The 57,671-nt window shown below is 60.9% G+C and carries 41 protein-coding genes (1 of these 41 running past the window's edge); 19 read left to right on the top strand and 22 right to left on the bottom strand.

The window, feature by feature from the left end; all coding sequences use genetic code 11:
* The 3 genes in view from EIY71_RS23420 to EIY71_RS23410 are tightly spaced (at most 32 nt apart) and all read right to left on the bottom strand, a layout consistent with a single transcriptional unit that may run on beyond the window.
* Positions 1–915: the 5' portion of an aldehyde dehydrogenase gene (locus EIY71_RS23420; protein ID WP_085603065.1), read on the bottom strand. The gene continues 567 nt to the left of window position 1, outside the view; the window shows 915 of its 1,482 coding nt (coding positions 1–915); its start codon is at positions 913–915; its stop codon lies off the left edge, out of view.
* Positions 912–1,745, bottom strand: coding sequence for an alpha/beta fold hydrolase (locus tag EIY71_RS23415; RefSeq protein WP_085746234.1), 834 nt, complete (start codon positions 1,743–1,745; stop codon positions 912–914). The genes EIY71_RS23420 and EIY71_RS23415 overlap by 4 nt, the downstream gene beginning before the upstream one ends.
* A gap of 32 nt (positions 1,746–1,777) precedes the next feature.
* Positions 1,778–2,368, bottom strand: a complete 591-nt coding sequence (locus EIY71_RS23410) for an amino acid synthesis family protein (protein WP_007957412.1) — start codon at positions 2,366–2,368, stop codon at positions 1,778–1,780.
* Between the two features lie 222 nt (positions 2,369–2,590).
* Here EIY71_RS23410 and EIY71_RS23405 point away from each other — a divergent pair, with 222 nt between their 5' ends.
* The 3 genes from EIY71_RS23405 (at position 2,591) to EIY71_RS23395 (ending at position 7,255) form a co-directional block, all read left to right on the top strand.
* Complete coding sequence (locus EIY71_RS23405; protein ID WP_134023298.1) at positions 2,591–3,559, top strand: hypothetical protein; 969 nt, start codon at positions 2,591–2,593, stop codon at positions 3,557–3,559.
* A gap of 254 nt (positions 3,560–3,813) precedes the next feature.
* Positions 3,814–4,842: a YCF48-related protein gene (locus tag EIY71_RS23400; protein WP_085746236.1), complete on the top strand. Its 1,029-nt coding sequence runs from the start codon at positions 3,814–3,816 to the stop codon at positions 4,840–4,842.
* 28 nt (positions 4,843–4,870) lie between these two features.
* Positions 4,871–7,255 (top strand): RND family transporter, encoded by a 2,385-nt coding sequence (locus tag EIY71_RS23395; RefSeq protein ID WP_134023296.1) that lies wholly within the window; start codon positions 4,871–4,873, stop codon positions 7,253–7,255.
* A 265-nt stretch (positions 7,256–7,520) separates the two neighbouring features.
* Here EIY71_RS23395 and EIY71_RS23390 read toward each other — a convergent pair whose 3' ends face one another.
* On the bottom strand, positions 7,521–8,240 hold the full coding sequence (locus EIY71_RS23390) for a FadR/GntR family transcriptional regulator (protein ID WP_011334609.1): 720 nt from the start codon (positions 8,238–8,240) through the stop codon (positions 7,521–7,523).
* Positions 8,241–8,448: 208 nt separating this feature from the next.
* Positions 8,449–10,185, bottom strand: a complete 1,737-nt coding sequence (locus EIY71_RS23380; RefSeq protein WP_129974217.1) for an IlvD/Edd family dehydratase — start codon at positions 10,183–10,185, stop codon at positions 8,449–8,451.
* 193 nt (positions 10,186–10,378) lie between these two features.
* Here EIY71_RS23380 and EIY71_RS23375 point away from each other — a divergent pair, with 193 nt between their 5' ends.
* The 8 genes from EIY71_RS23375 to EIY71_RS23340 all read left to right on the top strand — a co-directional run bounded on the left by EIY71_RS23375 (position 10,379) and on the right by EIY71_RS23340 (position 17,063).
* On the top strand, positions 10,379–11,701 hold the full coding sequence (locus EIY71_RS23375) for an MFS transporter (protein ID WP_074688585.1): 1,323 nt from the start codon (positions 10,379–10,381) through the stop codon (positions 11,699–11,701).
* A gap of 35 nt (positions 11,702–11,736) precedes the next feature.
* Complete coding sequence (araD1, locus tag EIY71_RS23370) at positions 11,737–12,729, top strand: AraD1 family protein (protein WP_085746238.1); 993 nt, start codon at positions 11,737–11,739, stop codon at positions 12,727–12,729.
* Between the two features lie 9 nt (positions 12,730–12,738).
* Positions 12,739–14,319 carry an aldehyde dehydrogenase (NADP(+)) gene (locus tag EIY71_RS23365; RefSeq protein ID WP_085746239.1) on the top strand — a complete coding sequence of 527 codons (1,581 nt, stop codon included), beginning with the start codon at positions 12,739–12,741 and terminating at the stop codon, positions 14,317–14,319.
* 205 nt (positions 14,320–14,524) lie between these two features.
* Positions 14,525–14,833, top strand: a complete 309-nt coding sequence (locus tag EIY71_RS23360) for a DUF5629 family protein (protein WP_085746274.1) — start codon at positions 14,525–14,527, stop codon at positions 14,831–14,833.
* Positions 14,830–16,005, top strand: a complete 1,176-nt coding sequence (locus EIY71_RS23355; RefSeq protein ID WP_134023294.1) for a lactonase family protein — start codon at positions 14,830–14,832, stop codon at positions 16,003–16,005. Before EIY71_RS23360 ends, EIY71_RS23355 begins: the two co-directional genes overlap by 4 nt.
* A 156-nt stretch (positions 16,006–16,161) precedes the next feature.
* Positions 16,162–16,341: a hypothetical protein gene (locus tag EIY71_RS23350; protein WP_011334602.1), complete on the top strand. Its 180-nt coding sequence runs from the start codon at positions 16,162–16,164 to the stop codon at positions 16,339–16,341.
* Positions 16,342–16,596: 255 nt separating this feature from the next.
* Positions 16,597–16,809, top strand: a complete 213-nt coding sequence (locus EIY71_RS23345) for a hypothetical protein (RefSeq protein WP_085746241.1) — start codon at positions 16,597–16,599, stop codon at positions 16,807–16,809.
* Positions 16,806–17,063: a hypothetical protein gene (locus EIY71_RS23340; RefSeq protein ID WP_085746242.1), complete on the top strand. Its 258-nt coding sequence runs from the start codon at positions 16,806–16,808 to the stop codon at positions 17,061–17,063. The genes EIY71_RS23345 and EIY71_RS23340 overlap by 4 nt, the downstream gene beginning before the upstream one ends.
* A 5-nt stretch (positions 17,064–17,068) precedes the next feature.
* Here EIY71_RS23340 and EIY71_RS23335 read toward each other — a convergent pair whose 3' ends face one another.
* From EIY71_RS23335 to EIY71_RS23325, 3 genes are read right to left on the bottom strand one after another with little or no spacing between them, the layout of a single operon-like run.
* Positions 17,069–17,653, bottom strand: a complete 585-nt coding sequence (locus EIY71_RS23335; RefSeq protein ID WP_085746243.1) for a glutathione S-transferase — start codon at positions 17,651–17,653, stop codon at positions 17,069–17,071.
* Positions 17,650–21,291, bottom strand: coding sequence for an AAA family ATPase (locus EIY71_RS23330; protein ID WP_134023292.1), 3,642 nt, complete (start codon positions 21,289–21,291; stop codon positions 17,650–17,652). Before EIY71_RS23330 ends, EIY71_RS23335 begins: the two co-directional genes overlap by 4 nt.
* Positions 21,288–22,532: an exonuclease SbcCD subunit D C-terminal domain-containing protein gene (locus tag EIY71_RS23325; protein ID WP_007959327.1), complete on the bottom strand. Its 1,245-nt coding sequence runs from the start codon at positions 22,530–22,532 to the stop codon at positions 21,288–21,290. The genes EIY71_RS23330 and EIY71_RS23325 overlap by 4 nt, the downstream gene beginning before the upstream one ends.
* Positions 22,533–22,947: 415 nt before the next feature.
* Between EIY71_RS23325 and EIY71_RS23320 the strand changes: the two genes are divergently transcribed.
* Positions 22,948–34,638 carry a filamentous hemagglutinin N-terminal domain-containing protein gene (locus tag EIY71_RS23320; protein ID WP_134023290.1) on the top strand — a complete coding sequence of 3,897 codons (11,691 nt, stop codon included), beginning with the start codon at positions 22,948–22,950 and terminating at the stop codon, positions 34,636–34,638.
* A 382-nt stretch (positions 34,639–35,020) separates the two neighbouring features.
* On the opposite strand, the gene EIY71_RS23315 is transcribed toward EIY71_RS23320, so the two are convergent.
* From EIY71_RS23315 to EIY71_RS23285, 7 genes are all read right to left on the bottom strand, one after another.
* Entirely contained in the window at positions 35,021–36,661 is a 1,641-nt protein-coding gene (locus EIY71_RS23315) for a BatD family protein (RefSeq protein ID WP_134023288.1), read from the bottom strand.
* On the bottom strand, positions 36,658–38,394 hold the full coding sequence (locus EIY71_RS23310) for a VWA domain-containing protein (protein WP_134023286.1): 1,737 nt from the start codon (positions 38,392–38,394) through the stop codon (positions 36,658–36,660). The genes EIY71_RS23315 and EIY71_RS23310 overlap by 4 nt, the downstream gene beginning before the upstream one ends.
* Complete coding sequence (locus EIY71_RS23305) at positions 38,391–39,470, bottom strand: VWA domain-containing protein (protein WP_134023284.1); 1,080 nt, start codon at positions 39,468–39,470, stop codon at positions 38,391–38,393. The genes EIY71_RS23310 and EIY71_RS23305 overlap by 4 nt, the downstream gene beginning before the upstream one ends.
* Positions 39,463–39,960, bottom strand: coding sequence for a DUF4381 domain-containing protein (locus EIY71_RS23300; protein WP_129974087.1), 498 nt, complete (start codon positions 39,958–39,960; stop codon positions 39,463–39,465). The genes EIY71_RS23305 and EIY71_RS23300 overlap by 8 nt, the downstream gene beginning before the upstream one ends.
* Positions 39,957–40,901, bottom strand: a complete 945-nt coding sequence (locus EIY71_RS23295; protein ID WP_007959332.1) for a DUF58 domain-containing protein — start codon at positions 40,899–40,901, stop codon at positions 39,957–39,959. The genes EIY71_RS23300 and EIY71_RS23295 overlap by 4 nt, the downstream gene beginning before the upstream one ends.
* A 5-nt stretch (positions 40,902–40,906) precedes the next feature.
* Complete coding sequence (locus EIY71_RS23290; RefSeq protein WP_011334589.1) at positions 40,907–41,866, bottom strand: MoxR family ATPase; 960 nt, start codon at positions 41,864–41,866, stop codon at positions 40,907–40,909.
* 211 nt (positions 41,867–42,077) lie between these two features.
* Positions 42,078–42,431: a hypothetical protein gene (locus EIY71_RS23285; protein WP_003225678.1), complete on the bottom strand. Its 354-nt coding sequence runs from the start codon at positions 42,429–42,431 to the stop codon at positions 42,078–42,080.
* 516 nt (positions 42,432–42,947) lie between these two features.
* On the opposite strand from EIY71_RS23285, the gene EIY71_RS23280 reads away from it, so the two are divergent.
* Entirely contained in the window at positions 42,948–47,834 is a 4,887-nt protein-coding gene (locus EIY71_RS23280; protein ID WP_134023282.1) for an NAD-glutamate dehydrogenase, read from the top strand.
* 269 nt (positions 47,835–48,103) lie between these two features.
* Here the strand turns inward: EIY71_RS23280 and EIY71_RS23275 are convergent, their stop codons facing one another.
* The 4 genes from EIY71_RS23275 to EIY71_RS23260 form a co-directional block, all read right to left on the bottom strand.
* Entirely contained in the window at positions 48,104–48,817 is a 714-nt protein-coding gene (locus EIY71_RS23275) for an ATPase (protein ID WP_134023280.1), read from the bottom strand.
* A 228-nt stretch (positions 48,818–49,045) separates the two neighbouring features.
* Complete coding sequence (locus EIY71_RS23270; protein WP_134023315.1) at positions 49,046–49,465, bottom strand: cupin domain-containing protein; 420 nt, start codon at positions 49,463–49,465, stop codon at positions 49,046–49,048.
* A gap of 228 nt (positions 49,466–49,693) precedes the next feature.
* The gene (locus EIY71_RS23265) at positions 49,694–49,987 is read right to left on the bottom strand and encodes a putative quinol monooxygenase (protein WP_007959339.1); all 294 of its coding nucleotides are present in this window, start codon (positions 49,985–49,987) and stop codon (positions 49,694–49,696) included.
* 120 nt (positions 49,988–50,107) lie between these two features.
* Complete coding sequence (locus tag EIY71_RS23260) at positions 50,108–51,544, bottom strand: PLP-dependent aminotransferase family protein (protein ID WP_134023278.1); 1,437 nt, start codon at positions 51,542–51,544, stop codon at positions 50,108–50,110.
* A gap of 310 nt (positions 51,545–51,854) precedes the next feature.
* On the opposite strand from EIY71_RS23260, the gene EIY71_RS23255 reads away from it, so the two are divergent.
* Positions 51,855–52,295 (top strand): carboxymuconolactone decarboxylase family protein, encoded by a 441-nt coding sequence (locus EIY71_RS23255; protein ID WP_007959341.1) that lies wholly within the window; start codon positions 51,855–51,857, stop codon positions 52,293–52,295.
* 124 nt (positions 52,296–52,419) lie between these two features.
* On the opposite strand, the gene EIY71_RS23250 is transcribed toward EIY71_RS23255, so the two are convergent.
* Positions 52,420–52,734 carry a hypothetical protein gene (locus tag EIY71_RS23250; RefSeq protein ID WP_129974092.1) on the bottom strand — a complete coding sequence of 105 codons (315 nt, stop codon included), beginning with the start codon at positions 52,732–52,734 and terminating at the stop codon, positions 52,420–52,422.
* 195 nt (positions 52,735–52,929) lie between these two features.
* On the opposite strand from EIY71_RS23250, the gene EIY71_RS23245 reads away from it, so the two are divergent.
* From EIY71_RS23245 to EIY71_RS23235, 3 genes are read left to right on the top strand one after another with little or no spacing between them, the layout of a single operon-like run.
* The gene (locus tag EIY71_RS23245) at positions 52,930–53,604 is read left to right on the top strand and encodes an STN domain-containing protein (protein WP_134023313.1); all 675 of its coding nucleotides are present in this window, start codon (positions 52,930–52,932) and stop codon (positions 53,602–53,604) included.
* Positions 53,601–54,152: an RNA polymerase sigma factor gene (locus EIY71_RS23240; protein WP_134023276.1), complete on the top strand. Its 552-nt coding sequence runs from the start codon at positions 53,601–53,603 to the stop codon at positions 54,150–54,152. Before EIY71_RS23245 ends, EIY71_RS23240 begins: the two co-directional genes overlap by 4 nt.
* 33 nt (positions 54,153–54,185) lie before the next feature.
* Entirely contained in the window at positions 54,186–55,124 is a 939-nt protein-coding gene (locus EIY71_RS23235; RefSeq protein WP_064600865.1) for a FecR family protein, read from the top strand.
* Positions 55,125–55,283: 159 nt separating this feature from the next.
* On the opposite strand, the gene EIY71_RS23230 is transcribed toward EIY71_RS23235, so the two are convergent.
* Both EIY71_RS23230 and gspH read right to left on the bottom strand, forming a co-directional pair.
* Positions 55,284–55,892, bottom strand: a complete 609-nt coding sequence (locus EIY71_RS23230) for a prepilin-type N-terminal cleavage/methylation domain-containing protein (RefSeq protein ID WP_134023274.1) — start codon at positions 55,890–55,892, stop codon at positions 55,284–55,286.
* Positions 55,889–56,341, bottom strand: coding sequence for a type II secretion system minor pseudopilin GspH (gspH, locus tag EIY71_RS23225; protein WP_134023272.1), 453 nt, complete (start codon positions 56,339–56,341; stop codon positions 55,889–55,891). The genes EIY71_RS23230 and gspH overlap by 4 nt, the downstream gene beginning before the upstream one ends.
* A 133-nt stretch (positions 56,342–56,474) precedes the next feature.
* On the opposite strand from gspH, the gene EIY71_RS23220 reads away from it, so the two are divergent.
* Both EIY71_RS23220 and EIY71_RS23215 read left to right on the top strand, forming a co-directional pair.
* Positions 56,475–56,906: a type II secretion system protein N gene (locus EIY71_RS23220; protein ID WP_134023270.1), complete on the top strand. Its 432-nt coding sequence runs from the start codon at positions 56,475–56,477 to the stop codon at positions 56,904–56,906.
* A 301-nt stretch (positions 56,907–57,207) separates the two neighbouring features.
* The coding region (locus EIY71_RS23215; RefSeq protein ID WP_134023268.1) for a DEAD/DEAH box helicase family protein at positions 57,208–57,671 on the top strand (464 nt) is incomplete at its 3' end.

The following is a 57,671-nucleotide window of genomic DNA, read 5'->3' as shown; positions in this document are numbered from 1 at the left end:
CCGGCTGACGAATTCGTCGTAGATTTCATCCTGCACCAGCAGTCGCGAACCGGATACGCAGCTCTGACCGGATGCGGCGTAGATCCCGGCGATGGCGCCGTTGATCGCACTGTCGAGATCAGCGTCGGCAAAGATGATGTTCGGCGATTTGCCGCCCAGTTCCAGCGACAGCTTGGCGAAGTTCTCGGCGCTGCTGCGCACCACATGCCGGGCCGTGGCCGCGCCGCCGGTGAAGGCAATCTTGCGGATCAGCGGATGGCGGGTGAGGGCGGCGCCCGTGCTCGGGCCGTAACCGGTGACCACGTTGACCACGCCCGGCGGAATCCCGGCTTCGAGGGCCAGGCGCGCCAGCTCAAGAATGGTCGCCGAGGCGTGCTCGGAGGGCTTGATCACAATGGTGTTGCCCGCCGCCAGCGCCGGCGCCAGTTTGATCGCGGTCAGATAAAGCGGGCTGTTCCACGGAATGATCGCGGCGACCACGCCCATGGCTTCGTGCACGGTGTAGGCGAACAGATCGGGCTTATCCAGCGGCAGGGTGCCGCCTTCGAGCTTGTCGGCGAGGCCGGCGGTGTAGTGGAAGAACTCCGGCAGATAACCGACCTGACCGCGGGTTTCGCGGATCAGTTTGCCATTGTCTCGGCTTTCCAGCTGCGCCAGTTGTTCCTTGTTTTCAGCGATCAGGTCACCGAGACGACGCAGCAGTTTGCCGCGCGCGGTGGCGGTCAAGCCACGCCATGCCGGGCTGTCGAAGGCGGTCTGCGCGGCTTGCACGGCGCGTTCGACGTCGGCCTCGTCAGCGTCGGGCAGTTCGGCCCAAGGTTCGGCCAGCGCCGGGTTGAGGCTTTCGAAAGTCTTGCCGGAGAGGGCGTCGACCCATTCTCCGCCGATGCACATCTGGAAGCGTGCGAGCGTCATGCAACGATCCCCTTTATATGGTTTTGTCGGGCGTGTGCGGTGTCGAGAAATTCCAGCAGCGTCTGGTTCACCAGCCGTGGCGACTCTACCGGCATCATATGCCGTTGCTCGGGCAGCACGGCAACCTTCGCACCGGGAATGCGCGCGGCCAGTTGCTCGGCCATTTCCGGGGTCGATCCGGGGTCCAGCTCGCCGGTGGCGATCAGCGTCGGCGCCTGGATGCTGCCCAGGTCGTCGGCGCGGTACATGTCCTGGGTGGCGAACAATTCGTAGGTGGTCAGGTAACCCTGCGGATCATTGCCGGCCAGGGTCTGGCGGATCGCGGCGATCTGCGCCGGGTTGGCCGCCTGATATTCACGGCTGAACCAGCGCGACAGTGCCGCTTCGGCATTCGCGTCGGGCCCGTGTTCGGCAGCTTGAGCGGTGCGGGCGATGACGCCGGCGCGTTGCTCTTCGCTGCGGTTGAACACGCTGTTGAGCACCACCAGGCTTTTCAGGCGGTCCGGGTAATGCAGGGCAAACGCCCGCGCCACCAGACCGCCCATGGAAAAGCCGATCACCGATGCCTCGGGCAATTGCAGGTGGTCGAGCAACTCCAGCAACTGATCGGCATAGCCGAGCAGGGCGGTGCCGCTGGCCGGTCGCGGGCTGGCGCCATGGCCGAGCATGTCGTAGGCGATCACCCGGTATTGCGTGGCCAGGCCAACGATCTGGCCGCCCCACATTTCTTTGTTCAGGCCTACGCCGTGGATCAACACCACGGGTTGGCCAACGCCTGTCGCCAGATAACTGGTGCCGGCCGGGGTGAGTTCAGCGGTGAGCCGAATCATGGAGCGCTCCTGCAATGCCTTTTTTATTGTGATTACTGGGCTTTTTCGGCGGCCAGTTCTTCCAGATCGATGTAGCGGTTGCCGATGCGCGGGTGCAGGCGACCACCGTCGGCGCAACCGAGCACCACGACGATTTCGTCGGCGCGGGGGGCGTCTTCGATCTGCATTTCCAGGGTTATGTAGTGCGAGCGCAGGCCTTCGTCGTCCTTGTGCATCATCGGGATCTGAATCGAAGTGCCCGGACCGCCGCGCTTGTTGGTGAAGCTCAGGTAGCTCTTGGCCTTGACCGCTTCGCGATAGTGATTGCCGAAGCGCAGGGTGTGGATCACCGCCGACGCGTGCTCGATTTCGCCGTCGGCGCCGACCACCGCGGCTTTGCCGTAAGCCTCGATCTTCTCGGCACCGCCGATGATGCCCACCAGACGCTCGACCATCATCGCGCCGAGGTCGGAGCAATTGGCGCGAATCTGCGGCTTGAGGTCTTCGACAAAGCCGTTGCCGACCCACGGGTTTTTCATCACGACGGCCAGGCCCACCATGGTCACCGGGGTGTCGGAAGCCTTGCCGCCTTCAATGAAGGTCTCTTCGACATAGCTGACGATCTTGCGAATTTCGAAACTCATGAGCTGCTCCGTAGGGGATAAAGAGTGTCTGTGCGTCTGATGGTATACCATAATACCGATCGTGCAAGCCTCCCATTCGAATTTGTACGAGATCAGATGGACGGCATGCGCAAGCGCCACGCCATTCAGGGGCGGCAGTTCAAATGTTTAGAGGCGTTGATCGGATAAGCGGAAGGCTTGGGATAACATTGTCCGATCTGAGAGAAAGGACGCTCGCGATCAATGCTCCCCTACATTGCTACCTATTTGATTTTCGCTTTCGTACTGGAAGTGGCCAGACGCTGCATGGATGGCCCGATGTTTGTCAGAACAGGTTCGAAACACTGGCCCTGGAAGCTCAACTACAGCATTCGATGGTGGGGGTTCGACGAGTATCTGGCGGCGCTGACCCTTGTGTCGCTGGCGCTGCTGCTGTTGCTCGCTTTATGGACCAGGCTGGGCAGCCCTGCGGATCTGAGTGTGGTCTTGCAGGTATGGGTCACCCTGTGCCTGAGTTCATTGGTCCTCTCGATCAGATATTTCAATCTGGTCGCAAAATTCAGGGAAAACTTCTGGTGGCTGGCCCTCACCGCGGCCTTGATAACGTTGGGTATCGGCCAGTTTGCGAGTGCCTGGGCTGACTATTTCATCGTTCACTACACGCGAGTCGAAGCCACCCAGTTTCCCGTCGCACAAAAGACGCTGACGTTGCTGATACTTGCATTCACTTGGCTATACGCCGCGACGATGCTGGGCAGTCTCATTGTCATCGTCACATATATGTTCATGAATGAAGTGAAGCCGACATTCCGCGAGTCGGCGAAGCGCGATCCTCTGTCAGCGCCGTTCTGGAAAAAATACAAATCCGGTCGTAGCCACATCAGGCGCGCGACCATGCGCTGGATTGTCCTCGGCGTGTCTCTTTTCACCGTCAGCAGTTCATGGAGTGTGTGGGTTTTTGTTCTCAAACATGTCGAAGAAGGTGTTCAGGAAGCTCTGGTATTCGCCTCGTTTCATCTTCATCCGCGCGAATGCGCCATCCCCGGGATGCCCCATGGCGCCAGAGCGGCATTGATCAGTGAAAAAAAAGCGGTTGTCGCAATTCCCGGGGCCAAGGGTTATGTCTTCGAGACTATGCCTTGCGACATGCAGTCGATCCGGGTTCTGAAAGATGACGCGGCTCAGAGGTTGAAGCTGGATGATTATTTTTGACGAGGGGCCAGATGCGGGTTCATCAACCCGGCGAATACCCCTCCATTCGCTCGCAACCCCGCTCCTTCGCGGTTAACAAAAGATAACGTTGCGCCGATTGTCAGACGTTTCGAATGCCCGATAGGATGAGCCAGCTTCCGAAGGGGCTCTGGATGGCGGGTTTCAGGACTATGCTTGTGACCAGGCAGTCACCGTGAGCACCCTTGCGGCGCCCTTAAGGTCCATGACCAACAATAATAAACAGGGGAAGGTCTATGAGTCGTTGCCGCCCGCCGGCGTTACGCAACACCGCGTTGCTGGCCACAGCACTCTCTCTGCTGGGCTTTGCCACATTGTCGGCGCCGGTTCTCGCCGCCGAAGCGCCAGCCGACGTGGTCTATTCCACCGAATCGGCCAAGGCCTCGAAAAGCCTGATGCTCGATGTCGTTCACGCCGGAACCCGGCTGGTGGCGGTTGGGGATCGCGGGCACATTCTCTATTCCGACGATCAGGGCAAGACCTGGACCCAGGCCAAAGTGCCGAGCCGCCAGTTGCTGACCGCCGTGTATTTCGTCGATGACAAGCACGGCTGGGCCGTCGGCCACGACGCACAGATCCTCGCCAGCGAAGACGGCGGCCTGACCTGGACCAAACAGTTCGAAGACCTCAAGCGTGAGTCGCCGCTGCTCGACGTCTGGTTCAAGGACGTCAACAGTGGCCTGGCCGTAGGTGCCTACGGCGCGCTGCTGGAAACCACCGACGGCGGCAAAAACTGGGAAGACGTCAGCGACCGCCTCGACAACGAAGACCAGTTCCACCTCAACGCCATCGCTTCCGTAAAAGACGCCGGCCTGTTCATCGTCGGTGAGTCGGGCAGCATGTTCCGCTCCGCCGACTGGGGCCAGACCTGGGAAAAACTCGAAGGCCCGTACGAAGGCTCGCTGTTCGGCGTGATCGGTACGGCGCAGCCGCAAACCCTGCTGGCCTACGGTCTGCGCGGCAACCTTTACCGCTCCACCGATTTCGGCAGCACCTGGGAGCAGGTCGAACTGAAAGCTGCGCGCGGTTCGCTGGAGTTCGGCCTGTCCGGTGCCACACTGCTCGAAGACGGCTCCATCGTCATCGTCGGCAACGGCGGCTCGGTGGTCAGCAGCAGTGACAACGGCGAAACCTTCAGCGTGTTCAACCGTCCGGATCGCATCTCGCTGTCGTCGGTCACCGCCGCCGGCAACGGCAATCTGATCCTGAGCGGGCAGGGTGGCGTTCGGGTCACTACTGCGAACGGCGCCGAGCTGGGCAAATGAGCCGAATCAATAATAAGAAGGCGGGGCTATGACTTCCTTGAGCACTCATCATCAGGACAAGGCGACGTTTCTCGAGCGCCTGATCTTCAACAACCGCCCGGCAGTGATCGTGATCTGCCTGCTGGTCAGCATTTTCCTGTTCTGGCAGGCCACGCTGATCCGCCCGTCCACCAGTTTCGAAAAGATGATCCCGCTCAAGCATCCGTTCATCGAGAAGATGATGGAGCACCGCAACGATCTGGCGAACCTGGGCAACACCGTGCGTATTTCGGTGGAAGCGAAGGATGGCGACATCTTCTCCAAGGAGTACATGGAGACCCTGCGTCAGATCAACGACGAGGTGTTCTACATCTCCGGCGTCGACCGTTCCGGCCTCAAGTCGCTGTGGAGCCCGAGCGTGCGCTGGACCGAAGTGACCGAGGAAGGTTTTGCCGGCGGCGAAGTGATCCCGCAGAGCTACAACGGCTCCCAGGACAGCCTCGATCTGCTGCGCAATAACGTGCTCAAGTCCGGTCAGGTCGGGCGTCTGGTGGCCAACGACTTCAAGTCGAGCATCGTCGACATCCCGCTGCTGGAGTCCTACCCGGACCCGCAGGACCAGGGCAAGCTGCTGGCGCTGGACTACCGCCAGTTCTCCCATGAGCTCGAAGACAAGATCCGCAACAAGTTCGAAGCGCAGAACCCCAACGTCAAGATCCACATCGTCGGCTTCGCCAAGAAGGTCGGTGACCTGATCGACGGCCTGGTGATGGTGGTGATGTTCTTCGGCATCGCTTTCGTCATCACCCTGATCCTGCTGCTGTGGTTCACCAACTGCCTGCGCAGCACTGTGGCGGTGTTGAGCACCACGCTGGTGGCGGTGGTCTGGCAACTCGGGTTGATGCACTTCTTCGGGTTCGGCCTCGATCCGTATTCGATGCTGGTGCCGTTCCTGATCTTCGCCATCGGCATTTCCCACGGCGTGCAGAAAATCAACGGTATCGCCCTGCAATCCGGTGAGGCGGACAACGCGTTGACGGCCGCACGGCGGACATTCCGTCAATTGTTCCTGCCGGGGATGATCGCGATTCTGGCAGACGCCGTCGGCTTCATCACGCTGCTGATCATCGACATCGGCGTGATCCGCGAGCTGGCCATCGGCGCTTCCATCGGCGTGGCGGTGATCGTGTTCACCAACCTGATCCTGCTGCCGGTGGCGATTTCCTATGTCGGCATCAGCAAGCGCGCCATCGCCAAGAGCAAGAAGGACGCGCATCGCGAGCATCCGTTCTGGCGTCTGCTGTCGAATTTCGCCAACCCGAAAGTCGCGCCGATTTCCATCGCCCTGGCGCTGGTCGCCTTCGGCGGCGGTCTCTGGTACAGCCAGAACCTGAAAATCGGTGACCTCGACCAGGGCGCGCCGGAACTGCGTCCGGACTCGCGCTACAACAAGGACAACAACTTCATCATCAGCAACTATTCGACCAGTTCCGACGTGCTGGTGGTGATGGTCAAGACCAAGTCCGAAGGCTGCTCGCGCTATGAAGCCATGGCGCCGATCGACGAACTGATGTGGAAGATGCAGAACACCGAGGGCGTGCAGTCGGCGATCTCGCTGGTGACCGTGTCCAAGCAGATGATCAAGGGCATGAACGAGGGCAACCTGAAATGGGAAACCCTGTCGCGCAACCCGGATGTGCTGAACAACTCAATCGCCCGGGCCGACGGCCTGTACAACAACAGTTGCTCGCTGGCGCCGGTGCTGGTGTTCCTCAACGACCACAAGGCCGAAACCCTGGATCGCGCCGTGCATGCGGTGCAGGACTTCGCCAAGGAAAACAACAAGGAAGGCCTGGAGTTCATCCTCGCGGCTGGTAACGCCGGGATCGAGGCGGCCACCAACGACGTGATCAAGAAGTCCGAGCTGACCATTCTGATCCTGGTGTACATCTGCGTGGCGGTGATGTGCATGATCACCTTCCGCTCGTGGGCGGCGACCCTGTGCATCGTGCTGCCGCTGGTGCTGACCTCGGTGCTGGGTAACGCGCTGATGGCGTTCATGGGTATCGGCGTGAAGGTAGCGACGCTGCCGGTAGTGGCGTTGGGCGTGGGCATCGGCGTGGACTACGGCATCTACATCTACAGCCGCCTGGAAAGTTTCCTGCGTGCCGGTTTGCCGCTGCAGGAAGCCTATTACCAGACCCTGAAATCCACCGGTAAAGCGGTGCTGTTCACCGGTCTGTGCCTGGCCATCGGCGTGTGCACCTGGATCTTCTCGGCGATCAAGTTCCAGGCCGACATGGGCCTGATGCTGACCTTCATGCTGCTGTGGAACATGTTCGGTGCGCTGTGGCTATTGCCGGCACTGGCGAAGTTCCTGATCAAGCCGGAGAAACTGGCGGGGCAGAAGGGAAATTCTCTGTTTGCTCACTGATCCGGTTGGCTGAAATGAAAAAGCCGCAACCTTGAAGGGTTGCGGCTTTTTTTATGGTGTGAGAGCAAAAGCCCCCTCACCCTAGCCCTCTCCCAAAGGGAGAGGGGACTGACCGGGTTGTGCTTCGTGAACCATCGACCTGAAAAACCGAGTCGATTACGGATTCAAGGCAGATCGTTCAAGTCGGTGTATCTCTCCAATATCCCCGGATTGGTGCCCTCTCCCCCTGGGAGAGGGCTAGGGTGAGGGCAGGCGGACTAAAGGCTTACGAAAGATCCGCCCCAAGCACAACACTCAATGCGCTGCGCGCATCATCCAGCTGCACCAACGTCGCATGCCTCGCCCCCAACGCATCCCGATTCTCGATCGCCGTCAAAATCGCCTTGTGCCGAGGCAACGCCAGTTCATGCAGATTCGGCCGCTGATTCGAATGCTTCAACGCCTCGGCAATCGCCACCGCAAGCATGTTGCACAGATTGGCCAGCAAATCGTTGTGGGTCGCATCGGCAATCCGGCTGTGAAAGTCCAGATCCGGTTGCAGCAAGGCTTCCGGCGTCGGGGCCGCTTCCATGCGCTGGTAAGCCTCGGCAATCGACGCAATGTCGGCATCGGTGGCGTGCTGGGCGGCGAGGGCGGCGGCGGCGGGTTCGATGATGCTGCGCACGCTGGTGAGGACGTTGAAGAACTCGTTCTGCGGGCTGCTTTGCATCAGCCAGTGCAGCACGTCCGGGTCGAGCATGTGCCATTCGCGGCGCGGCTTGACCACGGTGCCGACGCGCGGTTTCGAATACACCAGGCCCTTGGCGACCAGCACTCGGGTGGCTTCGCGCAACACCGGCCGGCTGACCGCGTATTCCTCGCAGAGCAAGGCTTCGGCGGGCAGCTTGTCGCAGGGCAGAAAGCGTCCGGAAACAATCTGCATGCCCAGTTCCTGGACGATGCGCGAGTGCATGCTTTTACGGTCGGAAGGTTTGCGGTAATCCATGGGGAGTGGCGCGATCCTGAGCGATGGAGATGCCGCGCATCATAGCAGGCACGGCGTAATCTGGAGCGAGGCAATGATCGTTCCCACGCTCCGCGTGGGAATGCCTGAAGGGACGCTCTGCGTTCCAGTTCTCAAATGGGACGCAGAGCGTCCCGGGCTGCATTCCCACGCAGAGCGTGGGAAGGATCAGGGCAGGGGGACAGCGGTGTTAGTGGGAATGGCGGGGGACTTCAGCCCCTCGGCAACCTACCAGGAAGTCGAAATCACACCCCTGATCCGCCTGCAGCACATGGTCGATATACAGCTGACGATACCCACCCACCAACAATTGCTGCGGCGGTTGCAGATCCGCCATGCGCGCCGCCAGTTCAGCGTCCGGAATGTCCAGATGCAAACGCCCGCTGGCGCAGTCCAGCTCGATCCAGTCACCTTCCTTCACTGCCGCCAAAGGCCCGCCGGCCGCCGCTTCCGGCGCGACATGCAACACAACGGTGCCGTAGGCCGTGCCGCTCATGCGCGCATCGGAGATACGTACCATGTCGGTCACGCCCTGCGCCAGCAGCTTGGCCGGCAGCCCCATGTTGCCGACTTCGGCCATGCCCGGATAACCCTTCGGCCCGCAGTTCTTCATCACCAGAATCGAGTTGGCATCGACGTCCAGTTCCGGGTCGTTGATGCGCGCCTTGTACATGTCGAAGTTCTCGAACACCACCGCGCGGCCACGGTGCTGCATCAGCTCCGGCGTTGCGGCTGACGGTTTGAGCACCGCGCCCAGTGGCGCGAGGTTGCCGCGCAACACGCAGATGCCGCCGTCGGCGCGGATCGGATTGTCGAGGGTGCGGATCACTTCGTCTTCACCGTAGATCGGCGCGTCCTTGGTGTTCTCGCCGATGGATTTGCCGTTGACGGTCAGCGCGTTCGGATTCGGAATCAGATTGGCTTCGCCGAGGCGGCGCAACACGGCCGGCAATCCCCCGGCGTAGTAGAACTCTTCCATCAGGAAACGCCCGGACGGTTGCAGGTCGACAATGGTCGGCATGCCGCGACCGATGCGGGTCCAGTCGTCCAGATCCAGCTCGACGCCAATGCGCCCGGCGATGGCTTTGAGGTGGATTACCGCGTTGGTCGAACCGCCAATCGCTGCGTTGACCCGGATCGCATTTTCGAAGGCTTCCTTGGTCAGGATCTTCGACAGTTTCAGATCCTCACGAACCATCTCCACCGCACGCATGCCGGACATGTGCGCCAACACATAACGCCGCGCATCCACCGCCGGAATCGCCGCGTTGTGTGGCAGGGACGTGCCCAGTGCTTCGGCCATGCAAGCCATGGTCGACGCGGTGCCCATGGTGTTGCAGGTGCCGGCGGAGCGAGACATGCCGCCCTCGGCCGCGAGGAAATCATCAATCGTGATGGTGCCGGCCTTGACCTGTTCGCTGAGCTGCCAGACCACGGTGCCGGAGCCGATGTCCTTGCCTTTGTGCTTGCCGTTGAGCATCGGCCCGCCGGTGACGACGATCGCCGGCACGTCGCAACTGGCCGCGCCCATCAGCAGAGCCGGGGTGGTCTTGTCGCAACCGGTCAGCAGCACCACGCCGTCAATCGGATTGCCGCGAATTGCTTCCTCAACGTCCATGCTCGCCAGGTTGCGGGTGAGCATGGCGGTCGGGCGCAGATTCGATTCGCCATTCGAGAACACCGGGAATTCCACCGGGAAGCCGCCAGCCTCGATCACCCCGCGTTTGACGTGCTCTGCGATCTGGCGGAAGTGCGCGTTGCACGGGGTCAGTTCCGACCAGGTGTTGCAGATGCCGATGATCGGCTTGCCATGGAACTGATGGTCGGCGATGCCCTGATTCTTCATCCAGCTGCGGTACATGAAGCCGTTCTTGTCGGCCGTGCCAAACCATTGGGCGGAGCGCAGGGTGAGTTTCTTATCAGACATGATCGATTCTCTTATTGTAAGACTATTGTTTGCGGGCTTCGTCTAAACATATGCGCAAAATCGTCGCTTTGGAAGTGTTGTCGCATAATTAGTATTACTATATAGTCGTTTTCGACGGAGGGATGGCCCTGGCGATTTTCCGCGAGAGGCGTTCCCCGAGGTTCCATAAAAACAACAATCGGAGACCGATCTCATGAGCCAGGAACTGCGGCTTGTCCGGCGCATCACGCTGAAACTGATTCCCTTCCTGATCCTGCTGTACCTGATCGCCTATGTGGATCGCTCGGCCGTCGGCTTCGCCAAGCTGCACATGGGCGCCGACATCGGTATCGGCGATGCTGCCTACGGCCTCGGTGCCGGGCTGTTTTTCATCGGCTACTTTCTGTTTGAAATCCCCAGCAACCTGATGCTCGAACGCTTCGGCGCGCGGCGCTGGTTTGCGCGGATCATGATCACCTGGGGCGCCATCACCATCGGCATGGCCTTCGTCCAGGGCCCGCACAGTTTCTACGTGATGCGCTTTCTGCTCGGCGCGGCGGAGGCGGGGTTCTTTCCCGGCGTTCTGTACTACATCACCCAATGGTTTCCGGTGCGCCATCGCGGCAAGATCCTCGGGCTGTTCATCCTTTCCCAACCCATCGCGATGATGATCACCGGCCCCGTTTCGGGCGGTTTGCTGGGCATGGACGGCATCCTCGGCCTGCATGGCTGGCAGTGGCTGTTCATCGTCATCGGCACCCCGGCGATCCTGCTGACCTGGCCGGTACTGCGCTGGCTGCCGGACGGCCCGCAGCAAGTGAAATGGATGGATCAGGCCGAGAAGGACTGGCTGACCGGCGAGCTGAAAAAGGACCTGCAGGAATACGGCCAGACCCGTCACGGCAATCCTCTGCATGCGCTGAAAGACAAACGCGTGCTGCTGCTGGCGCTGTTCTACCTGCCGGTGACCCTGAGCATTTATGGCCTGGGCCTGTGGCTGCCGACCCTGATCAAACAGTTCGGCGGCAGCGATCTGGTGACAGGTTTCGTGTCTTCGGTGCCGTACATTTTCGGGATCATCGGCCTGCTGATCATTCCGCGCAGTTCCGACCGTCTGAATGATCGCTACGGCCATCTGGCGGTGCTTTATGTGCTGGGCGCCATGGGCCTGTTCCTCAGTGCCTGGCTGTCGTTGCCGGTGGCGCAACTGGCGGCGTTGTGTCTGGTGGCGTTTGCGCTGTTTTCCTGCACGGCGGTGTTCTGGACGCTGCCGGGGCGGTTCTTCGCTGGTGCCAGTGCTGCAGCCGGAATTGCGTTGATCAACTCGGTGGGCAACCTCGGCGGTTACATCGGCCCGTTCGTGATCGGCGCGCTGAAGGAATACACCGGCAACCTCGCTTCGGGCCTGTACTTCCTGTCCGGGGTGATGGTGTTCGGGCTGATTCTGACGGGTGTCGTCTATCGCTTGCTGGAGCGCAAGCATGTGCTCCCGGTCGAGCAATTTGCAGCGAGTGCACGGGGTGCGACGCGTACCTGATTTCGATCCAGGATTTGTTTTAACAGGAGAACATCATGCATCTGGTTCAATTCGAATTGAGTAGCGGCGAGCGCCGTGTCGGGGTGGTCGAGGACGGCCTCGTGCGTGAAGTACAAGATGCGCGCACGGTTCGCGATCTGGCCCTGGCCGCGATCGAGGCCGGCAGCACCCTCGCGCAGCAAGTGCAAACCCTTGGCCTCGGCATCAGTCACGATTACGCCGAATTGCTGGCCAAACTGCGCATTTTGCCGCCGCTGGATCACCCGGACCCGGCGCACCTGCTGGTCAGCGGCACCGGCCTCACGCACCTCGGCAGCGCCTCGGCCCGGGACAAGATGCACCAGCAGGCCGGTGACGAAGCGGCGATGACCGACACCATGCGCATCTTCAAGTGGGGCGTGGAGGGCGGAAAACCGGCGGCGGGGCAGGCCGGTGTGCAGCCGGAATGGTTCTACAAGGGCGACGGCAGCATCGTTGTGCGTCCCGGTCAGCCGTTCCCGCTGCCGCCGTTTGCCGAAGACGCCGGCGAGGAGCCAGAAATGGCCGGGCTCTACATCATCGGCCACGACGGCAAGCCGTATCGCCTCGGTTTCGCGGTGGGCAACGAATTCTCCGATCACGTCATGGAGCGCAAGAATTACCTGTATCTGGCCCACTCGAAACTGCGCAGTTGCAGCTACGGCCCGGAACTTCGCACGGGTGAATTGCCTCAACACCTGGCGGGCACCAGCCGCATCCTGCGCGACGGTGAAGTGCTGTGGCAGAACGAGTTCCTCAGCGGTGAGGCCAACATGTGCCACAGCCTGGCGAACCTCGAATACCACCACTTCAAGTACAGCCAGTTCCTGCGTCCCGGTGACGTGCACATTCACTTCTTCGGCACCGCGACCCTGTCGTTCGCCGATGGCATTCGCACTCAGCCGGGCGACGTGTTCGAGATCAGCCAGGCCGAATTCGGCGCACCGCTGGTCAACGGCATCGCTCCGGTCGCAGCGGCATTCGAACCGGACAGCATCGGCACCCTTTAAGGAGATCCCATGACTCAGATTCTCGGTCACAACTACATCGGCGGTCGTCGCAGCGCGGCGGGCAACGTCAAGCTGCAGAGCGTCGACGCCACCACGGGCGAAGCACTGCCCCACGATTTCATTCAGGCCACGGAAGCGGAAGTGGACGCTGCCGCCAAAGCCGCTGCGGCGGCGTATCCGGCGTATCGCAGCCTCAGCGCCGAACGCCGCGCGCAGTTTCTCGATGCGATTGCCGATGAGCTGGATGCGCTGGGCGATGATTTCGTCGCCGTGGTCTGTCGCGAAACCGCACTGCCGGCCGGGCGGATTCAAGGTGAAAGAGGGCGCACCAGCGGCCAGATGCGCTTGTTCGCCAAAGTCCTGCGACGCGGTGATTTCTACGGTGCGCGCATCGACCTGCCGTTGCCGGATCGTCAGCCGCTGCCACGTCCGGATCTGCGCCAATACCGCATCGGCCTCGGCCCAGTGGCGGTGTTCGGTGCAAGCAATTTTCCACTGGCATTCTCCACCGCCGGCGGCGATACCGCATCGGCGCTGGCGGCCGGTTGCCCGGTGGTGTTCAAGGCCCACAGCGGCCACATGGCCACCGCTGAACTGGTCGCCGATGCGCTGATTCGTGCAGCAGAAAAAACCGCCATGCCGGCCGGTGTGTTCAACATGATCTACGGTGGTGGCGTCGGTGAATGGCTGGTCAAACATCCGGCCATTCAGGCGGTTGGTTTCACCGGTTCGCTGCGGGGCGGACGGGCGCTGTGCGACATGGCCGCCGCGCGGCCTCAGCCGATCCCGGTGTTCGCCGAGATGTCGAGCATCAACCCGGTCATCGTGCTGCCCGAGGCCCTGGCCGTGCGATCGGAAACCGTCGCCCGCGATCTGACCGCTTCGGTGGTGCAGGGCTGCGGTCAGTTCTGTACCAATCCGGGCCTGGTGATCGGCATCCGTTCGCCACAGTTCACCGCATTCGTTGAGCAAGTCGCGGCGCTGATCGGTGATCAACCGGCGCAAACCATGCTCAATGCCGGGACCCTCGGCAGCTACGGCAAGGGCGTGGAAAAACTTTTGGTGCACGCTGGCATCGAGCATCTGGCGGGCAATCCGCAACAGGGCAATCAGGCGCAGCCGCAGTTGTTCAAAGCGGATGTTCGCCTGCTGATCGATGGCGATGAAGTGCTGCAGGAAGAAGTGTTCGGCCCGACCACGGTGATCGTCGAAGTGGCCGATCAGGCGCAGTTGAGTGCGGCGTTGAATGGCCTGCACGGGCAACTGACGGCGACCATCATCGGCGAGCAGACGGATTTCGAGCGCTTCCCGGAGCTGACGCCGTTGCTGGAACAGAAGGTCGGGCGGATCCTGCTCAATGGTTATCCGACCGGTGTCGAAGTGTGCGATTCGATGGTTCACGGCGGCCCGTATCCTGCGACGTCCGATGCCCGCGGCACCTCGGTGGGTACGCTGGCGATCGATCGTTTCCTGCGTCCGGTGTGCTTCCAGAATTACCCCGACAGCCTGCTGCCGGAACCGCTGAAAAACGCCAACCCGCTGCGTATTCAGCGGCTGGTCGACGGCAAGCCATCGCGCGAAGCCCTCTAAGCCCCATGCCATGATCGTTCCCACGCTGCGTTTCGTTGATCGTTCCCACGCTCCGCGTGGGAATGCAGCCCGGGACGCTCCGCGTCCCATTCGAGAGCTGGAACGCGGAGCGTCCCTTGAGGCATTCCCACGCAGAGCGTGGGAACGATCAAGAGCGGGGCTTTGAGCTATCATTGGCCCTTTCCCCCTGAAAGACATGATTGCCATGACTGCCGTAACCGACACCCTTCTCAACGCCCTCGAACACTGCGGTATGGTCGAAATCGACGGCCTGCACGCTTTCGAATTCGCCCTCGACGAAGACGACAACCTGCACATCGAATGCATCGATGGCCGAACAGCCAAGCACTGGGAATTCACCCCGGCTCAGGTGGCGGCGGCGACGTTTGATGAAGACCTGCAGAGCTGGTTGATCGTCGGTTTTTCCAGCGACACCAAAACCGTTGGCGAACACCGTCTGGTGTGCCTCGGTGACGTACTGAGCAGTGCCGACGACGAGGATGAAACTGAATGAACATGCGTAAATTCTGGCCATTGCTGATGGCCGGCAGTGTCGGTGCGATGGGCCTTTCCAGTGCCTCGGCCGAGAGCTTCCAGTTTTTGGTGGGCTCCTACACCGCCGGCACCAGCGAAGGCATCTACCGGATGAACTTCGACAGCGCCACCGGCCAGATCGCCGCCAAACCGCTGCAAGTGATCAAGAGCGAAAACCCGTCGTGGCTGACCCTTTCGAAGGATCAGCACCGGGTGTTCGTGGTCAACGAAAACGGCCCTGGCCAGAAGGATCCGGTCGGCCGCGTCAGCAGTTATTCCATCGATCCGAAGACCCACGCGCTGACCCTGATCAATCAAGTGCAGAGCCTGGGCAACGAGCCGACCCATTCGAGCCTCAGCGGCGACGCCAGCCATTTGTTCGTCAGCAACTACTCGGTGGTTGAAGATCCGGGCGGCACCCTCGCGGTGTTGCCGGTCGGCAGCGACGGCAAGCTCAAACCGGTGGTGCAGATGAGCGCGCACCCGGCAAGCCGGGTCAATCCCGAGCGTCAGGCCTCGAACCACGTGCACTCGACGGTGTCCTCGCCGGACGGTCGTTACGTGTTCTCCAATGACCTGGGTGCGGACAAGGTCTTCATCTACCAATTCGACCCGAAAGCCAACCCGGAACTGCCGCTGACCCCGGCGAAAACCGCGTCGGTGCAACTGCCAGCCGGCAGCGGCCCGCGTCATCTGCTGTTCAGCGCTGACGGCAAACATGCCTGGCTGACCATGGAAATGAGTGCTCAGGTCGCAGTGTTCGATTACAAGGACGGCGTCCTGACCCAGACGCAACTGGTCGATCTGGCTGCCGGCCAGCCGACGTCGGACAAAGCCGCCGCCGCGCTGCACGCGTCCGCCGACGGCAAATTCCTTTACGTCAGCAACCGTGGCACCGCCAATCAGCTGCTGGTGTTCGCCATCGACCCGGCCAATGGTCAGCTCAAGGAGCTGCAACGACGTTCGGTGGAAGGCGATCACCCGCGTGAGTTCAGCCTCGATCCAAGCGGCAAATTCCTGCTGATCGCCAACCAGAAGAGCAACCAGATTGTCGTGGTCGAGCGCGACGACAAGACCGGTTTGCTGGGCAAAACCGTGCAAAAACTGTCGATGGACGCCCCGAGCGATCTGAAGTTTCTCGTGCGTCAATAAGCCGCAGGCCCCGGTTTGCGGGGCCTGAAGCTATGTATTAATCCTGCTGATAACAGGTAATGTTGCAAAGCATTTCAGGCGATCGACCCTCGAGCGTTAAGTTTGCTTCACGGCCCAACCGGGCAAGCAAGCCAACTGAACACGAGGGTTACCGCCATGAACTTCAATCTCTTCTCGATCATCGCCGCTTCCGCCATCTCCGCCACTGTGGCTCTGCCAGCCAGTGCAAACGTTGAAATCAGCGACAAAAAATCCCACACCCAGAGCTACACCCAGAAATACCTGCAACAAAGCGCCAACTTCTACGCCGCGCTGGATCACAAAGCTCAACACTGAAATTTCCGTCACACCCTGGAACTGCCCAAGGCTGCGATCCTTTGATCTTGTTTCTCAAAAAGCAAAATCAAAAGATCGCAGCCTTGGGCAGTTTTTTGCCTGCGCAACGACCGACGATAGCTATTTTCAAACAGCGAGATAGACCGGCTAAATAATCAACGAAGCTGATGGTTACTATGGAAAACCCTGAGTGGTTACCCCGGCTTTTTTGATCGATTCTGTGGACCTCGAAACATTGTCCACGGAGCACACATCATGGCCAGTTCAATCATCACTTCCGCCAAACGCGGCGCCTACGTGGCCATCGGTCTGTACCTGGTCATGGTGCTGTTTGTCAGTCTGGCGTCGCAGTCGCAACACAGCTTCGAAGCACCAATCGACGTTGCACATCCCGGCATCCAGTTCGAACTCCGCTCGCAAAACGCGACGGTGGATTCAGCTGAACTCGCGGGAGTCGGCGGAGCATGAAAGGCTACAGACTCTGGGTCATCGCCGGGCTGGCGTTCATGACCAACGGCGCTTCGCTTTTGGGATTCGGTCAGGGCTCGGTCGGTGGACTGGCCCGGGCCATAGAGGCCAACCACAACATCGCGCATAACATCGAACGGGCCAATGCGCTGGGGCTGCTGGCCGGCAATCCGCCGGTGAAAACCCCCAGCGGATTTCTCGGTCCGTTCGAAGTGGATTGCTCGGCCATCGGCATGTGTGAAGTGCTGGCGTAACGCGCCTACTTTTTCATGATGCCGGTGAACAGCTCCGACTCCAGAAACCGCTGCAACCAGGTCTGCAACCGCACGTAAGGCGTCTGCGCAAACCAGTCACGATCCACGTGAGCGAACTGGCGAACGAACGGCAACAGCGCGATATCGGCCAGGCTCGGATGATTGGTCAGCAAGTATTCGCGACCCTCGAGCAACTCATCCAGTTTCTGCAAGAACAGAGCACCTTCCGCCCGATAAACCTCCATCGGCTGTTCCGGATAACGCTCGGCGTACTTGTAGCGATTCAAGTGAACCTTGAACACTTGATCGTTGGCTTCGATCAACTTGGCGATCCTTGAATCGCCCCCCAGCAACCACTCATCCGGATCGTTCTGCGCCAGCGCCCAGCGCATGATCTCCAGACTTTCATCGATCACCTGACCGTCCGCATCCAGCACCGGCACCGTGCCCTTGGGCGAGATCGCCAGCATCTGGGCCGGTTTGGCTTTCAGGCTGACTTCAACGATCTCCACCGGCACACCCGAATAACGCAGGGCCATCCGCGCCCGCATCGCGTACGGGCAGCGGCGGAAGGAATACAGCGTGTTCATTTCACCTCCAGTGTGCTCAAACCGTTGCCCTGGCGCTGTACCTGAATCTGCACCGGGATCCGCTCGTGCATTTCCTGCACGTGGGAAATCACCGCGACCTTGCGGCCCTGAGCCTGCAAGCCGTCGAGGGCGTCCATGGCCAGTTGCAGGGATTCGGGGTCGAGGCTGCCAAAACCTTCGTCGATGAACAGCGATTCGATCTTCAACGTGCTCGACGCCATCGAGGCCAGACCCAGGGCGAGGGCCAGCGACACCAGGAAGGTTTCGCCACCGGACAGCGAATGCACCGAGCGCAGTTCGTCGCCCATTTCGGTGTCCATCACCAGCAGGCCGAGCATGCTGCCGCCACGCTTGAGGCGATAGCGCTTGACCAGTTGCCGCAGCTGCACGTTGGCGTGATGCACCAGCAGGTCGAGGTTGTAGGCCTGGGCGATCTTGCGGAAGGTGTCGCCGGTGGCCGAGCCGATCAGCGCATTGAGCCGCGCCCAGCGCTGATACTCGGCATAGGCGTCGGCGATCTGCTGCGCGAGCGCCTGATTGGCGTTCTGGCGGCGCTGGTCTTCGGCCTGCTCGGCGCGCAGTTCGGCGCATTGCTGTTCGCTGGCCGTGCACTGGTTTTGCAGGTCGGCGAGGGCGCTGGCGAGTTGTTCGGCATCCAGATTGCCGTTGTGCTGGGCCTGATGATCGCGCAGGCGCTGATCGCGTTCCTGCAACAACACCTTGGCCTGTTCAACGGCTTTTTCGTTGCGCTGCAAGCGCTGGCGCAGTTCATCGACTTGCGCGTCATCGACCCGCAGCAGGTCTTCGAGGCCACCGTCATCCAGCTCCGGATGGCGTGCGCGCCAGTCGGCAATCTTGCCGGCCAGATCGCGGTCTTCGCTTTCCAGCGCTTGCAGACGCTCTTGCTGCGCTTTCAGTTCGGCGGCGATTTGCACGAGCTGCGTACGCGCGTCCTGCAGCGCCTGAGTCGTCGTGGATTCGGCGTGGCGCGCCTGTTCTACCGCCTGTTCCAGTTGCTGCTGCCAATGCTCGGCGCAGGTGTGATCGCCCAGCAATTGCCCAAGCTTTTCTTGGCTTGCCTGTTGTTGCCCGGTCAGCGCGTTGAGCTGCTGTTCAGCGTTTTGCAGCTGCTGCGCACGGCCCTGTTGGCGATCCTGTTCTTTCTCAAGCGTCTGCTGGCGTTGTTGCTGTTCGGCCATTTCTTCCTTTTGCTGATCGACTTGCGCCAGACGTTCGGCAATCTGCCGGTCAAGCTGCATGAAGGTCGCGGCCGGTTCGGCGCGCAGGGCTTCGAGGGTGTCGCTCGGCAGCAGTGTGGCGAAGGCCGCCAGTTCTTCATCCAGACGCTGGCGATCAGCACTCAGCTCGCGCTGCTGATTGCTCAGGTGCTGCGACGCTTGCTGGTGCGCCGTCTCGGCCTGACGCAATTGCTGGGTCAGACGCGCCGCATCCTGTTGCAACGTGAGCAGGGCGGTCTGGCGCTGTTCGTCCTGGGTGATGCTCTGGTTCAGTTGATCGTTCTGGCGAGTCAGCCACGCGGCGCGCTTGTCACTGTCCTGATTCAGCAACGACGCAGCCAGCGAATGCGCCTCGATGCTCGGCGTCAGCGATTGTTGCTGAGCAGCCAGTTGTTCCTGCTGTTGCAGCAACTCTTTCTGTTGGGCAATCACGCCACCGACGCTGGCGCGCAGCTCGGTGAGTTTTTCCTTCAGTTGATCGACGGCTTGCTGCGCGCTGGCCTGCTCGCTTTCGTCGTGACGGCCGAGGCTCTGCAGCAGGGCTTCCGGCTGGTGATACGGATGCTCGTTGCTGCCACAAACCGGGCACGGCTGGTCGTCTTGCAACTGCGCGCGCAACTCTTCGACACTGGCACTGCGGGCCAGACGCTGACGTTCGAGCAATTCACGGGTAACACTGAGAGTCTGTTCGGCGACGGTCAGCTCGGACTTGGTTTTCACCCCGTCCTGGGTCAGGCGCTCGCGCTCCTGTTGCGCATCGAGCTGACGCTGTTGCAGCTCGGCACTGCGCTTGTCCAGCTCCTGCTGACTGGCCCACAGGCGCGTCAGGTCTTCGATGGCGCGCAGTTGCTTGCGGTTGTCCTGCAAGAGATTGCCGAGGATGCCGATCTGCTCGGCAACGGCGTCCGGCTCTGCGCCAGCCTCCTTGAACAATACTTCCAGCTGCTGCTTTTGCGTGGCGAGCGCTTCGGTGGCGCGAGTGGCGTTTTCTTCGAGGGAAGCGAGTTCGCTTTGGCCCTTGTTCAACCGATTGCCGATCAGCATCAGTTGCTGCAAGCGGTCGCGATAGGCATTCCACGCTTCGCTCAACGGTGCCAAGTGAGCGCTTTGCTCGAGATCGGCGGCGATACGTTGCAAGCGTTCGGCGACCTGTTTCTGCTGATCGAGCAGGGTCTGGATTGTGCCCTGGCCCTGGGCGCAGGCTTGCTCAGCGGCTTGCTTCGCTTCGGTGCCGGTTGCGACATCCTTGGCAAGGCGGGCGAGGGTGCTTTGCTCCTCGAAAGCCTGGCGCAACAGCGGCGCGCTTTCGCTCAGCTGCGTTTGCGCCTGGGTCAGGGCGATCTGCGCTGCGGCGAGATCCTGTTCCAGTCGCGTCTGGCGCTCGGTCAGCTCGCTATGTTGCTGGGTATGCGCGTGGATCTGTGCAGCGAGTGGCGTCAGCTGGGTATCAAGTTCGGTTTTGCGGGCGAACTGGTGCCGTTGCGGGGCAAGTTGTTCGAGGCGGGTGAGCTTCAGACGCTCACCGGCCAGCGACTCCCTTTCGTGCTCGGCGCTGCGCAGTTGTTCGGCGGCAGCCTGTTGCGAGTCTTGCAGCCGCAGCAGTTCCTTGAGCCGGTCGTGCTGCTGCTCGATTTGTTTGAGCTGCGCCTGCTGCAACTTGAGTTGTTGCTGGGCGGCTTTGAAGCGCTCGTCGAGTTCTGCGCGAGCCTCGGGGGCCAGCGGGGTCACGCCGGTAGCCTGATCCTGCAACTGCTTGTGGGCTTCGCGGGCCTCCTTGGTCTTGTCGAATGCGCGGCGGCCGAGGCGGGTGTAGAGCGCGGTATCGGTGAGTTTTTCCAGCAGTTCGCTGCGGTCGTTGTCGTCGGCTTTGAGGAACGCACTGAATTCGCTCTGGGCCAGCAGCACGGCGCGGGTGAATTGTTCGAAGTTCAGGCCCAGCGCGGCTTCAAGCTGAGTCTTGTACTCGCCTTTCTGGCTGGCGAGCAGTTGATCCTGATCGATGTCGCGCAGGCTCTGACGGCTGGCCTGCAACTTGCCGCCGGCCTTTTCCCGAGCGCGGTTGGCTTCCCAGCGCGCGCGATAGCGACGGCCATCGACGCCGACAAAATCCACCTCGGCAAAACCTTCACCCGTGCCGCGACGCAGCAGGGTGCGCGGGTCGCCAGTGGCGATTTCGCCGTCGGCGTCCGGCACCTTGGCGTCACGCCCGGTGTTGTTCAGACGCGGCACGGCGCCGAATAGCGCCAGACACAGCGCATCGAGCAAGGTACTTTTGCCGGCGCCGGTCGGGCCGGTGATCGCAAACAGTCCGGCGCTGGCCAGCGGTTCGGCGGTGAAGTCGATCTCGAACGGGCCGGCCAGCGAAGCGAGGTTCTTCAAACGAATGGCGAGAATCTTCATGGCTGCTCGCCCTCCATCTGGACGTCTTGCAGCAGCTCGGCGAAGTCCTTGAGGGTTTGCTCATCGACCTCGCTGCCGTAGTTGTCGAGCCAGGCGCGGCTGAACAATTCCTGCGGCGTGAGCTGGTCCAGTTCGATCAGCGCGCTGCCGTCCTCGGCGCCGTCAGCGCCCCGGTTGCCGGCGTATTCGGCGGCAATTCGCACCAGTCGCACAGCCTTGCCTTGCAGGGCGCTTTCGACCTGATGGCGCAGATCCGGCTGCGGTTCGTCGAGGCGCACCCGCACTTCCAGCCACGGCTGGCGCTGGGTTTCGGCCAGCAGGTCGATGTTCGGCAGGTCCGCCAGTTGCAGCAGGATTTCCGCCAGCGGCGCAGGGCCGAGACGCTGCAGATTGACGGAGCGGGGGATCAGCATTGGCTCGACGCTGACCAGGGTTTCGCCGTCCAGAACGACGTCGAGCACCTGATGCTGATAGCTGATTTCCGAAAATGACAACGGGATCGGTGAACCGCTGTAGCGAATCCGTTCTTCACCGTTGACCTTCTGCGGCTTGTGCAAATGGCCGAGGGCGACATAGCTGATGCTCGGCCCGAACAGGCTGGCGGGCAGGGCTTCGGCGTTGCCGATGATCAGGCTGCGCTCGGAGTCTTCCGATACCGAACCACCGGCCATGTGCGCGTGGCTGATGGCGACCAGTGCCTGGCCCGGTTGGCGCTTGGCATTCGCTGCTTCGATCAGCCATTCATGCACCTGACCTATGCCGCGCAGGTAGTTGTCGCCGAGATGCGCGCCGGTCACTTCGGCAGGCCGCAGGAACGGCAGCGCCAGGCACCACGCGGCAATCTCGCCGGACGCATTCGGCAGCGGCAACAACAGACGCTCCGCATCCAGTTGCCCGTCATCCAGCCACAACACCCTGCCCAGCGCATGGGTACGCAAACGCCGCATCAACGGCGCGGGCAGTTCGATCCGCGAACCGGAATCGTGGTTGCCGGCGATCATCACGATGGTCAGCAACGGCTGCTGTTCATGGGCGCTGACGATGAAGTCGTAGAGGCGTTCCTGGGCTTTGACCGGTGGATTGACCGTGTCGAAGATGTCGCCGGCAATCAGCAGCACGTCCGGCTGCGCCAGCTTCAATTGGCGCAGCAGCCACTCGAGAAAACAGGCGTGCTCGAAATCGCGTTCCTGGCCGTGCAGGTTCTGCCCAAGGTGCCAGTCGGAGGTGTGAAACAGACGCAAGGCTGACTCCGCAATATAAAGAAGTGATGGCCACCGGGATGAGAGGGGCGGCGAAAGAGGGGAGAGTTTACAGATTATTGCGCCAGGAGGCGCTGACCCTGCCCGGGGACGTCAGTTGAAGGGTATTTGACGGCATGATGACCGTTCGTCGGCAACGCCGGGTCGTCGCATCCAATAATTGACGCCAAAATAGTGGCCATCTAATATCGCGCCATTAATTTGATATCAGTGTGCCGCTACGAGGGAACGAACAGGCGTTCATGGCTTTTGCCGTGATCGTCCGGGCAACGCTTGATCGCCTTGCGCAACTTTCTCCCTATCCGATTTTGCTCTGACGGGCGCCATCCGCAACCCCGTCGGGATCGTCGCGCCTGCCTTCAAATCGCCCATCCTGCCTGTGCATTGAGACCTTTACATGGACGTTCGTCAGTTCTCCTTTCTCGCTCGCCTGCCATCTGCCGCCGTAAAAAGCCGTGATCAGTTCTGCGGTATGCCCAAGCGCGGACTGGCGTTTTTGCTGGCCAACGTCATGTTCTGGCAGCCGATGTGGGCCCAGGCCGACGGCATCGTGGTGGCCAACCCTGGCACCACTCTCGATCGCGCCGGCAATGGGGTGCAGATCATCAACATCGCCACGCCCAATGGCAGCGGTCTGTCGCACAACCAGTTTCATGACTACAACGTCGGGGCGCAGGGCGTAATCCTCAACAACGGCTCCAACCAGGCTTCGTCCACTCAATTGGGCGGCTACATCATTGACAACCCGCACCTGAAAAACAGTGGTTCGGCACAGGCGATCCTCAACGAAGTCATCGGTGGCAGCCCGAGCCAATTGCGCGGCTACACCGAAGTGGCGGGGCAGTCGGCGCGGGTGATCGTCGCCAACCCGTACGGCATCAGTTGCAACGGTTGCGGTTTCATCAACACGCCCCGCGTCACCCTCACCACCGGCAAACCGGTGCTGGATGGCAGCGGTCGCCTCGACCGTTTCCAGGTCGATCAGGGCAGCGTCGCCATCGAGGGCGCGGGGCTTAACGCAACCAATGTCGACCGCTTCGAAATCATCACCCGCTCGGCGAAGATCAACGCCGAGATCCAGGCGAAAAACCTGACCATCGTTGCCGGGCGCAACGACGTCAACGCCAACAACCTCAACGCCACGGCCCGCGCTGACGACGGCAGCGCCAAACCGCAACTGGCCATTGACTCTTCGGCGCTGGGCGGGATGTACGCCGGTGCGATCAAACTGGTCGGCACCGAAGCCGGGGTCGGGGTGAAACTCGACGGCAAACTGATCGCCAGCGGCGGTGACATCCAGCTCGACGCCAACGGCCAGCTCAGCCTGGCCGAAACCTCGGCCACCGGCGCGGTCAACGTCAAGGCCGCCAGCCTGGAGACCCGCTCGGCGGTCTACGCCGGCACCTCGCTGAACGTACAGACTCAGGGCGATCTGACCAACCGACAGACTCTCGCGGCGCGGGACAGCATCAGCCTCAGTGCGGGCGGTCAGTTGACCAACGCCGGGGCCATTGAAGCCGGGGTCAATGCTGATGGCAGTCGCAATGCCAATGGTGATCTGAGCCTGAGCGCGCAAAACATCGACAACCGTGGCAAGAGCCTGGTGGCCAGCCGCAATCTGGCGGTGAATGCCGCGCAGGTGCTGAGTAACCAGGGCGGCACGCTGAGCGCTGCGCAGATCGCAAGCATCGTTGCAGGGACACTGGACAACCAGAATGACGGGCGTGTGCTGAGCAAAGGCGCGCTGAACGTGACCGCCAGTCAAGTGCTCAACAGCCAAGGTTTGATCGACGCAAAGGGTAACCTGACGGCCACGATCGGTCAGTTGAACAACAGCAACGGCCAGGTTTCGAGTTCCGGTATCACTCGACTCAGCGGAACCTCCGTCAACAACCTCGGCGGCCAAATCCTGGGTGATCTGGGGCTTAACATTGATCTCAGTGCCGCGCTGGACAATCGCGACGGCATGCTCGGTTCCGGCGTTGCTCTCGATCTCAAGGCCGGTAGTCTCGATAACCGCGACGCCGGGGTCGTGGTCAGCGATGGCGGTCTTGTGGTGCGGGTCAGCGGTCTGCTCGACAACCGCAACAAGGGCGAAATCACTGCCAAGGGCGCCATTGACGCGCAGGCCGGTCATCTCGACAACCGTGACGGCAAAGTCATCGGCAAAGGAACGCTGGCACTGCGCAGTGATTCGGCAGACAACCGTGGCGGCGCGCTGCAAGGCGACGGGCAACTGACGCTGAACGTCGATCGACTGGATAACCGCGACAACGGTCTGATCATCGGCAAGGCTGGCATCACATACGCAGGCACGCGCCTGGACAACAGCAGTGGCCTGGTCAGTGCTGTCGGCCCGGTGGGTATCAAGGCTGGCGAGGTGCAGAACGCCAAAGGGCGGATCTCCAGCCAGGGCGACTTGACCGCGACCATAGGCCTGCTGCAACAGCAGGGCGGCGCACTGGTCGCACAGGGCAACCTGAGCCTGACCGGCACCACACTCGACAACCGTAACGGCGGGCTGATCGGCACAAAAAAAGCGCTGACTCTCGCGGTCGATGACATCGATAACCGGGCGGGCGAGCTATCTGGCAGCCTGTTGCTCAACATCAAGGGCCAGCGGCTGGACAACAGCGACGGTGGCAAGGTTCTCGCAGCCAGCGATCTGGAACTGGCGGTTGCCCGGTTGATCAACCAGAGCAAAGGCATGATCGTCGCCAGTGGTGCGACGAAACTGACCGGCAGCACGCTGGATAACACCGGTGGCTCGTTCGATAGCTTGAAGGGCCTGGTCATCACACTGGACGATGCACTGCTCAACGGCCAGGGGCTCATCAGCAGCGAAGGCACGTTGACCATCAATGCCGGCCGTGTCGATAACAATGCCGGCAACCTGACCAGCGCCGGCGCCCTGGCGTTGACCAGTCTTGGCGCGCTGCTCAATCAGGGTGGCTCCATCAGCACCGACAGCACTCTGAAACTCAAGAGCGCCAGTCTCGACAACAGTCACAGCGGTCTGATCTCCGGCAAGGACAACAGCCGGATCGACAGCGGCGATGTCGACAACAGTCAGGGCGGGCGCCTGATCAGCGGTGGAACGCTGGACTTCACGGCGGGGCAGGTGAACAACGCTGCAGGCCGCATCGCCAGTCAGCAAGCCATGACCATGTCGGTCACCGGCCTCGATCAGCAGGGCGGTGAACTGTTCAGCAAGACCAGCCTGAGTCTTGATTTGAACAACGGCCAGTTGAACAACCAGAACGGTTTGATCAATGCGCCCGGCGAATTGCTGCTCAAGCAACTCAATGGCGTGAACAACCAGGGCGGCGAAATCTCCAGCCAGCAAGCCTTCGCACTGACCGCCCATGACCTGGACAACAGCAACGGTAAACTGCTGAGTCAGCAAGGCTTGACCGTACGCATTGCGCAGGCGCTGAACAACGCCAAAGGCGTTATTTCCGGGGCATCGCTGGACAGTCACAGCGCCAGCCTCGACAACAATGAAGGCTTGATCAGCAGCCGTGGCCCACTGACGCTGACGACCGACAACACCCTGGATAACCAGCTCGGTACGGTGATTGCCGACGGCAAACTCGAACTGACGGCGCAGACGCTGGACAACCGTGGCGGCAGCATCGCCGGCAAGTCGGATGCCACCGTACAGGCGAAAAAGCTCGATAACCAGGACGGCCAGTTGATCGCCACCGGCGTCCTCAAAATCGATGCCGACCTGCTCGACAACCGTCAGGGCGGACTGCTCGGCTCGACCAAGGCGATGACCTTGAACGTCGACGACGTGGATAACCGCGGCGGTGAAATCAGCACCAACAGCGACCTGCAGGTGATTGGCAAAAAACTCGACAACAGTGACGCCGGCAAGATCTTCACCGGCCAATCGTTGACGCTGACCGTTGAGCAACTGATCAACCGCAACAAGGGCCTGATCAGTGCCAGCACTTCGCTCGACCTGCACGGCGATTCACTGGACAACAGTGGTGGCGAGTTGCTCAGTCAGCAGGCCATGGCTCTGACGCTGAGCGGTGCATTCGACAACAGCCAGGGCAAGGTCAGCAGCGAAAGCGCCCTGACGGTCAAAACCTCGCAACTGACCAACATCAAGGGCAGCCTTTCCAGCGCTGCGGACCTGACAATCGAGAGTCGCGGCAGCGTTGATAACCAGGGCGGGGCGGTGGTCACCGATGGGGCGCTGGTGCTCGGCAGCACCCGCCTCGACAACCGTCAGGCAGGCACACTCAGCGCCAAGGGCGCGGCCAGCGTCACCACAGGCGACTTCGACAACAGCACCGGCAAGCTCAGCAGCGCCGACACCCTGAACCTTGTCGCGGGAAAGGTCACCAACCGCGATGGCGGGCAGATTGGTAGCCAGGGCGCTTTGACGGCGTCGGTCACAGGGCTTGAGCAACAGGGCGGCAAGCTTTTCAGCAACACTCGCCTGAGCCTGGACATGAACAATGGCCAGCTCAATAACCAGAATGGCTTGATCAATGCCCCCGGTACGTTGCTGCTCAAGCAGCTCAATGGCGTGAACAACCAGGGCGGAGAAATTTCCAGCGGTGAAGCCTTTACCGTGGCGGCGCAAAATCTGGACAACAGCAATGGCAAATTGCTGAGCACCCAGAGCCTGACGCTGCGCATCGCCCAGGCACTGGACAACGTCAAAGGCATGATCGGTGCGGCATCGATCGATGCCCGTGCCGGCAGTCTGAACAGCAGTGGCGGCAGTCTGGTCAGCCGCGGTGATCTTGACCTGACTGTCGATGGCCTGCTGCGCAACGACAGCGACGGCCTGGTGAGTGCGGCGCAAGCGTTGCGTATTCGCAGCGCCGACCTGAACAACCAGGGCGGTGTTTTGCAGGGCATCGGCGGCGTCACGCTCAATGCCATGGCCCTGAACAACCGCGACAAAGGCTTGATCAACAGCCAGGGCAGTCTGTCCCTGACGGCGACAGCGCTGGACTCCAGCGATGGCGGCGAAGTCTCTGCCGGCGGCGACATCGACCTGACCTTGACCTCCCTGACCCAGAACGGCGGGCGCCTGCTGGGCGACAAAGCCGTTACCGTGGATCTGGCCAATGGCGACCTCGACAACACCAATGGTTTGTTGACGGCCAAGGGGCCGTTGACCCTCAAGCGCCTGCGCGACCTGAACAACCAGGGCGGTGAAATCTCCAGCAGCCTGGGTTTCGACGTCATTGCCCGGGCGTTGAACAACAATGCCGGCAAGATCATCAGCGGCGAGAAACTGAAGCTCAGCGGCACCACCCTGACCAACCAGAATGGCTTGCTCTCGGGCTGGCAGCAGTTGAACGTCAGTGGTGACAGTCTGGACAACCGCGCCAACGGCACGCTCTCAAGCCGCAACGGTGACGTGTCGGTCGATCTCAAGGGCGCTCTGCTCAACAGCGGTAACGGCGCTCTGGTTTCGCAAGGCAGTCTGACCGTCAATGCCGGCAGCCTCGACAACAGCGACAAAGGCATCCTCAGCAGTGCGGCAGGGCAGACCCTCACGCTCAAAGGCGCACTCAACAACAATCAGGGCGGCCTGATCGACAGTGGCGCCGCACTGGACATCACCAGCACTGCACTGACCAACGTCGGTGGTTCTATCAACGCGCTCCAGGCGCTCACTGCCAACGCTACGAGCCTGGATAACAGCGGGGGCAAATTCGCGGCCAACGGCGCGATCAACCTGAACCTGTCGGGACAGCTGAACAACAACGCCGGCAAACTGGCGGGCACCGGTCCGGTCGTGATCAAAGGCGTCAGCGATCTGAGCAACCGCAACGGCCAGCTCGCCAGTCAAGGTTCGCTGCAACTGCTGACCGGCTCGCTGGACAACGGTAGCAAAGGCACCATTGCGGCCAAGGATGGCTTGTTGATCACCGCCAGCGCCGCCGTGCGCAACGATGCCGACGGCTTGATCTACAGCCAGACCGGCAGCCTGCAACTCAAGGCGGCGAGCCTGGCCAACGGCAAAGGTTCGATCCAGAGCCAGACCGGCCTGACGCTCGACGTTACTGGCGATCTCGATAACCAGAGCGGAAAAATCATCGCTCAGGAAGGCGACGTGACGGTCGGTGCGGCCAGCATCGATAACCGCGGCGGGATTCTGTCCAGCATCAAGGGTGCCCTCGAGGCACGTACCGTCGGTGTCCTGCGCAATGGCTTCGACCTGAACAACAATCGCCAGGGCGGCGTCATTCAGGCTCAGGGCCTGAAACTGTCGGCACTGGCCGGCCTGAACAACAATGGCGGGCGCATCTCGGCGCAAGGCGCCGACGCGAACATCACCACCGCTGCATTCGATAACCGTAATGGCGTGATCTACGCCAAAGGGCTGGTTGGCGTAAGCGGCACGAGTCTGGACAACGGTGCCGGGCAGATCGCCGCCGAGCGCATCGATTTTGGCTTGAGTGGTGCGCTGATTAACGGCGCGGGTGTCATTGAAAGCAACACCCGACTGACCGTCAAAGCGGCCAGCGTCAATAACCAGAGTGGCCGACTGCGTTCGCTGGGCACCTCTGGCAAGACCGAATTCCAGATCGGCGGCCTGCTGGATAACCGCAATGGCGTGCTGGAAACCGCGAACACCGACATGACCCTGGCCGTCGGCAGCTTCCTCAACGGTGGCGGGCAGCTCAACCACGTCGGTCGCGGCAAGTTCGATCTCTCCACGACCAACGTGATCGGTGCCGGCGGCAGCATTACCACCGGCGGCCTTCTGGATTTGACGGCCGACACCTGGAACAACTCCAGCGTGATTCAGGCCGGGCGATTGAACGTGAACGTCCGCCAGTTCAGCCAGAGCGCCAGCGGCAAGCTGCTGGCCTCCGATCTTCTGCAGATACGTGGGGGCAACTGGACCAACGACGGACTGCTCGCCAGTGATGGCCTGATTCATATGCAACTGACCGGCGCCTATGGCGGCAACGGGCGTATGTCGAGTCAGCGTGGTCTCAACCTGAGTGCAGCGCAAGTCAACATCGGTGGTGCCGGCAGCATCGCCGCTGGCGGATCGTCGACGATCAGTACCGGTGGATCGCTCGTCAACTCGGGCCGCATCACCTCCAGTGAAGATCTGACCGTGAACGCCGGCAGTGTCGCCAACTACGGCACGTTGGGTGCGGCGCAGAACCTGAACATCAACACCCCTTCATTGCTCAATGACCGCGGGTTGATCTTCAGCGGCAAGGACATGACGCTCAGTGTTGGCAATCTGACCAACCAGCATGGTGATTTCTACGGTCTGGGTAATGTTGTTGTCGGTGGTTACGGCGGTGCAGCGAGGGCGGCAGGCGTCTACAACATCTCCGGTTCCATGGAGAGCGGTGGCGCGTTCACGATGAATGCCGATGTCTTCGAAAACCGCTCCGAAGGCCCAGTGATGTCGGGTGACCGCAAACTGGTCTCTGGCTACATTGCCAATATTTGCAACGACTGCCGCGGCGGGACATTCGTTTTCACGCTTTCGGCTCATGAGCTTTATCAAAGTACTGACACTGATACCAGCGCCTCTGCCGTATTGAATGTAGGCAAGGACTTCGTTTTCCAGGGCGGGACTTTTCTTAACAGCAAAAGCACCGTGGCTGCCGGCGGCAATATCAGCATCACGGCCGACAGCCTCAAAAACATTGGTGCCAAGAGCGGCACCATCGAACGTACAAGCACTTACGTCCTGACCATGGGAGCGGGCGATACTCCACGGTTTTTCGAAAGCGTCGTAATGCCTTACAACCAGCGCAACAATCCTGATTTCCCGTATGTGTATTACATCGATCCGGCGGGTGCTATCCGTAAAGCCATTCCGACATCCGGTCGTGTCAGAGAAGGGAACCGGGACGGCGAGTGGTACAACGTGGTGGGTCTCAAGGACAGTGAGACAGGCGCAACGGTCAGTGCGTTACGTGGCTATAACATCGCACTGCCTGGTTTGAACTATGGCTTTGAATCCACAACGCCATCTCTTTATGACAAGAATAATCTGGTCGAACTGCCCGCTCAGTTGACTCAGTACAAACCTGAGTCCGTCACTGAAGTCGCTGTTGACAGCACAGGTGCAGCGAGCACAGGTACAAGCCGCAATGCTGTCATTCAGGCCGGTGGCAACGTTTCGATCACCGCCGTCAAGGACGTGGAGAACAGCGTCATCCACCAGGATTACGGCGCTACTGGCGGTACCAACAAAGTCGCAGACACTCGGGTTGGCAACACCGGCATAGCGGTCATCAGGATCAACAGCCAGTTGCCACCGGAGCTGGCCCAGCAGCAGGTCAATCCACTGACCTTGCCGGGCTTCTCCTTGCCGGTAGGCGACAAAGGTCTTTTCCGTCTGAGCACCCAGGGGGGCAGTGACCTTTCTCCTGTAGTCGCTACAGGTCCATCGCCCACCTGGACAATGACCGGCGAGTCGGTCAAGGCCGAGCAGCATCTGGTCGCAGGCACCAGCGGCGGTCCGCGCAATTTGCTGGTCGATGCTCCTGCACCGGTCTCTGACAGCACGCGCGCCGTCGATACCTTTCGACGCGACCCGACCATGGTCAAAGCGGTCGCCAGCACGCTGGATGTGAACGTTCCGGTGAATCCGGCCGGTCCCGGCAGGGGCGGACGTGGCAATGACGCCCGGGAGTCGATCGACAGTCGCCCGGTCACCCGCGTGACGGGCCTGCCAGACACCAAGGCCCCGGCGAACGGCCACAAATACCTGATCGAAACCAACCCGGCGCTGACCGATCTCAAGTCCTTCATGAGTTCGGACTACCTGCTCGGCAAACTCGGTTACGACCCGGACCAGAGCGCCAAGCGTCTCGGTGACGGACTCTTCGAGCAGCGTCTGGTGCAGCAAGCCGTGACCGCGCGCACCGGCCAGGCCTTCATCGATGGCCGAAGCAACAACGAGGACATGTTCCGCTACCTGATGGACAACGCCATCGCCAGCAAGGACGCCCTCAACCTGTCGATGGGCGTGGGCCTCACTGCCGAACAGGTGGCGGCGCTGACCCACGATATCGTCTGGCTCGAAGAGCACGAAGTGAACGGTGAAAAAGTGCTGGTGCCGGTGCTGTACCTGGCCCAGGCCAACGGCCGTCTCGGCCCGACCGGTGCGTTGATTTCCGGTAAGGACGTGACGCTGATTGCCGGCGGGAATCTGGATAACGTCGGGACGTTGAAGGCGACGAATGATTTGATGGCTATCGCCGGTAACGACGTTGTCAACAGCGGAGTGATTGAGGCGGGAAATCGCCTGGATGTTCTGGCGGGCAATGATGTCGTCAACAAATCCGGCGGCATCATCACCGGGCGGGATGTAAACGTGACAGCGATTCGTGGAGACGTACTTAACGAGCGAACCATTACGACCCAGACCAATAACACCCGCCTCGCCTCTCAAAGTCATGACTTCGCCGACAGCGCAGCAAGAATTGAAGCGGCCAATGATCTGACGGTAATGGCAGGCCAGGACATCAATGTTAAAGGCGCAGTCATGCAGAGTGGCCGGGACATGACGTTCAACGCAGCTCGCGACATCAACGTGACGTCAGCGCAGGTGGCGAACAGCGTCTATTACGACAGTCGGCACAACAGCAGCAATGTCACTCAGTTGGGTTCGGAACTGGACTCGGGTCGCGATGTATCCATGCGCTCCGGCCGCGACATAACAGTCGTTGCCAGCAAGATTGACGCTGAACGCAATGTCGCGATGGCCGCGACCGGTGACTTGACGATCAGTTCGGCCGCAGATGAGGAGCACTCCCTGTCGAAGAGCAAGAAACTTACAAAGCAGGAAGATCACGTCAGCCAGGTCATGAGCGATATCAAGGCTGGTGGCAGTGTTGCAATGAGTGCAGGTGATGACATGGCGGTGATCTCCAGTCGCATCAGCGCCGGTGACGAGGCGTACTTGGTTGCCGGAGACCGACTGGACATTCTTGCCGCGCAGGACACTGACTACTCGTTGTATGACAAGAAGAAGAAAGGCTCATTCGGGTCCAAACAAACCAAGCGCGATGAGGTGACTCAGGTCACTCATATCGGTAGTGAAATCACGTCTGGCTCCAACATGGTTTTGGCAAGCGGTGGGGATCAGCGTTACCAGGCTGCGAATCTGCAAAGTGGTGGCGATCTCACGATCAACAGTGGCGGCTCAGTCACGTTCGAAGGTGTGAAGGATCTGCATCAGGAAAGCCACGAGAAGAGCAGTTCCAGTCAGGCCTGGACGTCCATGTCGGGTAAAGGCAGCACCGATGAGACGTTGAAACAGACCCAGATGACGGCCGCAGGAAAGCTGGCAATCCATGCGGTTGACGGGCTGAAAATCGATGTCAGACAGGTCAACCAGCAAACCGTAAGCGAAGCCATTGATGCGATGGTCAAGGCGGATCCGAAACTTGCGTGGCTCAAGGATGCCGAGCAACGGGGTGACGTGGACTGGCAACTGATCAAGGAAACCCACGAATCGTTCAAATACAGCAATTCGAGCCTGGGTCAGGGCGCGATGCTGGCAATCATTATCGTCATGACCGTATTGACCGCCGGAGCGGCAAGTGGTCTGGCGGGCACAATGGCGGGTGCGACAGCTGGCTCGGGCTCGGCAATGGCTGCGGGATCGGCGACCATGGCAGCGGGCTGGGGGAACGTTATGGCAACCAGCGTAATGACCTCGATGGCCGGCTCGGCGACGGTGAGCGCCATCAACAATAAAGGCAATCTGGGCGCGGTCGTAAAAGATGTCACCAGTACCCAGAGTCTGAAGGGCTACGCTACATCCGCCCTGACAGCGGGCATCACTTCCGGGTATCTGGATGAGGCGTTTGGTGCATCGACCAATCCCACAGCAGGAATCACGAAAGGATTCGATCTCGGAAAGTTGAGCGGCATTGGTGACTACATCAAGTATTCTTTGGCCCAAAGCGCGACACAGGCCGGAGTAAGCACCCTCATCAATGGCGGTAGCCTTGGTCAAAACCTGATGACAGCGATTGCATCGCAAGCCAATAACGTCGCCATGGCAACCGGGTTCAACTTTGTCGGCGATTACGTGAAATATCCAACAGGCAGTTTCGAAAAAGTACTGGCCCATACACTGATGGGAGGGTTGCTGGCTCAAATCACTGGGGGAGATTTCAAAACGGGTGCGGCAGCAGCAGGCGCCAATGAAGCGTTGAGTGGAATTCTTGATGGAATGACCAAGGGCGACAAGCAACTTGAACTAATGGCTTCTCAATTGACCGGTATTCTGGCGGCGACTGCCGTCGGAGGTGATGTACAGCTTGGGGCGGACATTGCCAAATACGCAACGGCGTTCAATCGTCAAGGGCATGAGGAGGAAGAGCATGCCAAGGAAGAAGAGGCCAGTAAGGGCGACTTCAAAAAGGAAAACCTCGATAAAGCGACTTGCTACATGATCCGGTGCTGGGCCCAGTATGAAAGGGGGAGTGCCGAGTATCGTGCAAATTACCTCACGGAGGCTGATATGGCCGGGCTCAGCAATGAGTTGACCTGGGCTGATGCACAGCGTGACAGGGGTTTGTTTGACTATACTTATTTTGATTCAGTCTCGGATTTTGCAACGCGTGATGCCTTTCCTCTGGGAGCCGATGCTCTTCAGGCGGGTCTCGGGGTGGGAACCGTGGTATCGGGTTTCAGTCTGTGCGCCACTGTTGCAGGTTGCGCCTTTGGAGGGCCTATGGCGACGATTGGAGCAGGTAACGCTGTAGAAGGCAGTAGCGGTTTTTATAACCACATCTTTGGTGATGAGCCCTTCCGATATAATCCTGTAAAGGACGCATTTTCATACTTTGGAGGTGAGTATGGATCTGCTGCATACAGCGGTGCGGATCTGTTCTTCAGTGCAGGGTCGGGGTTCGTAAAAGTACCTTTGAGAATATCGTCGGACGGACTAAAGAACACCAAGTCGCTATTCGGTGTGACAGTGGAAAAATTTGATAATAATTTCGTCGTGCCTGTTTTTGGTAAGACTTTTCCTTTCGGGAGCGCTCTGGGTATGTATCTGTATGGTGTGACTGGAAAGGCGTCTGACTTTTATAAGGAACTAAATAGTGGCAAGTAGAAATATATTCGCCAGATCGGTCGTTTTGTTGTGTGTCGTCTGGTTTGTGTTCATGGTGTCTTTGCTGCTTTCTCTTGTAGTGGTTTCACTGTTGATGGCGGCGCTATATGTTTTTTTCGAGCCTGATTTCAGGTTGGTATTCAAGTGTGTCGGGATTCCATTGGCATTGGTTCTGTCGGCGCGATGGATTTACAAGAACCTGGCTCGTGTGAAAGACTTTGCTGATGGGTGAAAGGTGCGAGGTGGAAAGGAAGGACGGATTTATTTATTGCTTACTGTTGTAAATAAATCTGACCACTTCTTGAGAGCAGCAAAGCACAAGCAGAAAAAGGGGCGGATTTATTTGATTAATAAATCCGCCCCTTTTTTATTTTTTACTGAGCTACTTCGGATAAAGCGGCGGCAACCCACTGTCCCCAACCGGATCCTGCACCCGCTCCGCCGTTGGAATCGTACGGATCGCCCGCCACAAATCCTCACCCTGCCAATGCTGCCCCGTCTCGCTGTACAGCGCGCCGTTCAAACCATCGAGCGCATCCGACAGCGGCACAAAACGCGCCGCCATATCCGCCAGGGTTTCCGGTTGCTGGCGGGCCCAGGCGTCGAGGGCCTGGCGGGTGGCGTGGGGGTCGTTGGCCTGGCTGGCGCGTTTGATGTCGTCGAGCAGGGTGCGGGGGCTCGGGCCGGTTTGCGCGGCGCGCAGGATTGCCGGCTGCCAGCGGGCACGCCACCAGAGGCCGAAGCCGAGCAGGGTGGTGCAGGCGAAAACGAAGGTGCTGAGTTTCCACCACCACAAGGCTTCGCTGTCGGCCGCGCTGAGCGGTAGTGCGTTGCCCGGCGGGGTGTCGACTTGCAGGCTCGGGTTGTTCGCCACTTGCAGGGTGCGCGCCGGCAGGCTGGTGTGTTCCAGGTGATCTTCGAAGGTGTTCCACCAGACCACGTCCACCGTTGGCAACTCGATCGAACCGCTGCGGCTCGGCACCAGCGCTTCGCGTTCTTCTCGGCTGCCGATCAGGCCGCGGTCGCTGCTCTGGTTGTTCAGCACCGGTTGATCCGGGTAGCGGCGCAGGCCATTGGCCTCGGTGGCGGGCAGGGCGGGCAGCTGCGAGCTGGCCAGGCCTTCGACCTTGAGGGTCAGGCTGCGGGTCAGGGAGTCGCCGACCTGGGTATGTTCCGGCTCCGGGTTCCAGCTCTCGCTCAGGCTCAGGCTGCGGGCCGGCAGCCACGGCGCATCGCTGGGGTAGGTCATCGGTTTCGGTTTGACCGTCAGCGACGTGGCGCTGGAGCTGACGCGCATCAGTTTGCCCGGCTTCGGCCCCTGTGCTGAGGCATCCTGCGATGGCTGGGTATCGACCAGTGTGGCGCTGAAGGTTTGCGGGGCGATGCTCAGCAAGCCGCTGTGCTGCGGATAGATCGCATAGCGCATCTCGATCACGCCATGGCGCACACCGTTGATGTCTTTTTCGTAGGTGCGCATGTCGCCCAGTTGCTCGATGCGCGCATCGGCGATCTGCAACGGCGTCAGGCTGCTGTCGTCGTACAGCGACACCGAATGGTAGATGCGCAACGTCAGGATGGCCTGGGCCTGCACGTAGACGCTGGTCTGGTCGAGGCTGGCTTCGATGAACACCGGTTCGCGGGCGCTGCTCTCTTCGCGAGTGTCGCTCTCGATCACTTGCACGGTGATGGGCTGGCTCTCGACGTCGCCCAGTTTCAGCGGCGGGATTTCCACGCTGCCGTTCTGCTTGGGCAGCAACGTGATGATCCAGCGCGTGGTGGCGCGGTTGTCACCGTTGAGTGTGTTCAACTGGTTGACCTGACGCGTGCCGCGCACTTCGAACAGGGGTTCCAGCGGGCTCAGATCCGGTTTGCCGAACTGCGTGACATCGTTGGACTCGAGGGTGAGTTCGACCGTCTCGCCGGAGTTCAGGCGACTGCGATCCACACTGGCCGTCAGCTCGGCCGCCTGGGCGGTGGCCGTGCAGATCAGCAGGGGCAGCAAGAGAGCGGTGAAACGGGTCATCGAATGTTTTCCTGATCCTGATGTTGTTGCTGTTCGTACCAGAATTTGCGTCGCAGCAGTTCGCCCGGATCATCCGGGATCTTGCCCAGCCACTGTTCCAGCGCCTGCTGTTGCTCGCCTTCGAGGGTGTCCTCATTGGGGCGCAGCAGCGGCGCAGTGTTCTGTTTCTCGCCCGGTTCGCTGTCCGGCAACTCGTTGGCACCCGGCAGCGGCGGGGTGGTCGGTGGCGGTTCGCTGGCGGACTCACCGGTTTGCGGTTCGCTCTGGGTTTCGCTTTTGACCGCTGGCGGCGGAGCGGTCGTTGGCGGTGGTTCATCGCCCGGTAGGTTTGGCTGCGCCGGTTTGTCTTGCGGTTCGGCCGGCGGCGGGGCGTTTTTCTGTTTCAGCAGGTTTTCCACCAGCGCCTTGTTGGTCAGCGCCGGACGCAGATCCGGCTGACGTTCCAGGGCCTGCTCGTAGGCGTCCAGCGCCGCTTCCAGCTCGCCGCTTCTGGCCAGGGCATTGCCACGATTGTAGTGGGCGTGGGCGTCGTTGCCCTCGGCGAAACGCTGAGCGGCGCCACTGTAGTCGCCGGCCTCGTACAACGCCACCCCTTGCCATTGCGGATCTTCGAAATGCTTCGCCGCCTCGGCCGGGCGCTTCTGTTTGAGCAGATGCAGGCCTTGCTGATCGGGACGCAGCCACAGGTCTTCGAAGTCGAAGGCATAGCTCGGTTGCGGCAACGCGAGCAGCAACGGCAGGCAGAACAGCCAGCCACGCCGCCCTGCGCACGCGGCGAGCAACAACAGCGGCAACAGCAGCCAGTAACCCTGATCGGCCCAGGTGTCGAGGCGCACGGTCTGGCCATCGTCGCGCAGGCTGCGCGGGCCATCGAGCAGGCCGAGGTCGCCCAGATCGGATTCATCCAGCCGTGCGCTGCGGTACTCGCCGCCGACTGCGTTGAGGAAGGCACCGAGGCCCGGGCTGTCGAGTTGCGGCACCCGGATCGCGCCTTGTTCATCCTTGAGGAAACTGCCGTCCTCCTGAGCAATCGGCGCGCCCTCGGCGGTGCCGACACCAAGCATCAACAATTGCGCCGATTGGCCGCTCAGCGCATGAAGAATGCCTTGGCGCTCCTCTTCCGACAGCGAAGAGCCAATCAGCAGAATCCGCCCCTGACCCAACGCGCCCTGCTTGAGCAGCGCCAGCGCCTTGCTCACTGCCAGATCGGCGCGATGGCCGCTTTCCGGCATCAGCGAAGGCTTGAGTGCGTCGAGCAGGTTGCGACTGGTCGCCAGGTCATCCGACAGCGGCACCAGCGTATGGGCGCTGCCGGCGTAAACGACGATGGCGGTCTGGGCATCGCTGCGCACTTTCAGCAAGTCGAACAGCTTGCGCCGGGCCTGTTCCAGCCGCGTCGGCGGCGAATCGGTGGCGAGCATTTCCGGGGTCAGTTCCAGCACCACCACCAGCGGATCGGCGGGTTTCTGGCTGGTCTGTTCGACCCGCTCCCAGCTCGGCCCGAGCAACGCCAGAATCGTCAGCAGCCAGGCCACGCTCAGGGCGACCCACGGCAGTTTGCTGTCGCGACCGCTGCCGCCACTGAGCAGCGTGGCGTGAAAGGCCGGCGTCAGAATCATCTGCCAGCGACCGGCGCGTTTCTGTCGGTGCCAGAGCTGCCAGATCAGCCAGCCGAGCGCCGGCAGCAGCAACAGCCACCAGGGACGGAACCAGTGCGGCCAGAGAGCGATCATCGGCGCCTCCGCAAACGCAAACGCTTGAGGCGCTCGCGCCAGTCAGGCAGGGGGCTTTGCAGATACAGTTCCTTGGTGAACAGCCGTTGCAGCGGGTTGTCCGGCCACAACACACGGGCCACCAGCAAAATACTCAGCAGCAGCGCGAATGCCAGCGGCCACTGATACAACGCCTGCGCCGGACGGGCCTGGGTAGGTTGCTGAGTCACCGGTTCGAGCTGGTCGAGGGTGTCCTTGATCGCTTGCAGTTGCTGGCCGTCGCGAGCGCGGAAGTACTGGCCTCCGGTGACTTCGGCGATGGCCTTGAGTGCCGGTTCGTCGAGATCGAGGGTCGGGTTGCCGCCGAGCAACGCCGTGGCGCCGCTTTCTTCGGGATCGGCACCGATACCGATCGGATAGATTTTCACGCCTTCGCTGGCGGCCAGTTTTGCGGCGGTCAGCGGGTCGATTTCGCCGCCATTGTTGGCGCCGTCGGTGACCAGAATCAGCACCCGGCTCTGGGCCGGACGCATGCGCAGGCGCTTCAGGGCCAGGCCGATGGCGTCGCCAATCGCGGTGTTCTTGCCGGCGATGCCGATCCGCGCTTCATCGAGCCAGACCCGAACGGTGCGCCGGTCAAACGTCAGCGGTGCTTGCAGGTAAGCCTGGCTGCCAAACAGGATCAAACCGACCCGGTCGCCGTCGCGGCTTTCCAGGAAGTCACCGAGCAAATGCTGGACCAGCGACAGGCGACTGACGTCCTCGTCGTTCCATTGCATGTCCGGGAAATCCATCGAGCCGGACACGTCCACCGCCACCAGCAGATCACGTCCACTGGCGGCAATCGGCAGCGGTTCGCCGAGCCATTGCGGGCGGGCGGCAGCGGTCAGCAACATCAGCCACAACAACAGAAACGGGGCCTGCTGGCGCCACGCCGGCAGATTGGCCCGGGCGCGACGGCGAGCGAGGCCTTCCAGGTCACCCAGGAAACTCACTTTCAACGCCGGCTCGCCGCTGTCGGCCACCGGCAGCACAAGGCGCATCAGCCACGGCAGCGGCAACAGCACAAAGATCCACGGCCAGGCGAACTCAAACATGTTTGCGGATCCAGGTGTCGACTGCCTGGGTCAGGCCGGCGATGGCTTTGTCGTCGAGCTTGCACTCGGGTTTGTAGGCGCCTTCGACGAGCACCATCCAGCGGGTCAGACCGGCGGCAGGGCAACGGTTGTCGAGAAACGCCAGCCATTTGCGGCCGTTGAGGGTGTGGCTCTGGCTGTAGGGATAGTGGTTGCGGCACAGGCGCTTGAGCAGGCCGTTGAGCTGCTGCAGCCAGGCCCCGGCCGGGGCGCCATCGTAGGGTTTGGGCATCTGCGCCAGTTCGGCGAGTGCGGCGATACGCACCGGATCGAGCGGCAGTTCGGCGCGCACGACCGGTTTTTTCTTGATCGGAATGAAACGTCGCAGCCGCCAGATCACGAAACCGATTACCGGCAACAGTAAAAGCAGCAGCCACCAGCCCGGCGCCGGCGGCCAGAAGGCAATCGGTGGCGGGGAGATCAGCGGTTGCAGTTGTTCGAGGCCGCTCATCGACCTTTCCCCGGACGTTGCGGGTTCAGGAACTCGCGCATCTGCTCAACCATTTCGCTCTGGGTGCTCAGTGGCATCAACAGCACTCGCAGCTTCTGCGCGAGCAATTCCCAGCGAGCGATCCGCGCTTCGGCCTGGGCGCGGTAGGTCTGGCGCAGATCGAAATTGAGGGTGTCGAGTTCCAGCTGCGCGCCACGTTCGGCGAATCTCAGCAGGCCGGCGGCGGGCAGGGCGTGATCCAGCGGATCGGACAGCGGCAGCATCAACAGATCGCAATGGCGCGACAACAGGCTCAATTGCTGCTCGGCGCTGTCGGACAGTGCGCGCTCGTCGCAGATCACGATCACCAGACTGCCCGGTCGCAGCACTTCACGGGCCCGGCGCAACGCTACGCCAAACGCATCGCGATCCGGCTCCCGCTCGCTGTGCAGCGACTGATTGACCTTCACCAAGCGGTTGAGCAGTTGCAACAGGCTCTGCTTGCTGCGGCGCGGTTTGATTTCGTAATGCTCGTTGTCGCCGAACACCAGTCCGCCCACCCGGTCGTTGTGACCCAGCGCAGCCCAGCCGATCAGCGCCGCCGCCTGCGCCGCGAGCACCGACTTGAACATCAGCCCGGAGCCGAAGAACAGCCGCGTGCTTTGCTCGACCATGATGAAAATCGGCCGTTCGCGCTCTTCATGGAACAGTTTGGTGTGCGGTTCCTGAGTCCGCGCGGTGACGCGCCAGTCGATGGTGCGCACGTCGTCGCCGGCCTGATAGACCCGCACCTGGTCGAAGTCGACGCCGCGACCACGGAATTTCGAGTGATGCAGGCCGATCAGCGGGCTGCGCTGGCTCGGCGTCGAAAACAGCTGCACTTCGCGCACGCGGTGACGCATCTCGATCAACTCGGCGAGGCTGATGCGGATGCCCGGTTCGGACGGCAGGGAGGCGTTCATCGGGGTCAAGCGACGGCTACGACGTCGAGAATCCGTTGCACCACGCGATCCTGATCGATGCCAGCGGCTTCGGCTTCAAACGACAGAATGATGCGGTGACGCAACACGTCGAACAGCACCGCCTGGATGTCTTCCGGGCTGACGAAGTCGCGACCGGCCAGCCAGGCGTGGGCGCGGGCGCAGCGGTCGAGGGCGATCGAGCCGCGCGGGCTCGCGCCGTAGGCAATCCACTCGGCCATTTCCGGGTCGAACTTGGCCGGGTTGCGCGTGGCCATGACCAGTTGCACGAGGTATTCCTCCACGGCGTCCGCCATGTACAGACCGAGGATTTCCTTGCGCGCGGCGAAGATCGCCTGCTGGCTGACCCGGCGTTCGGGCTTGGTTTCGCCGTTCAGGGCTTCGCCCCGGGCCTGTTGCAGGATCCGACGCTCGACGGCGGCATCCGGGAAGCCCATTTTCACGTGCATCAGGAAGCGGTCGAGCTGGGCTTCGGGCAACGGATAGGTGCCTTCCTGCTCGATCGGGTTCTGCGTGGCCATCACCAGAAACAGCGGCGACAGCTCGTAAGTGCTGCGCCCGACGCTGACCTGACGTTCGGCCATGGCTTCGAGCAAGGCTGATTGCACCTTGGCCGGGGCACGGTTGATTTCGTCCGCCAGCACCAGGTTGTGGAAGATCGGGCCTTGCTGGAACACGAAGCTGCCGGTTTCCGGGCGATAGATCTCGGTGCCGGTGATGTCGGCGGGCAGCAGGTCCGGGGTGAACTGAATGCGATGGAATTGGGCTTCGATGCCCTCGGCGAGCTCTTTGATCGCTTTGGTCTTGGCCAGACCCGGAGCGCCCTCGACCAGCATGTGGCCGTCGGCGAGCAGGGCGATGAGCAAGCGCTCGATGAGTTTTTCCTGGCCGAGAATCTGCGTTGAAAGAAAGGTTCGCAGCGCCAGCAGCGCTTCACGATGTTCCATCGATGACTGTTCCTGGAAAGGGAGGCCACAGGCGTTCGGATAACGCCGGGGCTGGGGGCGTTACTTTAATCCATCGCAGGGGGTGGCGACTAACGGCATTTTGCGCAAAGTGCGGGAAATGACCGGGGGATTTGTTGGAATTTTGTAGGGTGGGGTAGGTGCGGTGTTCTTTCGGGCCCTTTCGCTCGCGAAAGGGCCGGCCCAGATGCCATCAAATCTGGCTGATATAGGTGCCAGTACCATCAAGAATGTTCTTCAGGGTTTCCTCGACCTCAGCCAGATCCACCATGTCCGGATTGAAAGTGATTTCCAGCACATCATCCCCGTTCAACGCATCGGCATCGGCTGCAGCGATTTCGATCTTCAACAGAGTTTTGGTCAAAGTGACCTTGACGCCATCAAGGGTCGACGGCTCGCCATCCAGCGTGATCTCCAGCTCGTCCTCGTCCGGGTAGCGGCTCATCAGGAACATGTCGCCCTTGTCGCTGTGGCAGCAGAGCATGGCCATGTTGTCTTCTTCGTCGTCGCACGGGTTGACGATCAAAAGGGCGGTGGTCATTTGCATGGGGAATTCCTGCCTCGGCGGGCTTGTTGGTCGCAATTGGGCGCGATTCTGCCAGCCCCCGGGAATTTCTGCATGTGAGAGTGTCAGAGGATGTGTCGTGAACGCGACACAGGTCAATGGTCATTCCTGGCACGCCTGTACCGTAAAAACGGGCATTCAGACCGGCGTTCCGCCCCATGAATGCTAGTGTTTACCGATGCGCAGGCCTTGGTTTACGTGCCAATGACCGAATATGTCGCAGCACCGCAAGCAGACACATTGTCGCACCCATTAAGCTGCGCAACGGATGAGCACCCGTAAAGGCATTGCCATGGCCCCGCGAGCGGCGCCGGGCAGTCGTTTTTGCAGATGCCCATTCATGGAAGGTGAATGTGACCTGAGTGTCTCGTCCAGCTTCACCCACCTGTCACCCTGTTTCCTCTGCCCGAGAATCAGGAACAGGGCGACGGAACGCCCCGAAAGGGGTTTTGCACGCGACGCTTTCCATCAATAACAAGCCCAAGCGGAGTACCACAGATGGCGTTCTTCACCGCAGCCAGCAAAGCCGACTTCCAGCACCAACTGCAAGCGGCACTGGCGCAGCACATCAGTGAACAGGCACTGCCACAAGTGGCGCTGTTCGCTGAACAATTCTTCGGCATCATTTCCCTGGACGAGCTGACCCAACGTCGCCTCTCCGACCTCGCTGGCTGTACTCTCTCTGCGTGGCGCCTGCTTGAGCGCTTCGATCACGCGCAACCGCAAGTGCGCGTCTACAACCCCGATTACGAACGTCACGGCTGGCAGTCGACCCACACCGCGGTCGAAGTGCTGCACCATGACTTGCCGTTCCTGGTGGACTCGGTGCGTACCGAGCTGAACCGTCGCGGCTACAGCATCCACACCCTGCAGACCACCGTGCTCAGCGTGCGTCGTGGCAGCAAGGGCGAGTTGCTGGAAATCCTGCCAAAAGGCACCACCGGCGAAGGCGTTCTGCACGAGTCGCTGATGTACCTGGAAATCGACCGCTGCGCCAATGCGGCCGAATTGAATGTGCTGAGCAAGGAACTGGAACAGGTTCTGGGTGAAGTCCGCGTCGCGGTCTCCGATTTCGAGCCGATGAAGGCCAAGGTGCAGGAAATCCTCACCAAGCTCGATAACAGCGCATTCGCCGTCGATGCCGACGAGAAGACCGAAATCAAGAGCTTCCTGGAATGGCTGGTGGGCAACCACTTCACCTTCCTCGGCTACGAAGAATTCACCGTTGTCGATCAGGCCGATGGCGGCCACATCGAATACGACCAGAATTCGTTCCTCGGCCTGACCAAGATGCTGCGCACCGGTCTGACCAACGAAGACCGCCACATCGAAGACTATGCCGTGAAATACCTGCGCGAACCGACCCTGCTGTCGTTCGCCAAGGCCGCGCATCCGAGCCGCGTGCACCGTCCGGCTTACCCGGACTACGTGTCGATTCGCGAAATCGATGCCGACGGCAAAGTGATCAAGGAACACCGCTTCATGGGCCTGTACACCTCGTCGGTGTATGGCGAAAGCGTGCGTGTCATCCCGTTCATCCGCCGCAAGGTCGAGGAAATCGAGCGCCGCTCGGGCTTCCAGGCCAAGGCTCACCTGGGCAAGGAACTGGCTCAGGTTCTGGAAGTGCTGCCGCGTGACGACCTGTTCCAGACCCCGGTCGACGAACTGTTCAGCACCGTGATGTCGATCGTGCAGATCCAGGAACGCAACAAGATCCGCGTGTTCCTGCGCAAAGACCCGTACGGTCGTTTCTGCTACTGCCTGGCCTACGTGCCGCGCGACATCTACTCCACCGAAGTTCGCCAGAAGATCCAGCAAGTGCTGATGGAGCGCCTGAAAGCCTCCGACTGCGAATTCTGGACGTTCTTCTCCGAGTCCGTGCTGGCCCGCGTGCAACTGATCCTGCGCGTCGACCCGAAAAACCGCATCGACATCGACCCGCTGCAACTGGAAAACGAAGTCATCCAGGCTTGCCGCAGCTGGCAGGACGACTACGCAGCCCTGACCGTTGAAACCTTCGGCGAAGCCAACGGCACCAACGTGCTGGCCGACTTCCCGAAAGGCTTCCCGGCCGGTTACCGCGAGCGTTTCGCAGCGCATTCGGCCGTGGTCGACATGCAGCACCTGCTCAACCTGAGCGAGAAAAAGCCGCTGGCCATGAGCTTCTACCAGCCGCTGGCTTCCGGCCCACGCGAGCTGCATTGCAAGCTGTATCACGCCGATACCCCGCTGGCCCTGTCCGACGTGTTGCCGATCCTGGAAAACCTTGGTCTGCGCGTGCTGGGTGAATTCCCGTACCGTCTGCGTCACACCAACGGTCGCGAGTTCTGGATTCATGACTTCGCGTTCACCGCTGCCGAAGGCCTGGACCTGGATATCCAGCAACTCAACGACACCCTGCAGGATGCGTTCGTCCACATCGTCCGTGGCGATGCCGAGAACGATGCGTTCAACCGTCTGGTGCTGACCGCCGGCCTGCCATGGCGCGACGTGGCGCTGCTGCGTGCCTACGCCCGCTACCTGAAGCAGATCCGCCTGGGCTTCGACCTCGGCTACATCGCCAGCACCCTGAACAACCACACCGACATCGCTCGCGAACTGACCCGGTTGTTCAAGACCCGTTTCTATCTGGCCCGCAAGCTCGGCAGCGATGATCTGGACGACAAGCAACAGCGTCTGGAACAGGCGATTCTGACCGCGCTGGACGACGTTCAAGTCCTCAACGAAGACCGCATCCTGCGTCGTTATCTGGATCTGATCAAGGCGACCCTGCGTACCAACTTCTACCAGACTGACGCCAACGGCCAGAACAAGTCGTACTTCAGCTTCAAGTTCAACCCGCACTTGATCCCTGAGCTGCCGAAACCGGTGCCGAAGTTCGAAATCTTCGTTTACTCGCCACGCGTCGAAGGCGTACACCTGCGCTTCGGCAACGTTGCTCGTGGTGGTCTGCGCTGGTCCGACCGTGAAGAAGACTTCCGTACCGAAGTCCTCGGCCTGGTGAAAGCCCAGCAAGTGAAGAACTCGGTCATCGTGCCGGTGGGTGCGAAGGGCGGTTTCCTGCCGCGTCGCCTGCCACTGGGCGGCAGCCGTGACGAGATCGCGGCCGAGGGCATCGCCTGCTACCGCATCTTCATCTCGGGCCTGCTGGACATCACCGACAACCTGAAGGACGGCAAACTGGTACCGCCGGCCAACGTCGTGCGTCATGACGACGATGACCCGTACCTGGTGGTCGCGGCGGACAAGGGCACTGCAACCTTCTCCGACATCGCCAACGGCATCGCCATCGATTACGGCTTCTGGCTGGGTGACGCGTTCGCGTCCGGTGGTTCGGCCGGTTACGACCACAAGAAAATGGGCATCACCGCCAAGGGCGCGTGGGTTGGCGTTCAGCGCCACTTCCGCGAGCGCGGCATCAATGTCCAGGAAGACAGCATCACCGTAGTCGGCGTGGGTGACATGGCCGGTGACGTGTTCGGTAACGGCCTGTTGATGTCCGACAAGCTGCAACTGGTTGCCGCGTTCAACCACATGCACATCTTCATCGACCCGAACCCGGATCCGGCCACCAGCTTCGCCGAGCGTCAGCGCATGTTCGATCTGCCGCGTTCGGCCTGGACAGACTACGACACCAGCATCATGTCCGAAGGCGGCGGCATCTTCTCGCGCAGCGCGAAGAGCATCGCCATCTCGCCACAGATGAAAGAGCGCTTCGACATCCAGGCCGACAAGCTGACCCCGACCGAACTGCTGAACGCCTTGCTCAAGGCGCCGGTGGATCTGCTGTGGAACGGCGGTATCGGTACTTACGTCAAAGCCAGCACCGAAAGCCACGCCGATGTCGGCGACAAGGCCAACGATGCACTGCGCGTGAACGGCAACGAACTGCGCTGCAAAGTGGTGGGCGAGGGCGGTAACCTCGGCATGACCCAACTGGGTCGTGTGGAGTTCGGTCTCAATGGCGGCGGTTCCAACACCGACTTCATCGACAACGCCGGTGGCGTGGACTGCTCCGACCACGAAGTGAACATCAAGATCCTGCTGAACGAAGTGGTTCAGGCCGGCGACATGACCGACAAGCAACGCAACCAGTTGCTGGCGAGCATGACCGACGAAGTCGGTGGTCTGGTGCTGGGCAACAACTACAAGCAGACTCAGGCCCTGTCCCTGGCGGCCCGCCGCGCTTATGCGCGCATCGCTGAGTACAAGCGTCTGATGAGCGACCTGGAAGGCCGTGGCAAGCTGGATCGCGCCATCGAGTTCCTGCCGACCGAAGAGCAACTGGCCGAACGCGTTGCCGAAGGCCATGGCCTGACCCGTCCTGAGCTGTCGGTGCTGATCTCGTACAGCAAGATCGACCTCAAGGAGCAGCTGCTGGGCTCCCTGGTGCCGGATGATGACTACCTGACCCGCGACATGGAAACGGCGTTCCCGCCGACCCTGGTCAGCAAGTTCTCCGAAGCCATGCGTCGTCATCGCCTGAAGCGCGAGATCGTCAGCACCCAGATCGCCAACGATCTGGTCAACCACATGGGCATCACCTTCGTTCAAAGGCTCAAAGAGTCTACCGGCATGACCCCGGCGAATGTGGCTGGCGCTTACGTGATCGTGCGCGACATCTTCCACCTCCCGCACTGGTTCCGTCAGATCGAAGCGCTGGACTATCAGGTTTCCGCTGACGTGCAGCTGGAGCTGATGGACGAGCTGATGCGTCTGGGCCGTCGCGCTACGCGCTGGTTCCTGCGTGCCCGCCGCAACGAGCAGAACGCTGCCCGTGACGTCGCGCATTTCGGTCCGCACCTGAAAGAGCTGGGCCTGAAGCTGGACGAGCTGCTGAGCGGCGAAATCCGCGAAAACTGGCAAGAGCGTTATCAGGCGTACGTCGCCGCCGGTGTTCCGGAATTGCTGGCGCGTATGGTAGCGGGGACTACCCACCTCTACACGCTGCTGCCGATCATCGAAGCGGCCGATGTGACCGGTCAGGATCCAGCCGAAGTGGCCAAGGCGTACTTCGCCGTGGGCAGCGCGCTGGACATCACCTGGTACATTTCGCAGATCAGCGCCTTGCCGGTTGAAAACAACTGGCAGGCCCTGGCCCGTGAAGCGTTCCGCGACGACGTCGACTGGCAGCAACGCGCGATCACCATCGCCGTTCTGCAAGCGGGCGGCGGTGATTCGGACGTGGAAACCCGTCTGGCACTGTGGATGAAGCAGAACGACGCCATGATCGAACGCTGGCGCGCGATGCTGGTGGAAATCCGTGCCGCCAGCGGCACCGACTACGCCATGTACGCGGTGGCCAACCGTGAGCTGAACGACGTGGCGCTGAGCGGTCAGGCGGTCGTGCCTGCTGCGGCGACTGCGGAGCTTGAGCTTGCTTGAGTAGCCGTTGAATGAAAGAGCCCCGCTCTCGAAAGAGGCGGGGCTTTTTCATGCCTGTGTTCGGCGATATTGATGTGTTGATGCACAGAACCAACCCCCTCACCCCAGCCCTCTCCCCCAGGGGGGCGAGGGGGAAAGGGAGCAGATCTTCATGCTGTTCAAACCTGAGTTCGACCCAGGAATAACAGGTCGATGTATTTCGCCAATAACACTCGGTCAGTTCCCTCTCCCTCCGGGAGAGGGCTAGGGTGAGGGCAGCGGTCTAACTATCACTGCATACTAAGACCTTGTTTACGCTCGACCATCGACACGTTATCCGTCGACCTGGTCAATAAATTACTGAGCGACTGGTCAAACTTCTGCAGCGCCCGAACTTGCACATTCTGCTGTTCATTAATATCCGCCACGATATCTTCCGAACGTTTGTAATCCGCCCATAACGGTCTCAAGGCTCTGGCGTCCGTCCCTTTGGCCGTGCCGATATAGTTGAACTTCCCGTCATAAAAGTCCGCGCTCACATCCGCCTTGACGTCCGAACTGCGCGACGTAATCAACTGGCTGTGAGTGTCGACGATCGCCACCACATCCGGGTTGGCCGCGCGCAGGCTCTGCATGTCCGGGTACACCGTCACCGAGCCGAACTGGCGTTGCAGCGAAGCTTTCACCCAATCCGCCGCCATGTCCGGTTTCGAGGTAGCGACGTAGGCGTCGTGGATCGGCTGCACCAGCAGGCTCTGGCCGAAACCGGTGCCGGCGTTGGCCTGGTAGTTGCGCAGGTAGTCGCGGTTGGTCTGGGTGCTCGGGCTGTAAATCACGCCCAGCGACACGCCCGGGCCGGCCTTCACGGTGGTCATGTGGCTGCGGCCCACCGGGTGGGGCAGCAGGGTGTCGAGCGACGATACCGCTTTGGGCGCGGTGGGTACCGAGCAGGCCGTCAGTGTCAGCAGTGAAAGGAACAGAGTGCTGGCGAACGCAGGTTTCATGGTGTTTCTCCCGTGAAACAACTTCAGTCGGAAAGTTTAAGTTGCCACTGTTTGTGGCAGTTGAATCAGACTAAACCTGTGGCGGTTTTATGAAACGACCAATCAGTGAAGTTATCAGGAGGCCAATAGTTTTATTTGCTGTAAGCCGGGCAGGTTAATTGCGGCCAGCATTAAAAACGCCCAAATCGACGATTTGAGCGTTTTTATTTATGGCTGACGTAACAGCAATCAGTTTTCCAGGGGGATCAATACTTTCTCATCGGGCGACAGCACCATGAACACCAGCAATTTGGCCGGTTTGCTCTTGCTGGCGTTTTTCGAGATCAAATGCTCGGAACCGGCCGGCTCATACCAATACTGACCCTTCTTGTAGGTGATCGGTTGCTCACCTTTGACCTGGGAAACGATCTCGCCTTCCAGCACATACGCCATGGCTGTGCCGTCGTGTTTGTGGGCAATCGAAGCCTGGCCGGGTTTGTAATCGACCTCAATCATCATGGCTTTTTTGCCGGGCACGTTTTTCAGCATCTGATCCTGCAGCACCGAGATTTTCTCGGATGGGGAATCGGTGCCGTGCGCCAGTGCCGAAGCGCTGATGGTGAGGGCCAGAGCGGCGAGCGGGGCGGCAAGCAAGTGCAGGACTTTCATGGTGATCACCTGATAAGTGGGGGAGTCGGTCATCACAGTAGTCCGCGGGCCGGGGTATTCAAACGGCCAATATTCGGGAAGTTCGGGTGACCAATCTGGGGGATTGCAGCGCATTCAAATACGCCATAGCTGGCAAGCCAGCTCCCACAGTTTTTTGTGTCGTTCATATGATTTGTGAACAATACAAAACCTTGTGGGAGCTGGCTTGCCAGCGATGGCGTCCGTAAGTCAAACGATCGGAAAGGAGTTGAAATCCACGCTATTGGCCAGACGGCTGTCGATCAGGTCGATGAAGCCCTGGGCTTCCGGGCGATTGAAATGCGCCTGCATCGCCGCTTCCGACTGCCAGCGGGCGCTGACCGTCCAGCGGTGGCTGTCCTCGGGGCAGCGGTCGACCATGTAGGAATCGCAGCCCGGCGTTTCGCGCAGGGTTTCGACGATCTTCTGCAACTGCTTGCCCAGCTCCTCCGATCGGCCGGCGGCAGCCTGCACCTGTACGGTGTTGATCACTTCGTTGGACATTGCTCACACTCCTGAATCAGGCCGGACGAATCCTGCTCATTGAGGGATAACGCTTGTGCAGGATAGGCCTGCACCCCCGGATCACCAATAACCAATCGGCGGTTAATCGTTTAGGCCAATCTAACCAACAACCTGTTGCAGAATGTCGCGCAGGCGGTCGAGTGCGATATCGATGTCCAGGGTTTCGATGGCGCCGAAACCGAAGTACATCCCGCTTCTGGCCGGCTGCTGGTAATAGAAGCCATCAATGGCATACAGCCCGACTTCGACCTTTTTCGCCAGTTCGATCACCAGCGGCAAGTCGATCGGCACCTTGCAGAACACCGCCATGTGAAACCCCGCGCTGGGCGGCACGGCTTGCAGCCACGGCGACAGGTCGGTGGCCATGCGCGCCAGGATCCGCTCACGGCGCTGGGCATAAATGGTGTGGCAACGGCGGATGTGCTTGAGCAGACAGCCTTCGGCGATGAACTTGGCCAGCGCCCATTGCGGCAGGGTGGAGGCATGCAGATCAGTGAGCTGCTTGGCGCGGATCACCGCTTCGAGAATCGCCGGCGGCAGGATCGCGTAACCGAGGCGCAGCTCGGGCAGCAGGGTTTTCGAGAAGGTGCCGACGTAGGCGACGATGCCGCGCTGATCGAGCTTGTGCAGCGAATCGGTCGGGCGGCCCTCGTAGCGGAACTCGCTGTCATAGTCGTCCTCGATGATGATCGCGCCCAGCTCATGGGCCCGCGCGAGCAAAGCTTCGCGTCGCGCCTGGCTCATCGGCATGCCCAGCGGGAACTGGTGCGACGGCGTCACATAGATCAGCCGCGTGCCCTCGGGAATCCGCTCGACCTGAATGCCCTCGGCGTCCACCGGTACGCCGACCACCGTCGCCCCGTGAGTGCCGAACAGCAGCCGCGCCGGCGGGTAACCGGGATCTTCCATCGCCACCAGACTGCCGGGGCGAATCAACACGCGAGTGATCAGATCCAGCGCCTGTTGCGCGCCGTTGCACACCACGATGTCCTCGTCCTGACAATTCACGCCACGGGAAAACGCGATGTGCCGGGCAATCGCATTGCGCAGTGCCGGCAGACCTTCCGGCAAGCTGTAGAAACCTTTGGAATTGGCCATCTGCCGCAGTGCATGAGAGACGCAGCGGCGCCAGTCATCCTGGGGAAACTGGCCCTTGCTGGTGGCGCCGCCGATGAAGTCGTAGCGCAGCGAACCCTCAAGCGTCGGATGCCGCAGGAACACCGGCAGATTGCGCCAGCTCTCGATCACTTCGGAGCTGGCCAGTTCGGAATGGCTTTGTTTGCGCTGCACCGGCGTCGAGCGGGCGTTGACGTAAGTGCCTTTGCCGATCACGCCAGTGAGGAAATTCTCGTAGGTGAGTTGCGCGTAGGTGTCGGAAATGGTCTTGCGCGAGATCCCCAATTGCTCGGCGAGCAAACGGCTCGGCGGCAGTTGCGTGCCGGCGGCCAGACGCCCGGATTCAATGGCGCCGCGCAGTTGCTGGTACAACTGACCGGCCAGATCCTTGCGGCCATTGATCACGACATGAAGTTCCATACCGAGGGGGCTCTCCGGGCGGTTGAGTGTGCCGGCCAGATTACTCCCGAATGCAGTATCGACAGAAGTTGCGTAGTGCAAATCCCCCAAATTGGCATAGGGCCCTGTGGGAGCTGGCTTGCCAGCGATAGCGGTGTATCTGCTGACATCTATGTTGAATGTGATTGCCCCATCGCTGGCAAGCCAGCTCCCACAGAAATGTTGTTTTACTTGAATCAGTGGTCTGCCGTTTTTTCGTGCAATTGGGGCTGTAACGTTGCCCAACCAGCGCCTACCGTGAAATCACTCTTCTGCTGCCCGAGGCCCGCCCATGTCCCCGCGTCTGGATTACTACAGCGCTTCACCCAAAGCCATGAAAGCGATGATTGCCCTGGAAGCGCTGACCAGCAGCCTGAGCATCGAACCGCCGCTGCTGCACCTGATCAAGATCCGCGCCTCGCAACTCAACGGCTGCGCGTTCTGCACCGACATGCATTCGGTGGAAGCGCGGCGGGCAGGGGAGACGGATCGACGGCTGTACGCCATCGCGGTCTGGCGCGACAGCGGCTTCTTCAACCTGCGCGAGCGGGCGGCGCTGGCCTGGACCGAGGCGGTGACGCTGCTGGCGGACAGCCGGGTGCCCGACGATGTTTACCAGCAGGCGCGGGAACAGTTCAACGAGACGGAACTGGTGGACCTGACCATGGCCGTCAGCACCATCAACAGCTGGAACCGCCTGGCGGTGAGCTTCCGCCAGATTCCTAGCGACTGAACTCCAGACCTCGATCGTTCCCACGCTCCGCGTGGGAATGCCTCTGGGGACGCTCCGCGTCCAGTGACGCAGAGCGTCACGGGCTGCATTCCTACGCAGGAGCGTGGGAACGATCAGGTAAAAGTTAGTTCGGTGGCCGCTGCGGTTTCACCGACGTACCAAACGTGTTGCCCATCCGCGTACTGGTGGCCGCCGGCGTCGCCAGCCCCACCTGATTCGGCGGGCGTTTATTGACCGGCACATTCATCGCTTCCTGATTCTTCTGCGCAGCCGCCGCACCATTGGGGTTGTTGCCCATCTGCTGGCTCAGGCAATCGTAATTCGGCGCCTTGTAGCCACCCACCGTCACCTCGACACAGCCCAGTGGCTCCTCCGCGTGTGCACCGCCCAACACCGTCAGCAACAACCCGCCGAGGGCGACTTTCCAGACTGATTTCATGCCTGCCTCCTGGCCGGCCCGAAGGGGCCGCTCTGGCTCAAGAGTCTAGTGCAACGGCGGCGCCGATCCCGTGATGGTTTTTTTGCAGTGGCCGTCACACCAGATTCATAAACAGCCCTCAGGATGACGGTTTTCAGGGATACATCAGCCGTGCAGCGAGGCCGTGCCAGGGAGGATGTTGTGCGCTCAGCGCTCATGCGCCAGCTCTGTCTGGGGCTGCTGCTTGGCTTGTTTCTGGGCCGCGCCAGCGCCGACCCGATGCCGGCGACGATGCGCATGACGCTGCACATCCCGGCCCAGGAACTGGCCCGCGCCCTCGAACAGTTCAGCCGCGCCACCGGCATGGCGGTGCTGGTCGACAGCCAGTTGAGTCGCGGTCGACGCTCATTGGCGGTGGACGGTGAATTCACCGCCGCCGAAGCGTTGCGCCGGATGCTCGGCGGCAGCGGCTTGATGGCCAAGTACAGCCGCGACGACGCGTTCACCTTGCAGGTTGCGCAAGTCGAGGAAGTGCCAATGCCGGCGGAGAAACCAACCCCCGCCAGCGCAGCCGTAAACCGCAGTTACGCCACGGCGGTGCAGGCCGCGATTGAACGCAACCTGTGCCGTTCGCCGCTGACCCGGCCCGGCAGTTTTCGCGCGGTGTTGCAGTTGTGGATCGGCCGCGACGGCGTGGTGCAGCACAACCGGTTGGTCACCTCGACCGGTGATGTTCGGCGCGATGCAGCGCTGGTAGACAGTTTTCACACGCTCAAGATCGACCGGCCGACACCCGCCGCATTGCGCCAGCCAGTCACGTTGCTGTTGTTACCCGAATCGTCAGGAAAGCGCATGGAATGCACACAATGGGAAGGAGTTTCCGGGGGATGAAAGACGCCGGACAAAGTTCGATGGTCCAGCTGTTCCTGACGTCCTACGAGGACTTTCGGGTGCGCCTGCGACGCCGTCTCGGCTCGGAGGACCTGGCCAACGACGTGCTGCACGAAACCTACCTGCGGGTCGACCGCATGGAAGCGCCGCCGAACCTGCTGCGGCCCAACGCCTACCTCTATCGCATGGCCCTGAACATCGCCGCCGACCGCCGCCAGGCCGATGCGCGGCTGCTCACCGGCAGCGAAGTCGAAGAACTGCTGCAAGTCAGCGACGAAGCGCTGGACCCGATGCGCGTGGTCGGCGGCCAGAAGGAAATCCAGTCCCTGCTCAGCGCTCTCTACGAGCTGCCGGCCCGGCGGCGCCGGATCTTCATCGCCGCACGGCTGGAAGAGGCGCCGCACCTGGAAATCTCCCAGCGTTTCGGCATCTCCACACGCATGGTCGAGAAGGAAATCAAGACTGCCCTTGGACACTGCGCGGCCAAACTGGAAAGAAAAGTGTTTCAGCGGTTCGGTCGCGGGGCCGGAAAACCGTCTAGTGAATGAAGCTCCCGATCAACCCGTCGAGTACCTGCGCGTTTGAACATCTTCCGTCTGACACCTGCCGAGCCCACGCCTGCCGAGCGTCTGCAAAGCGAAGCCCGCGACTGGCTGATCCTGCTGACCTCCGGCCGCGCCACGGTCGCCGACGCCCGAGCGCTGCGCCAGTGGTGCGCCCAAAGCCCCGAACATGCTCGCGCCTTCGAAGAGTGCAAGGCCTTGTGGCACCTGCTGCAACCGGCGGCGGAAGCGACGCAGGCGCCACGACGGTTTGGACGAAGGGCGTTTCTTGGCGGCGCGATTGCTGCGTCGGCGGCGTTTCTGCTGGTGCGCGGCACGATACCGGGCGGCTTCTCCGGGCTTGGCGCGGATTACATCACCGAAGTCGGCCAGCAACGCCGGGTCGAACCGGCCGATGGCCTGAGCCTGGAACTGAACACCCAGACCCGCATCAACCAGCGTTCGGTGGATGAGGGCGTACAGGGCTTCGAATTGGTCAGCGGCGAAGTCGAAGTGCAGACCGCGCGGTTGCCGATGGCGATGCAGGCCGGTGGTGGTTGGTTGCGGGCGAGCAGGGCGCGGTTCAACCTGCGCAACCTCGATCAACAGGTGTGTGTGACGTGCCTCGATGGCGCAGTAGAAGTGGAAGTTGAAGGTCGTAGCCTGCGCCTGGAACCGGGCCAGCAACTGACCTATGACGCGCAACAGGTTGGCACCGTGCAAAGCGTCGACACGGCGGCGGTGATGAACTGGCGTCAGCAGGTGCTGGTGTTCAACGGCGCGACCCTGAGCCAGATGATCGACGAGATCAACCGCTACCGCCCAGGCATGTTGTTGCTGCTCAACCGCGAACTCGGCCAGCGCCGCGTGCAGGCGCGTTTCTCCCTCGATCAACTGGCCGGGGTAGGCGCGTTGATCCGCGACGCCTACGGCGTCAAATGCACCGAGTTGCCGGGCGGCGTAGTCGTCCTCAGCTAACTAACTAACACAACACCCACAAACACCCTAAAACCCTGTGGGAGCTGGCTTGCCAGCGATAGCGGTATGTCAGGCAATGAGATGTTGGATGTGAAGGCCCCATCGCTGGCAAGTCGAATCGTCGCACCGCAGCTCCCACGGGGACCTCGGTGACTTCAATTACTGCAACGGCCCCATCACCTGCCGATACTTCTCCACCCCCTGCGCCGTCTCCCGAGTCAACCGCACCTCCAGCCCCAACGGATCCTCCCGCCGATTCCCGCTCAACTGCCGCCACCCCTTATCCATCTCCCAAACCCGCACCTGCAAATCACTCACCTCGCCCAACACCGCAACCCCAGCCGTAGGCGCCGGCAACGGATACCGACTCCGCGCCGGCGCCACCGCGCGATACAACGTGTCCCCCTTGAGCCACCAGCGCACCCGCTGCAACGCCCCCGGCTGATCCGCCGCACTCCGAATAATGTCCAGCCGAAACCCCTTGCTGTCACTGCTGCGCACCGTAACGGCAGGCGGCGCCGTCGCCGGTTCATCCTCGGTGCCGACCTTCTTCGGCTCCGTCAGCTCGACCCCCGCGCGCATCTCCACATCCCGTTGCATCTGATTCAACGCCCGCAACAGGCTATCGCTCTGCTCACCACTGGCCTGCAAATGGCTGTCGGCGCGCGTGACACTGTCCAGCCCCTTCCAGGCAATCAGACTGACCACCGCCATCAACAGAATCGCGACCATCACCTCGATCAGCGTAAAACCTTGTTGTCTGTTCATTGCACGCTAATCCGGCCCGAAGCATCGCGCAGCACACTCAACCGATTGAGCCCGTCAGACAGCGTCAACTGCAGCGGCGGATTGATCCACTCAGCGTTCAGCACCACTTTCTGCTTCGGCTCCACCCGTACTTCCAGCTTCGGACTCTGCCAGGGACGCGGCCGCAACTGCGGGTCCCGATCGAAATGATCAAAACCCTTGCCACTGTGACTGCGCCGACTGAACCGAAACCCCTTGCTATCGCTCAACCACGCAATCGGCCGGCCATCGGCGCGAGCCTCAGCCTGAGCAATCTGCAGCAACTGCGCCACGCGCTCGGCGTCCTTGCGCAGCAACTGCAACGGATCGGGCTTGATACTCAGACTGATCGCCGCACTGGCGATACCGATGATCACCAGCACCACCATCAACTCGATCAACGTAAAACCCTGCTGCCTGCACCGGTTCATCGAATGCGCACTCCTTTGCGTCCAGCCCCGTCCCAAAAAACCATCCTGCACGGCCAACATGTAAGGCGTGTGAAATAAAACCGTGAGAATTGCCGCGTAGTCTGGTCACCGGGACTAAAAGGAGATTCAGCCCATGAGATTCACCGCACGCTTTTCACCCCCCCAAATCATCCAGGCCGCCGCACTGCTGGCGGCCCTGGTCGGCATCGCCACCTGGTCATCCCTGCTCCTGACCACCGCCGAATCCCACACCCCGGCCGCCACCCCCCAACTGCTCGCGGCGCGCAGCGATAACCCGGCGTTGCAGTGGTTTTCCAACCGCACGGCACCGGTGGAGATCAAGGTCAGCGGCGTGATGGCGGGGAGTCGCGGGGCGGTGGCGATCCTCAGCCTCAACGACGGACCGCCGAGGAGTTTTTTGCAGGGAGAGCGGGTGAGTCCTGGGGTGAAGTTGGTGGCGGTGGAGGGGGATGGGGTGGTGATTGAGCAGGGTGGAGAGAGGGTGAGGTTGGGGGTGGAGAGGTTGGGGGAGGGGGTGGAGATGCCTAGGTTGGTTAGACCGTGAGTTCTAAAGTTGGAGGCAGTTAAACTATAGTTTCGGTCAAGCTACTACCTTTTTGATAGCCGGTTCAAACGGATCGGTAAAAGAAGTGTGAGGGCAGGTAAAGAATGTACTGCTGAGAGGTCCGTAAGCGATGCCAAAATCTGCAATCCTTCTGCCTTCTGCATCGATATGGCCAACCGCCACACACCATGCTACGTTATAAAAGTAATTAGGCAGGGATGTCGAGCATCGCGACGCGATACCACCCTGGTTAAATGAAGTACGTGGGCTATAACTTAAATAATCAAGGGTGGGTTATAAGATGGTCGACTTTAATTCGAAACTTAATAATACAGCTCAAGCTAGCCCAATAGATCCACTTGAGTTATATGAGACGTTGGATAGGGCTAGTGATAAAGGTCCGCTAAGAGAATCCCAAGAAGAAGTTTTAGCAGAATGGCATGCTAATCACCGGTCCCAGCGCGATACAATCGTCAAACTCCATACAGGCCAAGGCAAAACGCTTATTGGTCTGCTTATGCTTCAATCTCTGATTAATGAAAAGAAAGGTCCTGCACTATACATTTGCCCAGATAATTTGCTAATAAGTCAGACAAAAGAACAAGCAAGGCTGTTTGGGATAAAAGTTTGTGATGAGTCGGATGAGATTCCCGATGACTTTAGTAGTGGTGAAAAAATATTCGTCACGTCTGTTCAAAAACTATTTAATGGTCTTACCAAATTTTCGTTGGGTGCAAGATCACTGAAAGTCGATTCGATCTTAAT

The organism is Pseudomonas sp. CH235, assembly GCF_004368175.1.
Lineage (GTDB): Bacteria > Pseudomonadota > Gammaproteobacteria > Pseudomonadales > Pseudomonadaceae > Aquipseudomonas > Aquipseudomonas paraglycinae.
This window is presented reverse-complemented; position numbering and strand designations above follow the sequence as displayed.

Bases quoted from the DNA above. Each gene is read 5' to 3' on its own strand.
- EIY71_RS23415 (WP_085746234.1), bottom strand. From the start codon at position 1,745: ATGATTCGGCTCACCGCTGAACTCACCCCGGCCGGCACCAGTTATCTG.
- EIY71_RS23410 (WP_007957412.1), bottom strand. From the start codon at position 2,368: ATGAGTTTCGAAATTCGCAAGATCGTCAGCTATGTCGAAGAGACCTTC.
- EIY71_RS23405 (WP_134023298.1), top strand. From the start codon at position 2,591: ATGCTCCCCTACATTGCTACCTATTTGATTTTCGCTTTCGTACTGGAA.
- EIY71_RS23400 (WP_085746236.1), top strand. From the start codon at position 3,814: ATGAGTCGTTGCCGCCCGCCGGCGTTACGCAACACCGCGTTGCTGGCC.
- EIY71_RS23395 (WP_134023296.1), top strand. From the start codon at position 4,871: ATGACTTCCTTGAGCACTCATCATCAGGACAAGGCGACGTTTCTCGAG.
- EIY71_RS23390 (WP_011334609.1), bottom strand. From the start codon at position 8,240: ATGGATTACCGCAAACCTTCCGACCGTAAAAGCATGCACTCGCGCATC.
- EIY71_RS23380 (WP_129974217.1), bottom strand. From the start codon at position 10,185: ATGTCTGATAAGAAACTCACCCTGCGCTCCGCCCAATGGTTTGGCACG.
- EIY71_RS23375 (WP_074688585.1), top strand. From the start codon at position 10,379: ATGAGCCAGGAACTGCGGCTTGTCCGGCGCATCACGCTGAAACTGATT.
- araD1 (WP_085746238.1), top strand. From the start codon at position 11,737: ATGCATCTGGTTCAATTCGAATTGAGTAGCGGCGAGCGCCGTGTCGGG.
- EIY71_RS23365 (WP_085746239.1), top strand. From the start codon at position 12,739: ATGACTCAGATTCTCGGTCACAACTACATCGGCGGTCGTCGCAGCGCG.
- EIY71_RS23360 (WP_085746274.1), top strand. From the start codon at position 14,525: ATGACTGCCGTAACCGACACCCTTCTCAACGCCCTCGAACACTGCGGT.
- EIY71_RS23355 (WP_134023294.1), top strand. From the start codon at position 14,830: ATGAACATGCGTAAATTCTGGCCATTGCTGATGGCCGGCAGTGTCGGT.
- EIY71_RS23350 (WP_011334602.1), top strand. From the start codon at position 16,162: ATGAACTTCAATCTCTTCTCGATCATCGCCGCTTCCGCCATCTCCGCC.
- EIY71_RS23345 (WP_085746241.1), top strand. From the start codon at position 16,597: ATGGCCAGTTCAATCATCACTTCCGCCAAACGCGGCGCCTACGTGGCC.
- EIY71_RS23340 (WP_085746242.1), top strand. From the start codon at position 16,806: ATGAAAGGCTACAGACTCTGGGTCATCGCCGGGCTGGCGTTCATGACC.
- EIY71_RS23335 (WP_085746243.1), bottom strand. From the start codon at position 17,653: ATGAACACGCTGTATTCCTTCCGCCGCTGCCCGTACGCGATGCGGGCG.
- EIY71_RS23330 (WP_134023292.1), bottom strand. From the start codon at position 21,291: ATGAAGATTCTCGCCATTCGTTTGAAGAACCTCGCTTCGCTGGCCGGC.
- EIY71_RS23320 (WP_134023290.1), top strand. From the start codon at position 22,948: ATGGACGTTCGTCAGTTCTCCTTTCTCGCTCGCCTGCCATCTGCCGCC.
- EIY71_RS23315 (WP_134023288.1), bottom strand. From the start codon at position 36,661: ATGACCCGTTTCACCGCTCTCTTGCTGCCCCTGCTGATCTGCACGGCC.
- EIY71_RS23310 (WP_134023286.1), bottom strand. From the start codon at position 38,394: ATGATCGCTCTCTGGCCGCACTGGTTCCGTCCCTGGTGGCTGTTGCTG.
- EIY71_RS23305 (WP_134023284.1), bottom strand. From the start codon at position 39,470: ATGTTTGAGTTCGCCTGGCCGTGGATCTTTGTGCTGTTGCCGCTGCCG.
- EIY71_RS23300 (WP_129974087.1), bottom strand. From the start codon at position 39,960: ATGAGCGGCCTCGAACAACTGCAACCGCTGATCTCCCCGCCACCGATT.
- EIY71_RS23295 (WP_007959332.1), bottom strand. From the start codon at position 40,901: ATGAACGCCTCCCTGCCGTCCGAACCGGGCATCCGCATCAGCCTCGCC.
- EIY71_RS23290 (WP_011334589.1), bottom strand. From the start codon at position 41,866: ATGGAACATCGTGAAGCGCTGCTGGCGCTGCGAACCTTTCTTTCAACG.
- EIY71_RS23285 (WP_003225678.1), bottom strand. From the start codon at position 42,431: ATGCAAATGACCACCGCCCTTTTGATCGTCAACCCGTGCGACGACGAA.
- EIY71_RS23280 (WP_134023282.1), top strand. From the start codon at position 42,948: ATGGCGTTCTTCACCGCAGCCAGCAAAGCCGACTTCCAGCACCAACTG.
- EIY71_RS23275 (WP_134023280.1), bottom strand. From the start codon at position 48,817: ATGAAACCTGCGTTCGCCAGCACTCTGTTCCTTTCACTGCTGACACTG.
- EIY71_RS23270 (WP_134023315.1), bottom strand. From the start codon at position 49,465: ATGAAAGTCCTGCACTTGCTTGCCGCCCCGCTCGCCGCTCTGGCCCTC.
- EIY71_RS23265 (WP_007959339.1), bottom strand. From the start codon at position 49,987: ATGTCCAACGAAGTGATCAACACCGTACAGGTGCAGGCTGCCGCCGGC.
- EIY71_RS23260 (WP_134023278.1), bottom strand. From the start codon at position 51,544: ATGGAACTTCATGTCGTGATCAATGGCCGCAAGGATCTGGCCGGTCAG.
- EIY71_RS23255 (WP_007959341.1), top strand. From the start codon at position 51,855: ATGTCCCCGCGTCTGGATTACTACAGCGCTTCACCCAAAGCCATGAAA.
- EIY71_RS23250 (WP_129974092.1), bottom strand. From the start codon at position 52,734: ATGAAATCAGTCTGGAAAGTCGCCCTCGGCGGGTTGTTGCTGACGGTG.
- EIY71_RS23245 (WP_134023313.1), top strand. From the start codon at position 52,930: ATGCGCCAGCTCTGTCTGGGGCTGCTGCTTGGCTTGTTTCTGGGCCGC.
- EIY71_RS23240 (WP_134023276.1), top strand. From the start codon at position 53,601: ATGAAAGACGCCGGACAAAGTTCGATGGTCCAGCTGTTCCTGACGTCC.
- EIY71_RS23230 (WP_134023274.1), bottom strand. From the start codon at position 55,892: ATGAACAGACAACAAGGTTTTACGCTGATCGAGGTGATGGTCGCGATT.
- gspH (WP_134023272.1), bottom strand. From the start codon at position 56,341: ATGAACCGGTGCAGGCAGCAGGGTTTTACGTTGATCGAGTTGATGGTG.
- EIY71_RS23220 (WP_134023270.1), top strand. From the start codon at position 56,475: ATGAGATTCACCGCACGCTTTTCACCCCCCCAAATCATCCAGGCCGCC.